Annotated in this window: 37 protein-coding genes; 22 read left to right on the top strand and 15 right to left on the bottom strand. The window is 59.0% G+C overall.

All coding sequences use genetic code 11. From position 1 onward, the window contains the following. Positions 1-211 precede the first annotated feature (211 nt). From AC1DWM_RS24500 to AC1DWM_RS24485, 4 genes are all read right to left on the bottom strand, one after another. Positions 212-976 (bottom strand): amino acid ABC transporter ATP-binding protein, encoded by a 765-nt coding sequence (locus AC1DWM_RS24500; protein WP_223521449.1) that lies wholly within the window; start codon positions 974-976, stop codon positions 212-214. Positions 977-986: 10 nt separating this feature from the next. After that, positions 987-2,084, bottom strand: coding sequence for an amino acid ABC transporter permease (locus AC1DWM_RS24495; RefSeq protein ID WP_223521451.1), 1,098 nt, complete (start codon positions 2,082-2,084; stop codon positions 987-989). Positions 2,085-2,094: 10 nt separating this feature from the next. Next, positions 2,095-3,276 (bottom strand): amino acid ABC transporter permease, encoded by a 1,182-nt coding sequence (locus AC1DWM_RS24490; RefSeq protein ID WP_223521453.1) that lies wholly within the window; start codon positions 3,274-3,276, stop codon positions 2,095-2,097. 65 nt (positions 3,277-3,341) lie between these two features. Beyond that, on the bottom strand, positions 3,342-4,373 hold the full coding sequence (locus AC1DWM_RS24485) for an amino acid ABC transporter substrate-binding protein (RefSeq protein WP_223521455.1): 1,032 nt from the start codon (positions 4,371-4,373) through the stop codon (positions 3,342-3,344). 466 nt (positions 4,374-4,839) lie between these two features. Between AC1DWM_RS24485 and AC1DWM_RS24480 the strand changes: the two genes are divergently transcribed. The 5 genes from AC1DWM_RS24480 to AC1DWM_RS24460 all read left to right on the top strand — a co-directional run bounded on the left by AC1DWM_RS24480 (position 4,840) and on the right by AC1DWM_RS24460 (position 10,158). Beyond that, complete coding sequence (locus tag AC1DWM_RS24480) at positions 4,840-5,496, top strand: alpha/beta hydrolase (RefSeq protein WP_477796347.1); 657 nt, start codon at positions 4,840-4,842, stop codon at positions 5,494-5,496. 96 nt (positions 5,497-5,592) lie between these two features. Further along, positions 5,593-7,080 (top strand): ATP-dependent RNA helicase RhlB, encoded by a 1,488-nt coding sequence (gene rhlB / locus AC1DWM_RS24475; protein ID WP_477796346.1) that lies wholly within the window; start codon positions 5,593-5,595, stop codon positions 7,078-7,080. A gap of 139 nt (positions 7,081-7,219) precedes the next feature. Beyond that, positions 7,220-8,167, top strand: coding sequence for an ornithine cyclodeaminase family protein (locus tag AC1DWM_RS24470; protein WP_477796345.1), 948 nt, complete (start codon positions 7,220-7,222; stop codon positions 8,165-8,167). A gap of 147 nt (positions 8,168-8,314) precedes the next feature. Continuing rightward, positions 8,315-9,442: an NAD(P)/FAD-dependent oxidoreductase gene (locus AC1DWM_RS24465; RefSeq protein WP_223521463.1), complete on the top strand. Its 1,128-nt coding sequence runs from the start codon at positions 8,315-8,317 to the stop codon at positions 9,440-9,442. Between the two features lie 89 nt (positions 9,443-9,531). Then, the gene (locus AC1DWM_RS24460; protein WP_123433588.1) at positions 9,532-10,158 is read left to right on the top strand and encodes a helix-turn-helix transcriptional regulator; all 627 of its coding nucleotides are present in this window, start codon (positions 9,532-9,534) and stop codon (positions 10,156-10,158) included. Positions 10,159-10,271: 113 nt separating this feature from the next. On the opposite strand, the gene AC1DWM_RS24455 is transcribed toward AC1DWM_RS24460, so the two are convergent. The 6 genes from AC1DWM_RS24455 to AC1DWM_RS24430 form a co-directional block, all read right to left on the bottom strand. Continuing rightward, entirely contained in the window at positions 10,272-11,048 is a 777-nt protein-coding gene (locus AC1DWM_RS24455) for an ABC transporter substrate-binding protein (RefSeq protein WP_477796344.1), read from the bottom strand. A 317-nt stretch (positions 11,049-11,365) separates the two neighbouring features. Then, entirely contained in the window at positions 11,366-11,818 is a 453-nt protein-coding gene (gene moaE / locus AC1DWM_RS24450) for a molybdopterin synthase catalytic subunit MoaE (RefSeq protein WP_223521813.1), read from the bottom strand. 3 nt (positions 11,819-11,821) lie between these two features. Continuing rightward, the gene (gene moaD / locus AC1DWM_RS24445; protein WP_149628750.1) at positions 11,822-12,064 is read right to left on the bottom strand and encodes a molybdopterin converting factor subunit 1; all 243 of its coding nucleotides are present in this window, start codon (positions 12,062-12,064) and stop codon (positions 11,822-11,824) included. Next, the gene (gene moaC, locus AC1DWM_RS24440; protein WP_162437327.1) at positions 12,061-12,534 is read right to left on the bottom strand and encodes a cyclic pyranopterin monophosphate synthase MoaC; all 474 of its coding nucleotides are present in this window, start codon (positions 12,532-12,534) and stop codon (positions 12,061-12,063) included. Before moaC ends, moaD begins: the two co-directional genes overlap by 4 nt. A 240-nt stretch (positions 12,535-12,774) precedes the next feature. After that, positions 12,775-14,169 (bottom strand): PhoH family protein, encoded by a 1,395-nt coding sequence (locus tag AC1DWM_RS24435; RefSeq protein ID WP_223516691.1) that lies wholly within the window; start codon positions 14,167-14,169, stop codon positions 12,775-12,777. Positions 14,170-14,504: 335 nt separating this feature from the next. Further along, positions 14,505-15,629, bottom strand: a complete 1,125-nt coding sequence (locus tag AC1DWM_RS24430) for a polysaccharide deacetylase family protein (RefSeq protein WP_477796343.1) — start codon at positions 15,627-15,629, stop codon at positions 14,505-14,507. Positions 15,630-15,869: 240 nt separating this feature from the next. Between AC1DWM_RS24430 and yaaA the strand changes: the two genes are divergently transcribed. The 13 genes from yaaA (at position 15,870) to AC1DWM_RS24365 (ending at position 34,139) form a co-directional block, all read left to right on the top strand. Beyond that, positions 15,870-16,649, top strand: coding sequence for a peroxide stress protein YaaA (gene yaaA / locus AC1DWM_RS24425; RefSeq protein WP_477796342.1), 780 nt, complete (start codon positions 15,870-15,872; stop codon positions 16,647-16,649). A gap of 827 nt (positions 16,650-17,476) precedes the next feature. After that, complete coding sequence (locus tag AC1DWM_RS24420; protein WP_477796341.1) at positions 17,477-18,793, top strand: nucleotide sugar dehydrogenase; 1,317 nt, start codon at positions 17,477-17,479, stop codon at positions 18,791-18,793. A gap of 151 nt (positions 18,794-18,944) precedes the next feature. Beyond that, a complete protein-coding gene (alg8, locus tag AC1DWM_RS24415) occupies positions 18,945-20,426 on the top strand; it encodes a mannuronan synthase (RefSeq protein WP_263288261.1) in 1,482 nt (493 codons plus the stop codon). 36 nt (positions 20,427-20,462) lie between these two features. Further along, positions 20,463-21,632, top strand: a complete 1,170-nt coding sequence (locus tag AC1DWM_RS24410) for an alginate biosynthesis protein Alg44 (RefSeq protein WP_223516685.1) — start codon at positions 20,463-20,465, stop codon at positions 21,630-21,632. Positions 21,633-21,641: 9 nt separating this feature from the next. Continuing rightward, positions 21,642-23,186, top strand: coding sequence for an alginate biosynthesis TPR repeat lipoprotein AlgK (gene algK, locus AC1DWM_RS24405; protein ID WP_263288260.1), 1,545 nt, complete (start codon positions 21,642-21,644; stop codon positions 23,184-23,186). After that, complete coding sequence (locus AC1DWM_RS24400; RefSeq protein WP_477796340.1) at positions 23,183-24,664, top strand: alginate export family protein; 1,482 nt, start codon at positions 23,183-23,185, stop codon at positions 24,662-24,664. Before algK ends, AC1DWM_RS24400 begins: the two co-directional genes overlap by 4 nt. 26 nt (positions 24,665-24,690) lie before the next feature. Further along, positions 24,691-26,280 (top strand): mannuronan 5-epimerase AlgG, encoded by a 1,590-nt coding sequence (gene algG, locus AC1DWM_RS24395; protein WP_223516679.1) that lies wholly within the window; start codon positions 24,691-24,693, stop codon positions 26,278-26,280. Between the two features lie 10 nt (positions 26,281-26,290). Then, on the top strand, positions 26,291-27,739 hold the full coding sequence (locus AC1DWM_RS24390; RefSeq protein ID WP_477796339.1) for an alginate O-acetyltransferase: 1,449 nt from the start codon (positions 26,291-26,293) through the stop codon (positions 27,737-27,739). An 8-nt stretch (positions 27,740-27,747) separates the two neighbouring features. After that, complete coding sequence (locus AC1DWM_RS24385; protein ID WP_223516675.1) at positions 27,748-28,869, top strand: mannuronate-specific alginate lyase; 1,122 nt, start codon at positions 27,748-27,750, stop codon at positions 28,867-28,869. A gap of 201 nt (positions 28,870-29,070) precedes the next feature. Beyond that, a complete protein-coding gene (locus AC1DWM_RS24380; RefSeq protein WP_223516673.1) occupies positions 29,071-30,636 on the top strand; it encodes an MBOAT family O-acyltransferase in 1,566 nt (521 codons plus the stop codon). Between the two features lie 11 nt (positions 30,637-30,647). Then, positions 30,648-31,823, top strand: coding sequence for an alginate O-acetyltransferase (locus tag AC1DWM_RS24375; RefSeq protein ID WP_223516671.1), 1,176 nt, complete (start codon positions 30,648-30,650; stop codon positions 31,821-31,823). Between the two features lie 17 nt (positions 31,824-31,840). Beyond that, positions 31,841-32,497, top strand: a complete 657-nt coding sequence (locus tag AC1DWM_RS24370) for an alginate O-acetyltransferase AlgF (RefSeq protein WP_223516669.1) — start codon at positions 31,841-31,843, stop codon at positions 32,495-32,497. Positions 32,498-32,687: 190 nt separating this feature from the next. Beyond that, positions 32,688-34,139, top strand: a complete 1,452-nt coding sequence (locus AC1DWM_RS24365; protein ID WP_223516667.1) for a mannose-1-phosphate guanylyltransferase/mannose-6-phosphate isomerase — start codon at positions 32,688-32,690, stop codon at positions 34,137-34,139. Between the two features lie 97 nt (positions 34,140-34,236). On the opposite strand, the gene AC1DWM_RS24360 is transcribed toward AC1DWM_RS24365, so the two are convergent. Further along, positions 34,237-36,717, bottom strand: a complete 2,481-nt coding sequence (locus AC1DWM_RS24360) for an RHS repeat domain-containing protein (RefSeq protein ID WP_477796348.1) — start codon at positions 36,715-36,717, stop codon at positions 34,237-34,239. Positions 36,718-36,786: 69 nt separating this feature from the next. On the opposite strand from AC1DWM_RS24360, the gene AC1DWM_RS24355 reads away from it, so the two are divergent. The 4 genes from AC1DWM_RS24355 to AC1DWM_RS24340 all read left to right on the top strand — a co-directional run bounded on the left by AC1DWM_RS24355 (position 36,787) and on the right by AC1DWM_RS24340 (position 39,114). After that, positions 36,787-37,023: a hypothetical protein gene (locus tag AC1DWM_RS24355; RefSeq protein WP_477796338.1), complete on the top strand. Its 237-nt coding sequence runs from the start codon at positions 36,787-36,789 to the stop codon at positions 37,021-37,023. Between the two features lie 222 nt (positions 37,024-37,245). Continuing rightward, positions 37,246-37,710: a multidrug transporter gene (locus AC1DWM_RS24350; protein WP_223516664.1), complete on the top strand. Its 465-nt coding sequence runs from the start codon at positions 37,246-37,248 to the stop codon at positions 37,708-37,710. A gap of 32 nt (positions 37,711-37,742) precedes the next feature. Beyond that, positions 37,743-38,567 (top strand): SDR family oxidoreductase, encoded by an 825-nt coding sequence (locus AC1DWM_RS24345; protein ID WP_477796337.1) that lies wholly within the window; start codon positions 37,743-37,745, stop codon positions 38,565-38,567. A gap of 148 nt (positions 38,568-38,715) precedes the next feature. Continuing rightward, positions 38,716-39,114 (top strand): DUF4440 domain-containing protein, encoded by a 399-nt coding sequence (locus AC1DWM_RS24340; RefSeq protein WP_223516660.1) that lies wholly within the window; start codon positions 38,716-38,718, stop codon positions 39,112-39,114. 129 nt (positions 39,115-39,243) lie between these two features. Here the strand turns inward: AC1DWM_RS24340 and AC1DWM_RS24335 are convergent, their stop codons facing one another. From AC1DWM_RS24335 to AC1DWM_RS24320, 4 genes are all read right to left on the bottom strand, one after another. Next, positions 39,244-40,092, bottom strand: coding sequence for an efflux RND transporter periplasmic adaptor subunit (locus tag AC1DWM_RS24335; RefSeq protein WP_223516659.1), 849 nt, complete (start codon positions 40,090-40,092; stop codon positions 39,244-39,246). A 24-nt stretch (positions 40,093-40,116) separates the two neighbouring features. Then, positions 40,117-40,317 carry a DUF1656 domain-containing protein gene (locus tag AC1DWM_RS24330; protein WP_008153498.1) on the bottom strand — a complete coding sequence of 67 codons (201 nt, stop codon included), beginning with the start codon at positions 40,315-40,317 and terminating at the stop codon, positions 40,117-40,119. Beyond that, the gene (locus AC1DWM_RS24325) at positions 40,307-42,499 is read right to left on the bottom strand and encodes an FUSC family protein (protein ID WP_477796336.1); all 2,193 of its coding nucleotides are present in this window, start codon (positions 42,497-42,499) and stop codon (positions 40,307-40,309) included. Before AC1DWM_RS24325 ends, AC1DWM_RS24330 begins: the two co-directional genes overlap by 11 nt. Positions 42,500-42,645: 146 nt before the next feature. After that, the gene (locus AC1DWM_RS24320; protein ID WP_477796335.1) at positions 42,646-44,157 is read right to left on the bottom strand and encodes an efflux transporter outer membrane subunit; all 1,512 of its coding nucleotides are present in this window, start codon (positions 44,155-44,157) and stop codon (positions 42,646-42,648) included. Positions 44,158-44,254: the final 97 nt, after the last annotated feature.

Below are 44,254 nucleotides of genomic sequence, written 5' to 3'. Positions count from 1 at the left end.
CGATAACGCGAACGAGGTGATCCTCAGGGATCAACTCCTCCAGCGAAACCGGGAACAAACTGGTCTGGGTACGGGACTGTCCCTGGATGTAGGCCATAACGAAAAATGCTCCGTATCTTTCGATGCGGAGCATTTTCTTTGATCGCCAGGCAGATTGCTAGGTTTTCACACAGTCTGACAAGGCCGGGTTTGTTTTACCTGTCAGCCGACATCAATGCAGAATCTGGCTCAGGAACATCTTGGTCCGTTCATTCTGCGGGTTATCGAAGAAGTCGTTCGGCGCGGCCTGTTCGACGATTTCACCCTTGTCCATGAAGATCACGCGGTTGGCCACGGTACGGGCGAAGCCCATTTCGTGGGTTACGCAGAGCATGGTCATGCCGTCTTCAGCCAGGCCGATCATGGTGTCCAGCACCTCTTTCACCATCTCGGGGTCGAGTGCCGAAGTCGGTTCGTCGAATAGCATGATTTTCGGCTTCATGCACAACGCGCGGGCAATCGCCACACGCTGTTGCTGGCCACCGGACAGTTGCCCCGGGAATTTATGCGCCTGCTCCGGAATGCGTACGCGCTCCAGGTAATGCATGGCGATTTCCTCGGCCTGGCGCTTGGGCATTTTGCGTACCCACATTGGCGCCAGGGTGCAGTTCTGCAGGATGGACAGGTGCGGGAACAAGTTGAAGTGCTGGAACACCATGCCGACTTCACGGCGGACCGATTCGATCTGCTTGAGGTCGTTGGTCAGCTCCACGCCATCGACCACGATGCGGCCCTGCTGGTGCTCTTCCAGACGGTTGAGGCAACGAATGGTGGTGGATTTACCCGAACCCGACGGGCCGCACAGCACGATACGCTCGCCCTGTTTGACGTTCAGGTTGATGTCTTTCAATACGTGGAACTGGCCGTACCACTTGTTGACGCCCTGCATCTGAATAATGCCTTCAGGGCTCGCAGGCTTTTTGATTGCTTCGCTCATTACAGAACTCCTAACGCTTGTGGCCAGTGTCGAGCTTGCGTTCCAGATGCATGGAATAGCGCGACATACCAAAACAGAAAATCCAGAACACCAAGGCCGCGAACACATAGCCTTCAGTGGCCATGCCCAGCCATTTCGGGTCGGCGGCAGCTTGTTTGACGCTGTTGAGCAGGTCGAACAGGCCGATGATGATCACCAGGCTTGTGTCCTTGAACAGCGCAATAAAGGTGTTGACGATGCCAGGGATTACCAGCTTCAGGGCTTGCGGCAGAATCACCAGGCCCATGCTGCGCCAGTACCCCAGGCCCATCGCTGCAGCCGCTTCGTACTGACCTTTTGGAATCGCTTGCAGACCACCGCGCACCACTTCGGCCACGTAGGCCGACTGGAACAGGATCACGCCGATCAGAGCCCGCAGCAATTTGTCGAAGTTCATGCCTTCGGGCAGGAACAACGGCAACATCACCGAAGACATGAACAGCACCGTGATCAACGGCACACCGCGCCAGAATTCGATAAAGGTCACGCAGACCACTCGAATCGCCGGCATGTTCGAACGACGGCCCAACGCCAGGACAATACCCAGCGGCAGAGCGCCAGCGATACCGACAGTCGCAATCACCAGGGTCAGCATCAGGCCACCCCACTGGCTGGTCGCCACGGCGCTCAAGCCAAACACGCCGCCGTGCAGCAGGCACCAGGAAATGATCGGGTACAGCACCAGGAAGCTCAGGCCATACACCGCTTTATGGTGAAAGCGCGAGATGAACAGGGGTGCCACGCCGATGACTGCCAGCCACACGGTCAGGTCCACGCGCCAACGCAGATCCGGCGGGTAGTAGCCGTACATGAACTGGCCGAAACGCTGTTGGATGAACACCCAGCAGGCGCCCTCCTTGGTGCAGTCGGTCTGGCTGGTGCCAACCCAGTTGGCGTCGAGGATCGCCCAGTGCAGGATCGGCGGGACAACCAGGTAAATCAGGTAGAACGCAAACAGGGTCAGCAGGGTGTTGAGCCAGCTGGAGAACATGTTGGCGCGCATCCACGCCACGACACCGATGCTGCGGTTCGGTGGCGGCATGTCAGGTTTGAAAGTATGAGTGCTCATGCGCTTTTCCTTACCGCTCGATCAGCGCAATGCGCTTGTTGTACCAGTTCATCAGCAGGGAAATGCTGATACTGATCGCCAGGTACACGCTCATGGTGATCGCAATCACCTCGATTGCCTGCCCGGTCTGGTTCAGCACCGTACCGGCAAACAACGAAACCATTTCCGGATAACCGATACCGGCCGCCAGCGAGGAGTTCTTCGCCAGGTTCAGGTATTGGCTGGTCAGCGGTGGAATGATCACGCGCAGCGCTTGCGGGATGATTACCTTGCGCAGGGTCGGACCGTTGCGCAGGCCGAGCGAATGGGCCGCTTCGGTCTGGCCGTGGCTGACCGACTTGATGCCCGAGCGCACGATCTCGGCGATGAACGCCGCGGTGTACACCGTCAAGGCCAGGGTCAATGCCAGCAGTTCGGGAATCAGCACCCAGCCACCGACGAAGTTGAAGCCTTGCAGCTTCGGCATTTCCCAGTGCAGCGGCGCGCCGAAGATCAAGGCGCACAGCGCAGGGATCACCAGAAACAGCGCCAGACCAACCCAGAACTTGTGGAACGGCACGCCCGTCGCTTCGAAGCGTTTGGTCGCCCAGCGGCTCATCAGCACGATGGCGACAATGGCCACAACGATGCTGACCACAAACGGCCAGAAACCGTCCGCTACCAACGCTGCGGGCATGTTCAGGCCGCGGCTGCTGACAAAGAAGGTGTCGCCGAAGTTATGGCTGTTGCGCGGCCCCGGCATGGTCAGGAACACCGCGAAGTACCAGAACAGGATTTGCAGCAGCGGCGGAATATTGCGGAAGACTTCCACATAAACAGTTGCCAGCTTGGCGATGATCCAGTTCTTCGACAGCCGTGACACACCGACGATGAACCCGAGGATCGTCGCCAGGATCACGCCGATGAAGGTCACCAGCAGGGTGTTTAGCAGGCCGATGACAAACACCCGGGCATAGCTGTCCGATTCGGTGTAGTCGATCAGGGTTTGAGCGATGCCGAAACCGGCACTGCGCTCCAGAAAGTCGAAACCGGAGGTAATGCCCCGGTGTTGGAGGTTGGTCTGCGTGTTGTCGAACAGATACCAGCCCATCGAGACCACCGCAACAATGGTGATGATCTGAAATACCCACGCACGCACTTTGGGATCGCTGAGGCTGAGCCTCTGCTTTGGTGCGCCGATTGAATTTTGCATGAAGTGCCCCGGATGTAATGGAACAGAACATCACCCGGCGGTTGGCCCGCCGGGTGATAGAACCATCAGCGCACTGGTGGTGCGTATTGAATGCCGCCAGCGTTCCACAAGGCGTTCAGCCCGCGGTCGATTTCCAGCGGAGTGTTCTTGCCGAGGTTTTTCTCAAACACTTCGCCATAGTTGCCGACTTGCTTGACGATCTGGACGACCCAGTCCTTTTTCACTTTCAGGTCTTTGCCGTATTCGCCATCGGTACCCAGCAGACGGGCAACGTCAGGGTTCTTGGTGGACTTGGCTTCAGCTTCGACGTTCTTCGAAGTGATGCCTGCCTCTTCAGCGTTGAGCATGGCGTAGCCAACCCAGCGCGCGATAGCCAGCCACTCGTCGTCGCCATTACGCACGACCGGGCCCAGAGGCTCCTTGGAAATGGTTTCCGGCAGTACCACGTAATCCTTCGGCGAGGCCAGCTTGCTGCGCTGGGCGAACAGCTGGGACTTGTCGGAAGTCAGAACGTCGCATCGACCGGATTCCAGCGACTTGGCGCTTTCGTCGGAGGTGTCGAAGGTGATCGGGGTGTATTTCAGACCATTGCCGCGGAAGTAGTCGGAAACGTTCAGCTCGGTGGTGGTACCGGCCTGGATGCAGATGGTTGCACCGTCCAGTTCCTTGGCACTCTTCACGCCCAGCTTGTTGTTAACCAGGAAGCCGATGCCGTCGTAGTAAGTGATAAAGCCAGGAAACTTCAGGCCCATGCCTGAGTCACGAGAGCTGGTCATGGTGGTGTTGCGCGACAGAATGTCGATTTCGCCCGACTGCAGCGCGGTGAAACGCTCTTTGGCGTTCAACTGACTGAATTTGACTTTGGTCGCGTCGCCGAAAACGGCAGCCGCTACAGCACGGCAATAGTCAGCATCGATGCCAACGATCTTGCCAGTGGAGTCCGGAACCGAGAAGCCCGGCAGACCGTCACTCACACCACACTGTACGAAACCTTTTTTCTGCACTGCATCCAGGGTTGCACCCGCCTGAGCGAACCCGCTGATACCGAGTACTGCGGCTGCAGTCACGATAGCCAGGGTGGATTTCAACATCTTCATTCAAACCTCCAGTTTTGCTCTTGTTGTGTCGGAGCTGAATCCTGCCGCACCCTTTTGAGGCGTAATCGACCCTTATTGGTTTTTTTTAGGGTCAACCGGCGTAGGACCTGCGCTATGAGTCTAGTAGGAGAAAATCCACATCATGGATAACTCACTTCTCACCAATCGGCCGAACGGGCTGTAGCCCTTTCACGTTCGCGAAGCCCGTAACGGCCACTGGCGAACATCCATCACCGGATTCTTTGCTATCCCGCGGCCAGCAGTACACTGATAGTGTTACCGCAAGGCGCGAGATGGGTTGCACCGTTTCCCCTTAGCAAAGCCCGTACCAGACCGCTTGCTGAAGCAATTGCGCGACAGGTCAATAGCAAAACTTGTAGCCTTGCGACATCTTATTAACTGATCAACCAGACGCGTACTCGGGTCTCGCACCCAATGAGAGCGCGCGCACAACATTGGAGCAGCCATGACCGAGCCCCTTATTCTTCACCCCGTAAAGCCCGCAGATGCTTGCGTTATATGGCTTCACGGCTTGGGTGCCGATCGTTACGACTTCCTGCCAGTCGCCGAAGCCTTGCAGGAAAAACTGCTGAGCACCCGCTTCGTTCTCCCGCAGGCACCGACTTGCGCGGTCACCATTAATGGTGGCTACGAGATGCCGAGCTGGTACGACATATTGGCCATGAGCCCGGCGCGAGCGATCAACCGCGATCAGCTGGAAGCGTCCGCGCAGCGGGTCTTTGATTTGATCGAAGAGCAAAAGGCCAGCGGAATAGACGCCTCGCGGATATTTCTGGCAGGTTTTTCCCAGGGCGGTGCCGTGGTGTTGCACACCGCATTCCTGAAATGGCAGGGGCCACTGGGTGGCGTACTTGCCCTCTCCACTTATGCCCCGACGTTCAGCGATCAGCTTGAGCTTTCAGCCAGCCAGCAGCGTATTCCGGTGCTGTCCTTGCACGGTCAATACGATGACGTGGTGCAAAACTCCATGGGCCGCTCTGCCTATGAGCATTTGAAGCAGCGTGGTGTCACCGCGACATGGCAGGAATACCCAATGGGCCACGAAGTGTTACCCGAAGAGATTCGCGACATCGGCGCCTGGCTTGCCGAGCGTTTGCGTTAACTGTCAGGCGAATTGCAGCCCTTTGATCATCCCACTACGCCGCGCCCGATTCTTGCATTACACTGGCCGGCGTACATTCCTTAACCAATTGATGAGATGACCGTGCTCAAAGCACTCAAGAAAATGTTCGGTAAAAGCGAGACTGAGCAGCTCGCGCCAGTTCCCAGCGCTCCGTCTCATACCCCCAGCCACCGCACCGACGGTAATCAGCCTGGCCGGACCGCAACCGCAGCGGTACCGAAACACGAGCCGATGACCACACCGGTCAACCAACCTGCCCCGGTCGTTGACTCTGAACAACCGCGCAGCGAAGCGCCGAAACCGGCAAAACCGCGTCGCGAACCCAAACCCAAGGCACCTGTCATCCCCTGGAAACTCGAAGACTTCGTCGTCGAACCCCAGGAAGGCAAAACCCGCTTCCACGATTTCAAACTCGCCCCGGAACTGATGCACGCCATCCAGGACCTGGGCTTTCCGTATTGCACGCCGATCCAGGCGCAGGTGCTTGGCTTCACCCTGGCGGGCAAAGACGCCATCGGTCGCGCCCAGACCGGCACCGGCAAAACGGCCGCGTTCCTGATTTCGATCATCACCCAGCTGCTGCAAACCCCGCCGCCGAAAGAGCGTTACATGGGTGAACCGCGGGCGCTGATCATTGCACCCACCCGCGAACTGGTGGTGCAAATCGCCAAGGATGCGGCCGACCTGACCAAATACACCGGCCTCAACGTGATGACGTTTGTCGGTGGCATGGATTTCGACAAGCAACTCAAGCACCTCGAAGCCCGTCACTGCGACATCCTCGTGGCCACCCCGGGCCGTTTGCTCGACTTCAACCAGCGCGGCGACGTGCACTTGGACATGGTCGAAGTCATGGTGCTGGACGAAGCCGACCGGATGCTCGACATGGGTTTCATCCCACAAGTACGTCAGATCATTCGCCAGACGCCGCCGAAGAACGAGCGTCAGACGCTGCTGTTCTCCGCAACCTTCACCGAAGACGTGATGAACCTCGCCAAGCAATGGACCACCGAGCCATCGATCGTCGAGATCGAAGCGCAAAACGTGGCCAGCGAAAACGTCGAGCAACACATCTACGCCGTCGCCGGTGCGGACAAATACAAACTGCTCTACAACCTGGTCAACGACAACGGTTGGGAGCGGGTGATGGTGTTCGCCAACCGCAAGGATGAAGTACGCCGCATTGAAGAACGCCTGGTGCGTGACGGCGTGAACGCCGCGCAACTGTCCGGCGATGTGCCGCAGCACAAGCGCATCAAGACCCTGGAAGGCTTTCGCGAAGGCAAGATTCGCGTACTGGTCGCCACCGATGTCGCCGGTCGCGGCATTCACATCGACGGCATCAGCCACGTGATCAACTTCACCCTTCCGGAAGTCCCGGACGACTATGTACACCGCATCGGCCGTACCGGTCGGGCAGGCGCCGATGGCGTGTCCATCAGCTTCGCCGGTGAAGATGACTCTTACCAGCTACCGTCCATCGAGGCGTTGCTGGGTCGCAAGATCAGCTGTGAAACACCACCGACGCATCTACTGCGGGCGGTTGAGCGCAAACGCCCGTAACCGGGGATTTGCAGAAAGAGGCGCAGCCGGAAACGGACTGCGCTTTTTTTTCGACTGGTTTTTTTCAACAGGAGCTTGCCCAAGACAACTAAAAGTCCATAATGGACAAATTAGTTTAATTCAGCACCCGGAGCCGGCCATGTCCAGTACGCCTTACGTGATCACCCAATCTCAGGCCCGCGAGCTGTTGGCGAAAGTTGACGTGCCGCAGATCCTGCGCAAGCTGTTCCGCGACCTGGCCGCGGGCCAAGCCGTACAACCGGCGCAGCAACTGGTGGAATTCCCCCAGGGCGCTGGCGACTTCATCAATTACCTCGGCGTACTGGCGCAAGACGGTGTCTACGGGGTTAAAACTTCGCCGTACATCGTGCGTGAACAAGGTCCGCTGGTGACCGCGTGGACACTGCTGATGTCGATGCAGACCGGCCAGCCGTTGCTGCTTTGCGATGCCGGTGAATTGACCACCGCACGCACAGCCGCAACCACCGCCGTAGCAGTCGATGCACTGGCGCCGTTAGAGGCGCAGCGTCTGGCGATCATCGGCAGCGGCAAAGTCGCCCAGGCGCACCTCCACTACGTCAAGGACCTGCGTGATTGGCAAAGCATCACCCTGTATTCGCCGAGCCTGAGCGACAAGCATCCAGACGCATTGGATCAGCTCAAAAGCCTCGACCCACGACTGACCATCGTCGACAGTCATGAAGCGGCGATTGAGGACGCCGATGTGATCATGCTGTGCACCTCGTCCGCAGGCCCGGTGATCGACCCGTCAAGCTTGAACAAACCAGCGCTGATCACCTCCATCAGCACCAACGCCCCGCGCGCCCACGAAGTGCCGCCGCAGAGCCTCAATGACATGCAGGTGTTCTGCGACTATCGCCTGACAACGCCGGGCTCGGCGGGTGAGATGTTGATTGCTGGTGAGCAACATGGCTGGGACAGCAGTGCAATAGTCGGCGACCTGCCCGATCTGCTGAGCGGCAAGGTGCAGCGCCCCGATTACAACCGGCCGGTGTTCTTCCGTTCCATCGGCCTGGGCCTGGAAGACATCGCGCTGGCCAATGCCATCTACCACCTACAGCACTGACACCACAACTCACTGTGGGAGCGGGCTTGTCCGCGATGCAGGCGCCTCGCTCCGTCAGGCACGCTGCGGTGATGCAATCGCGGGCAAGCCCGGCTCCCACAGGGTTCCTCTATATCAATGGCATTTGCGCCCCATCAGGAGACGTTCATGAGCCAGGCAGATTTCATCATCATTGGCGGCGGGATTGCCGGGGCTTCCACCGGTTTCTGGCTGTCGCAGCAGGCCAAGGTGATTGTGCTCGAACGCGAATCGCATCCGGCCTATCACTCCACCGGACGCTCCGCCGCGCTCTACACCGCCGCCTACGGCACACCTCAGGTTCGCGCACTGACCCAGGCCAGCCGCGATTTTTTCGACGCACCGCCCGCCGGTTTCTGCGAACACCCGTTGCTGACGCCGCGCGGTGAGATGACCGTGGACTTCACTGGCGACCCCGCCGAACTGAACAATCAGTACCTCAGCGCCAAAGCGACGGTGCCCGAGATGCAACTGCTCAGTGCCGACGAAGCCTGTGCGCGCATGCCGATCCTGCGCCGGGAAAAAGTCCATGGCGCGATCTACGACCCGACCGCCAGCGACATCGACACCGATGCCCTGCACCAGGGCTACCTGCGCGGTATCCGTCGCAACAAAGGCGAAGTCATTACCGACACCGAAGTGCTCGGTCTGACCCGCGATGCCGAGGGTGTGTGGCAGGTAACCACCAACGGCCAGACCTTCAGCGCCCCCGTCATCATCAATGCGGCAGGCGCGTGGGCTGACAAAATCGGCGCACTGGCCGGCGCCAGGCCGCTGGGCCTGCAACCGAAACGGCGTGCGGCCTTTATCTTCGCCGGCCCTGAGGGCGTAGATATCCATAATTGGCCAATGCTGGTCAGCCTCGACGAATCTTTCTACATGAAACCCGACGCCGGCATGTTCCTCGGCTCACCCGCTAACGCCGACCCGGTTGAACCGCACGACGTACAGCCAGAAGAACTGGACATCGCCATGGGTATTTACCAGATCGAAGAGGCCACCACCCTGACCATTCGCCGACCGACCCGAACCTGGGCCGGGTTGCGCAGCTTTGTCAGCGACGGTGATTTACTGTCCGGATTCGATCCAAATGTGCCCGGCTTCTTCTGGGTCGCGGCACAAGGCGGCTACGGCATCCAGACTTCGCCGGCCATGGGCCAAGCCAGTGCTGCGCTGGTAAGCGGTGAAAGCCTGCCCGAGCAGCTCACGCGTTTCGGGCTGGACGCCAGCATGCTCTCCCCCGCTCGCCTCGGCTGATCGCCTGTTCAGGTGACGTGTTGACACGATTACGGCAAACTTCCAGCGCCCCTTTTGCAGGGCGCTGACGCTGCCTGGAGCTCCACTGTATGAACGCACCTGAAAAAGACCCGGCGCTGGACAATTACCGAGCGATTGCCGATGCCATCGCCACGCTGTTTTTCCCCCATGCCGAGGTGGTGCTGCACGACCTGCGCACGCAAAAGATCGACTACATCGCCAACAATCTGTCCAAACGCGAAATCGGCGATGACGCGGCGCTGGAGGACATGCTCAGCGACGATGTCAGCGAAACCAACATTGGGCCGTACGAAAAGCTCAATTGGGATGGTCAGAAGATTCGCAGCTTGAGCACGGTATTGCGCGACGGCGAAGGTCATCCGCTCGCGGTCCTGTGTGTCAACCTGAACATCTCGCTGTTCGAAAATGCAAAAGCGGCGCTCGACCTGTTCCTGTCGCCCAGCAAACTGATTCCGCAACCGGACTCACTGTTTCGTGATGACTGGCAGGAGCGGATCAATACCTTCCTGCACGCCTGGCTGCGCGAACGTCAACTGAGCCTGAACCTGCTGACACGCGACCACAAACGCGAACTGGTTTTGGCGCTGCACGCCGAAGGGGCTTTCAAGGGCAAGAGCGCATCGAACTATGTGGCCAATGTGCTGAACATGGGGCGGGCGACGGTCTACAAGCATTTGAAGGAATTGAAGGGCTGAGCCCAACGAGGTGTGTTGGCTGAAAGGGCCCCTTCGCGGGCAAGCCCGCTCCTACATTGGTCCTGCATACACAGGTCCATTGTAGGAGCGAGCCTGCTCGCGATAGCTATCGATCAGTCACCATAGATATCGGACTTGAAGTACTTGTCCGAAATCTTCTGGTATTCGCCATTGGCGCGAATGCCATCAATGGCCGCGTTCAGTTCGCTCACCAATTCAGCATTGCCCTTACGCACCGCAATCCCGGCGCCCTCACCCACGTATTTCGGGTCTTTCAACTCCGGCCCGACAAACGCATAGCCCTTGCCACGCGGCATCGACAGGAAGTCATTCAACGGAATAGTGTCGGCAAAAATGGCATCAAGGCGACCGGCTGCCAGGTCCATGTAGATTTCTTCGTTGTTGCTGTAGCGCTTGACGTTGATGCCCTTGGGTTCGAAAACCTCGGTGGCGTAACGGTCGGTGGTGGTTGCGCGCTGCACGCCAACGGTTTTGCCTTTGAGGCTGGCGTACTGGTCATCGACCACCGCGCCGTCCTTCATCACCAGCCGCGACGAGGTGAAGTAGTACTTGTGGGAGAAATCGACCGACTTCTTGCGGTCTTCGTTGATGGTCATGGAGGACAGGGCCATGTCGATTTTCTTCACTTTCAGGGAAGGAATCAGACCGTCGAATTCGCCTTCGACCCACACGCACTCGACCTTCATCTGCGCGCAAAGGGCATTGCCGATGTCGTAGTCGAAACCGACAATCTTGCCCTCGTCGGTTTTGGAAGCAAACGGCGGGTAAGCGGCTTCAATACCGATGCGCAGGGCTTTCTCGGCGGCAAACACGCTGCTGCACGCCAACAGACTCAGGGCCAGACCGGTGATGAGGGGGAATTTCTTCATGTTCGTTCTCTCGCGGGTTGTTGTTGGTTTGGCAAGACAGAAGAAAGAGCTGGAACGGGGAACGTCTTTTTGTACTTTGAATTCCATACTGGACTTTTATGTATTAGCCGTCAATCGGACAAGCGGGATCATGTCTGGCCGATGGTCGGGTGGTGAATCAGGAGGTTATTGGGTGAAGCGAATGGCCCTATCGCGAGCAGGCTCGCTCCCACAGGGGATCTTTGTCGTACACAAATTTGGGGTTCATGAAGATCTACTGTGGGAGCGAGCCTGCTCGCGAAGGCGGCAGAGCAGACAACAAAGAAACAACAAGTTGTTTACTGCTTCCAGCGATCCGCCGCCGCATGATCACTGTCACGCCCTTCCACCCAGCGCGGGCCGTCAGGGGTGTTTTCCTTCTTCCAGAACGGCGCACGGGTTTTCAGGTAATCCATGACAAACGCACAGGCATCGAAGGCTGCCTGGCGGTGGGCGCTGGCGGCACCGACGAAGACGATCGGTTCTCCCGGTTCCAGAGCGCCGATGCGGTGCAGCACTTCCAGCTTCAACAGCGGCCAGCGCTGCTCAGCCTCCAGGGCAATCTTGCCCAGGGCCTTCTCGGTCATGCCCGGGTAGTGCTCAAGAAACATCCCGGCCACATCAAGTCCGTCATTGAAGTCGCGCACATAGCCGACAAAACTCACCACCGCGCCCACGCCCACATTGGCGGCGTGCATGGCGTTGACTTCGGCACCAGGATCGAACGCCGTGGACTGCACGCGAATCGCCATGGATCAGCCCCCGGTCACGGTCGGAAAGAACGCCACTTCATCGCCATCGCTGACCGGTTCGTCGAGCTGGCAAAGGTCTTCATTGCGGGCGCACATCAGGTTCTGCTCGCTCAGCACATCGGCACCGTCGCGCTGAGCCAGCAGCGCGCGCACGTCATCGACCGTGGCGAAATCACCTTCAACCTTGACCGAGTCCACGCCAAGCGCTTCGCGATATCGAGCAAAAAACTTCACGGTGACGTTCATGGTTGATCCGCCTGGAAATGCCCGCTCTTGCCACCGACCTTCTCCAGCAGCCGCACGCTTTCGATAGTCATGCCACGATCCACGGCCTTGCACATGTCGTAGATAGTCAATGCCGCCACGCTGGCGGCGGTCAACGCTTCCATTTCGACGCCGGTCTGCCCGGACAACTTGCAACGCGCGACGATGCGCACAGTGTCGTCACCTTCGGCACTGAGTTCGACTTTGACGCCGGTCAGCATCAGCGGATGGCACAGAGGAATCAGATCGCTGGTTTTTTTAGCCGCCTGAATGCCGGCAATACGCGCCACGGCAAACACATCACCCTTGGGGTGACCGCCACTGACGATCATCTGCAGGGTGTCGGGCAGCATGCGGACAAGCGCTTGGGCCGTCGCCTCACGGAACGTCACGGCTTTTTCGGTGACGTCGACCATGTTGGCGCGACCTTGGGAATCGAGATGAGTCAGCACAGGGTTACTCCTGATCAGGAGCGTCGATTGTAAACCTGCGGGTCAGATTTCCGCACCCTTGATTATCCATTCACCGCAAAGCCCCCTGTAGGAGTGAGCCTGCTCGCGATTACGGTCTGGTATTCAACATTGATATCGACTGACACACCGCGATCGCGAGCAGGCTCACTCCTACATTTGGATTTGTGTGGGCCATAAAAAACCGGGCGGCTGTTGGGCCGCCCGGTTCTGGTGAAGCAGTTACAAATGCGACTCTGCGTATTCGGCCAGAATCGAACGAGGCACCCCTTGCAGGGTGATGTGCACACCGTTGGGGAAGTCTTTGAAGCGTTCGGTCAGGTACGTCAGCCCGGAGCTGGTCGCGGACAGGTAGGGGGTGTCGATCTGCGCCAGGTTGCCCAGGCACACCACTTTGGAACCGGCGCCGGCACGGGTGATGATGGTTTTCATCTGGTGCGGCGTCAGGTTCTGGCATTCATCGATCAAAATCAGACTCTGCTGGAAGCTGCGACCTCGGATGTAGTTGAGGGATTTGAACTGCAACGGCACTTTGCTGAGGATGTAGTCGACGCTGCCATGGGTGTTTTCGTCATCCATGTGCAAGGCTTCGAGGTTGTCGGTGATGGCGCCCAGCCAAGGCTCCATTTTTTCTGCTTCGGTACCGGGCAGGAAGCCGATCTCCTGGTCCAGGCCCTGCACGCTGCGGGTGGCGATGATCCGGCGATAGCGTTTGCTGACCATGGTCTGCTCGATCGCCGCGGCCAGTGCCAGGATGGTTTTACCCGAGCCGGCGGCACCGGTCAGGTTGACCAGGTGAATGTCCGGGTCCAGCAAGGCAAACAGTGCCAGGCTCTGATAAATGTCACGCGGCTTCAGGCCCCAGGCTTCCTGATGCAGCAGCGGTTCCTGATGCAGGTCGAGGATCAGCAAACGGTCTTCGGCAATCTCCTTGATCCAGCCGACAAACCCCTGTTCGTCAATGATGAACTCATTGACGTGCACCGCCGGCAGGTTGTCGATCAACTGCACCTGGTGCCAGGTGCGGCCATGGTCCTGACGGGTTTCTACCTTGCTCACACGGTCCCAGAAGGAGCCGGTCATGTTGTGGTAACCGTTAGGCAGCAACGAAACGTCGTCAACCAGTTGGTCGGTGCTGTAGTCCTCGGCCGCGATCCCACACGCACGGGCCTTGAGGCGCATGTTGATGTCTTTGGTGACCAGCACGACGGGCAACTTGGGTTCGCGCGCGTGCAAATCGATCAACTGGTTGATGATGATGTTGTCGTTCAGGTGTTCGGGAAGAATGATGTTCGGTTCGGTGCGTTTGCTCATCAGAATCGACAGCAAACCCTTTGGCCCACTCTTGCCACGCTGGATCGGTACACCCAGCTCTACATCTTCAGGACTGGCATCGCCCAGCGTCTTGTCAATCAGGCGAATGGCCTGACGGCATTCCGCAGCCACGCTGTGATGCCCGCTCTTGAGCTTGTCCAGCTCCTCAAGCACGGTCATCGGGATAGCAACGTGGTGTTCTTCGAAGTTAAGCAGGGCGTTTGGATCGTGAATCAATACGTTGGTATCGAGTACATAAAGGATTGGCTGGTTGGAAGAAGAACTACGTCCGTGATCATCCATACTCGGTCACCTTTGTGGGAGCCAGTCGACGCAATACCATGACAGTGCTGCGCCTCGAAGTGGCCACCGAATTCACCTGCGAGGATTCAAGTGAACTGCATACAAGCTGGGTCTTGGGAGACGCCACCTGTGTTGCAGGTTTCGGCGGTCTGTCTTCGTAATACTCCAAAACGTGTGACAGAAAAAAGTACTTTGACGCTTTTTTGAAGTTTATTTTTCAGAGTGACCAATAACACTTGGCGGACTGTCATCACCCCGTTAAAGTCGGAAGTCCACCTGCATCGAAATCTCTCCCAAAAACGCCCCAAACCCAATGATTACGGGGTTTGTGCGTTTCAGCGAAAACCGTCCTGACAGTCTTCCCAACCGATCCCGCTTTGCGCCGTTTGCGTGATGAGCCAGGGCATCGCCGTTTTCACCGCGTCCTGCTTTACATTGAAATTGATCACGCCGTGGCGCCACAGCAGCATCAGCGTCAACACGCGTTGCGCGCTCGGGTTGCCCTTGAGCTTGCCCGCCCCGTCCTGCGCATCGATATCCCATAACGCTACCCGCAAGCCCTGAGCGTTGAAGAAGCCTTCGGCATCGGAGCGGCGCTGGCCATCGGGCGGACGAAACAGCGGCACGTAATTTTCCGGTAACTTGCTTTTGACCAGTTCAACGCTGCGTCGTACCGAGTCCTGCCAGTCCTGCCAGTGGCTGTGGGAGCGGAACTCCCAGCCCTGGACGCCGATGCATTGCTGCGAGTACATCGCTTGCAGGCTGGCCACCGAGCCTTCAGCCAGACGCGTCTGAATGTCCTTGCCGAGGACGAAAAACGTGCCGCTGATGTTCGACTTGCGCAGGTACTCGGCGACCCAACCGGTGTTGTCTGGTGCGACGTTGGCGGCGCTGTCGAAGGTCAGCAAAAACAACCGGTCATGCATACCGTCGCCGTTGCGCTCATAGTCGCCAAAACGATCGACTTCGCTGCTGGTCTGCGGAAACAGGGCAGCCTTGCGCAGTTGCTCGTCCAGGTACTGGGCGTGGAACAACCGGCTCGGCTCGGCCCACTTGATGTAGTAGCTCTCTTCGCTGACCTGGAACTTGGCCGCTTGCCCGCGCAAGGTGTCCATGTCCTCGACCAGGAAACAGAAGGACGCATCCTGATCGCAGCTTTGCTGGGCGAAGTTGTAGTTGGTCAGCAAGCGCTGCCACAAGCGCTGGCGCAGTTGGCTGACCGCTTCCAGATTGATTTTGCGTAACCCAAGATGCTGGGCCAGGGCGGGTTCATCCAGCGATTCGCTGGCCAGCAGCACGCGGGCAAACATGAGAATTTCGGCCCGCGACGCCACGTCGAACAGGGTCGGGCTACTGAGCTTCTCTGGCCAGGTGCTGCGATCCAGCGTCGCCACATCGCCGGGCGCCGCCATGGCGCCAAAGCTCAACAGCCAGGCCGAGAATAGAAAAACGATACGCAATGGGATGTCTCCATAACAAAACCCGCGCGGCACTATATATCGAGACGTTCAAAAGATCGCAGCCTCGCGTTGCTCGGCAGCTGCTACACAATCCAATCCCAACTCGGTCCTGTAGGAGCTGTCGAGCAACGCGAGGCTGCGATCTGCCCCATGACACCACCCATCACCTATGACACCCATAGCTGGAGTCAACACAGACAACCCCCTAGAATCGCGCCCACGATTAAAGGAGACGACTTCATGCTGATGGTGATTTCCCCCGCCAAGACCCTCGATTACGAAACACCGCCGGCGACCCAGCGCTTTACCCAGCCGCAGTACCTCGATCACTCCCAAGAGTTGATCATGCAGCTGCGCGACCTGACACCGGCGCAAATCAGCGAGTTGATGCACGTTTCCGACAAGATCGGCGGGCTCAACGCCGCACGTTTCGGCAGCTGGACTCCTGCATTCACACCGGAAAACGCCAAGCAAGCGCTGCTGGCCTTTAAAGGCGACGTGTACACCGGCCTTAATGCACAAACCTTCAGCGAAGCCGATTTCGATTACGCCCAACAGCATCTGCGCATGTTGTCCGGCCTGTATGGCCTGCTGCGCCCTCTGGACCTGATGCAACCGTATCGGCTGGAGATGGGCACCAAACTGGCGAATGCCCGTGGCAAGGATCTGTATGCCTTCTGGGGCACGCGAATCAGCGAATGGCTGAACGAAGCGCTGGCCGATCAAGGCGATGACGTGCTGCTGAACCTGGCGTCCAACGAGTATTTCTCGGCGGTCAAACGCAACGCCTTGAACGCGCGCATCATCAATACCGACTTCAAGGACCTGAAGAACGGCCAGTACAAAATCATCAGTTTCTACGCGAAAAAAGCCCGCGGCATGATGAGCCGCTTCGTCATCGAACAGCGCATCAACAACCCTGCTGACCTCAAGCAATTTGACGTTCAGGGTTACCGCTACAGCGCCGAGCAGTCCAAACCGGACAATCTGGTTTTCCTGCGCGATCACGCGCCCGAATAAATGCACGTATAGGGTGCACGACATCGACAACCTCGTCGTGCACCCACCGCAGATCGTCCAACAATCTTCCCCCTGTACAGCCGATTTATTGGCGCCAAAAAAACATCACTCGCTTTTTCTAACTTTAGTTTCACTCGACTTCGATCTTTTTTTTCAGTAGTGGCACTGAAAATATTTATCGGTAGTGGCATAAAACTATCGAGCTCGGTAATCACCCTATGTATCAAGGGTGAAACCGCTAGTGCCATCAATATGAAAGCAGTGCCATCTTTCTCAATATTTCAAGAAATTTCAGGTTTCGCGATGGGCGGACTGGAACTATGTCCAAATGCGTAGCTCATACCACCGGTAACGATTATCAACGTGCTTGTACGAGATAACTTACGCAGACAAGAGATTCACGTAGCGAAGTTGTCACATTAACTTCCGATCATGAGTCGCTTATTTGGGCAACACACAAAGGACAGGATATATGCACCATTAATATCCCCTTTCGAGGCCAAGGCAGCGCCCCTGTAAACGTGCTCACCTGAGCACCCAACCGCTTGATTTACAGGCATATTGCCTGGCATTGAGCGTGCAAGATCCTTGCACCAGCGTCCTCAGGCCAGAGGATTTGATGCATAACAGGGCACGTCACAACAATAAGGCCTAGTTGCGCACATCTTGAGTGCACTTATTTAGACACTCGAAACTTAATATGCCTGCACACGGCATTGTGGCGCCTGTAAGCCACACTTTCGAGTGCCCTATGACCGCTGAACACCCTTAACTCCGGCCATCTAATGGCTTGTGAATACAGTCTTGATAACAGTGAGGTAATTGCGATGCGCATCAGCATATTTGGTTTGGGTTATGTCGGCGCTGTTTGTGCCGGTTGCCTGTCTGCACGGGGCCATGACGTCGTTGGCGTCGATGTTGCCAAAGACAAAATCGATATGATCAACGCCGGTAAATCACCGATTGTTGAACCGGGTCTGGGCGAGCTTCTGCGCAAGGGTATCGATACCGGCAAACTGCGCGGCACGACCAACTTCGCCGAGGCGATTCGTGACACCGACCTGTCGATGATCTGCGTTGGTACGCCGAGCAAGAAGAACGGCGACCTGGAACTGAACTACATCGAAGCCGTGTGCCGCGAAATCGGTTTTGTCCTGCGTGACAAGACCACCCGCCACACCATCGTGGTTCGCAGCACCGTGCTGCCGGGCACCGTGGCCAACGTGGTGATCCCGATCCTCGAAGACTGCTCCGGCAAGAAAGCCGGCGTTGATTTCGGTGTGGCGGTGAACCCTGAGTTCCTGCGTGAAAGCACCGCGATCGCCGACTACGATCTGCCGCCAATGACCGTCATCGGCGAGTTCGACAAAGCGTCGGGCGACGTTCTGCAATCGCTGTACGAAGAGCTCGACGCACCGATCATCCGCAAGGACATCGCCGTCGCCGAGATGATCAAGTACACCTGCAACGTGTGGCACGCCACCAAGGTCACCTTCGCCAACGAGATCGGCAACATCGCCAAGGCTGTCGGCGTCGATGGTCGTGAAGTGATGGAAGTGGTCTGCCAGGACAAAACCCTGAACCTGTCCCAGTACTACATGCGTCCAGGCTTCGCGTTCGGCGGCTCTTGCCTGCCAAAAGACGTGCGTGCCCTGACCTACCGCGCCGGTTCCCTGGACGTGGAAGCACCGCTGCTGAACTCGCTGATGCGCAGTAACGAATCCCAGGTGCAGAACGCCTTCGACATCGTTTCCAGCCACGACAAACGCAAAGTGGCCCTGTTGGGTCTGAGCTTCAAGGCCGGTACTGACGACCTGCGCGAAAGCCCGCTGGTTGATCTGGCGGAAATGCTGATCGGCAAGGGTTACGACCTGAGCATCTACGACAGCAACGTCGAATACGCCCGTGTCCACGGCGCGAACAAGGATTACATCGAGTCGAAAATCCCCCACGTCTCGTCCTTGCTCAATTCCGACTTCGACGACGTGATCAACAGCTCCGACGTGATCATCCTCGGCAACCGTGACGAAAAATTCCGCGCCCTGGCGCAGAACGCTCCGCACGGCAAGCAAGTGGTCGATCTGGTGGGCTTCATGACCAAAGCCACCAGCGTCAGCGGCCGCACCGAAGGCATCTGCTGGTAATACGGAATCCCGTCTCCGACACCGCGCTTTTGCGGATGAAACACCTGTAGGAGCACGGCTTGCCGGCGATGACGCATTTGAGATCGCCATCGCCGGAAAGCCGTGCTCCTACAGGGGCGCGGGGCTTGTAACTGACTTTAGGATTCCGATTATGCACAGGCTAAAGCACGGCCTCCTTCAGGCCGCCGGTTGGCTGTTTTACCTAAGTTTATTGATGGGCATCGCCATGGCGTTGCCTGCGTCCACGTTCGACTCCGAGTCGAAGGACTTCATCTTCCTGATTGGTTTCATCGGGATCTGGCGTTACTCGATGGGTGCCACGCACTTTCTGCGCGGCATGCTGTTTCTGTACGTGGTCTACCCGCACCTGCGGCGCAAAGTGCGCAAGCTGGGGAAAGCGGCAGACCCGTCCCATGTGTTTTTGATGGTTACCAGTTTCCGTATCGACGCGTTGACCACCGCGCAGGTTTACGCCTCGGTGATCCGCGAAGCCATCGACTGCGGCCTGCCGACCACCATGGTCTGCTCCATCGTGGAAATGTCCGATGAGAAGCTGGTGAAGAGCCTCTGGTCGCGAATGAATCCGCCAGACCGGGTCAAACTCGACTTCGTGCGCATTCCCGGCACCGGCAAGCGCGACGGCCTGGCCTACGGTTTCCGCGCCATCTCCCGCCACTTGCCGGACGACCGTGCCGTGGTGGCCGTGATCGATGGCGACACCGTGCTCGGCGAAGGCGTGGTGCGCAAGACCGTGCCGTGGTTCCAGTTGTTCGGCAATGTCGGCGGCCTGACCACCAACGAGTTCTGCGAAGTACGCGGTGGCTACATCATGAGCGAATGGCACAAGCTGCGTTTCGCCCAGCGTCACATCAACATGTGCTCGATGGCCCTGTCCAAGCGCGTGCTGACCATGACCGGGCGCATGTCGGTGTTCCGTGCCACTGTGGTCACCAACCCGGAATTCATTGCCGACGTGGAAAGCGACTCGCTGCAACACTGGCGCCTGGGTCGTTTCAAGTTCCTTACCGGCGACGACAAGTCGAGCTGGTTCAGCCTGATGCGTCTGGGCTACGACACCTTCTACGTGCCCGACGCCGCGATCAACACCGTCGAGCATCCGCCGGAAAAGAGCTTCATCAAGGCCAGTCGCAAGCTGATGTTCCGCTGGTACGGCAACAACCTGCGGCAGAACTCCCGCGCCCTGGGTCTGGGGATAAAGCGCCTCGGCCTGTTCACTTCGGTGGTGCTGTTCGATCAGCGCGTCTCGATGTGGACATCGTTGCTGGGCCTGACGGTCGCGCTGATTGCCAGCTTCAAATACGGCACCGCGTTCATCCTGGTTTACCTGCTGTGGATCGGCATTACCCGCCTGATCCTGGCCGTGCTGCTGTCCCTCTCCGGTCACCGGATCGGCCCGGCTTACCCGGCGATTCTCTATTACAACCAGATCGTCGGCGCGCTGGTGAAGATCTACGTGTTCTTCCGCCTCGATCAACAGTCCTGGACTCGCCAGCCCACTTCTCTGACCCGTGATCTCGCCAGCTTTCAACGTTGGTTCAACACCTGGTCGTCTCGGACCATGACCTTCTCCGCCGGCAGCATTTTTGTCGCCGTGCTGCTGATGATGGTCTGACCGCCCCCTTATTGAATTAACCAGGAAATCGCCCCTATGAATACCGCCGTCAACGCCAACGTAGTGCATGAATCCGAAGCCCAGCGCCAACACGCCCGAGTGAAAATCCCGGCCAAGCTGCGTTTCTTCGGCCCCGACCGGACACCGGTCGAAGCGCGAGTGATCGACCTGTCCGCCGGTGGCCTGGCCTTCAATGCCGAGCATCTGCCACTGAAGATCGGCGACAAGTACAAGGCCCGTCTGCAATTCGTCATCGACAACCTCGGCCTGGCCATGGACGTGGAGTTGCAGGTGCGCTCCTACGACCGCGAGACCGGTCGTACCGGTTGCCAGTTCCAGAACCTGGAACCGCGAGACATCTCGACCCTGCGTCACCTGATCACCTCTCACCTGGCCGGCGACATCGTCAGCATGGGTGAAGTGCTGGCGACCCTGCAGCGCGACAACTTCACCAAGGCGCGCAAGGTCAAGGATGGCGGCCACGGCATGACCGCATTCGGTCGTCTGCGTGCAGTGACCTTCAGCCTGGGGATTTTCATCGTCGGTGTGGCGGCATTCGGCTTCATTTTCAAATCGGTGTACGGCATGTACTTCGTCAGCCACGCCCAGGCCGGTCTGGTCAGCGTGCCGGGTATGAACATCACCATGCCACGCGACGGCACCGTGCAGAGCCTGATCAAGGCCGATGGCGTTGCAGCCAAAGGCGCCCCGCTCGCCACTTTCAGCACCAGCATGCTTGATGTTCTCAAAGGGCATCTGGACGAAAACCAACTGCAACCGGCCAAAGTTGAAGAACTGTTCGGCAAGCAAATGACCGGCACCCTGACCTCGCCGTGTGATTGCACCGTGGCGCAACAACTGGTTGCCAACGGTCAATACGCCAACAAGGGCGACGTGATCTTCCAGCTGGTGCCGCGTAACAGCGAAGCCAATGTTGAAGCGCGCTTCTCCTATCGCCAGTTCCGCGATGTGCGTCCAGGTACTCCGGTCAGCTTCCAGATCGCCGGCGAAGACAAGAGCCGCACCGGCAAGATCGTCAGCAGCACCAGCCTGAAAAGCGCTGACCTGTCGTCCGACATCCGCGTGCTGATTCAGCCTGATGAAGCCCTGGACAGCAGCCTCGCCGGTCGCCCGGTAGAAGTGAACAGCGATCGTGGCCCAAACCTGAACTGGCTGATCGAAAAAGCCATGGCTGCTGGTCTTTAAGTCGAGGACATGCCTGTGACTATCACAAAAATCTCGAACACACCTCAGTCCCTGTGGGAGCGAGCCTGTGTGGGAGCGAGCCTGCTCGCGAAAGCATCGGCTCGATCTACCTGTGATACCGAGTCGTCTGCATCGCGAGCAAGCTCGGCTCCCACAAAAGCTCACTCCCACAGGGGATATGCAGTGTGTGCACTGGCTTTGGCAGTCAGCCTCAGCGGTTGCGCCGGCCTGCCCGATCAGCGTCTGGCCAATGAAGCCCTCAAGCGCGGTGACACGGCGCTGGCTCAGCAGAACTACAAGCAACTGGCCGACCTCGGCTACAGCGAAGCGCAAGTGGGCCTGGCGGATATCCAGGTCGACAGCCGTGACCCGGCGCAGATCAAACAAGCCGAGGCGACTTACCGCGCCGCGGCTGACGTCTCGCCGCGTGCTCAGGCTCGCCTGGGTCGTCTGTTGGTGGCCAAGCCCGGTTCCACCGAAGCCGAGCAGCACGAAGCCGAAGGCCTGCTGAAAAAAGCCTCGGCCAATGGCGAAGGCAACACCCTGATTCCGCTGGCCATGCTGTACCTGCAATACCCGCACAGTTTCCCCAACGTCGATGCACAGAAGCAAATCAGCCAATGGCGCGCCGAAGGCAAACCGGAAGCCGGTCTGGCCCAAGTGCTGCTCTATCGCACCCAGGGCACTTACGACCAGCATCTGGACGAAGTCGCCAGCATCTGCAAAGCCGCGCTGAACACCACCGACATCTGCTACGTCGAACTGGCCACGGTTTATCAGAAACAGGCCAAGCCCGAGCAACAGGCCGAGCTGATCAAGCAGATGCAAGCCGCCCATGCTCGCGGCACCGTCTCTGCACAGCGGGTGGACAGCGTCGCCCGTGTGCTTACGGATCCGAGCCTGGGTAAGACCGACGAGAAAACCGCGCAGTCCCTGCTCGAACCCATCGCTCCGAGTTACCCGGCGTCGTGGGTCACCCTCGCACAATTGATCTACGACTTCCCTGAACTGGGTGATGTCGACCAGATGATGAAGTACCTGGACAACGGCCGCGCCGCTGACCAGCCACGCGCCGAACTGCTGCTGGGCAAGCTCTACTACGAAGGCAAAATGGTCCCGGCCGACGCCAAGGTCGCCGAAGAACATTTCAAGAAAGCCGTCGGCCGCGAAGTCGCCGCCGATTACTACCTCGGCCAGATCTACCGCCGTGGTTACCTGGGCAAAGTCTATTCGCAGAAAGCTCTGGATCACCTGCTGACCGCTGCGCGCAACGGCCAGAACAGCGCTGACTTCGCCATCGCCCAACTGTTTTCCCAAGGCAAGGGCACCAAGCCCGACCCGCTTAACGCTTATGTCTTCAGCCAATTGGCCAAGGCACAGAACACCCCGCAAGCCACCGAGCTTGCGCAAACACTCGAAGCACAACTGCCGCCTGCCCAGCTCGCCGAGGCCCAACGCCTGTTGAAACAAGAACAGGCCGTTCGTGGTGCCTTGAGCCAGAACACGCTGGAACTGCATGCCCTGCAAGAAGAAGACGGCGAGGAATCCCTATGAAGTTGAATCCATTCGTTCAGGCCGGTATTGGCCTGACATTCGCCTTGTTGTGGTCGTGTCCGACCCTGGCGGCATTGACCGAAACCAAGAACTACGGCCTTGACGTGAAAATCACCGGTCAGTCCGAAGGTGACACTGACCTGGGCACGCAAAGTGGCGGCACCGTCAATGGCGTCGGCCTCGACCTGCGTCCATGGATCTACGGCGAGAGCGGCGCATGGAGCGCCTATGCCATGGGGCAAGCGGTAACCTCCACCGACATCATCGAAACCGACACCCTGCAACAGGGCAACGGTACCGAGTCCACCGATGTCGGCGGTCGCAAAGCGGAGAAAAACTACCTGTCGATGCGCGAGTTCTGGGTCGGCTATAGCGGCTTCACGCCCTACCCCGGCGAGAACCTCAAGCTCGGTCGCCAGCGCCTGCACAATGATGACGGCCAGTGGCGCGACACCAACATCGAAGCGCTGAACTGGACCTTCGACACCACCCTGCTGCGCGCCAACGCCGGTGTTGCCGAACGCTTCAGCGAGTACCGTACCGACCTGACAGAGCTGGCGCCGGACGACAAGGATCGCCAGCACGCTTTCGCCGATGCGGCGTATCAGTGGACACCGGGTCACTGGGTCGGCATCCGCGGTCATCACGTCCACGATAACGGCAAGCTCGATTTCCCGACACCGGGTGAGCCCAGCGACTCTCTGGACAAGAAACAGAACGGTAACATCAGCTGGCTCGGCCTCAACGCCGATAGCGACGCCTATAACTGGCGCAATACCAACACAGTCAATTACTGGGCCAGCGTCACCGGCATGAGCGGCGAGCGCGACACGGTCAACCCGTTGAACGCCGATGGCACCGCACCGGCACAACCCAAGAGCAGCGGTGACGTCGATGGCTGGGCCACCGACCTGGGTGTGCGCCTGCGCCTGGATCCGCAATGGCAAGTCGGTGCGGCTTATGCCCGCGCCAGCGGCGATTACGAACAGAACGGCCTCGAAAGCAACCGCTCCAACTACACCGGCACGCGCTCGCGGGTTCACCGTTTCGGCGAGGCCTTCCGTGGCGAGTTGAGCAACCTGCAGAGCGGCACATTGTTCGGTTCGTGGATGCTCAACGACGAGTACGACGCCACCCTGATTTACCACAAATTCTGGCGTGTCGACGGCAACAAGCCGATCGGCAGCAACGGCATCAACGCCGTCGAGAACAACATCGACGACGCCACCGGCGCAATTCTCTCCACCAGTTCCCTGCCGCTGAACGATGGCGAAAAAGACCTCGGTCAGGAAATGGACCTGGTCGTCACCAAGTACTTCAAGCAAGGCCTGTTGCCGGCATCGTTGAGTCAGTCGATCGATGAGCCTTCGGCGCTGGTGCGTTTCCGTGGTGGCGTGTTCAAGCCGGGTGATGCCTACGGCAACAATGTCGATTCGTACATGCACCGCGCGTTCATCGACGTGATCTGGCGCTTCTGATGCGAACCGCGAAGGGAGTGCCCGATATGAACAATTCGAAGCGAGGTTCGATCTCCTTGCTGGCCGGCGCGATGCTGCTGGCCAGCGCGGCTGCCTTCGCCAATGTGGAGCCGGTCGTGCCCGTCCAGAAAGGGCAACCGGCGACTCTTGCCAAAGGTTTGCAACAGGCCAAGACCTACACCGTCAGCAGCGCGCCAACCGCGCCGCTGGAGCTGGCCAAGCCAAAGCTTCCAGACTTGTCCGGCTACACCGCCGAGGCCATCGCCGCGAAAATCGTGCGCACCAAGGCCGGCAAAATCAGCGTGCGCCGGATGATGCAGGAAGACGCCCTGAAGGACTTCATCGGCGGCGACAACAAGATGGCCGAGTGGGTGGTGCGTCAGCACGGCATCCCGCAGGCGATCTTCGTTGACGACGGCTACATGAACCTCAAGGACCTGGCGAAGAAGCTGCCCAAACAGTACTTCAGCGAAACCTCGCCGGGGGTGTTCCTGGCGAAGTTGCCGATTGTGGTCGGCCGCCACGGCATCCTTGAAATCGACAAGCAGACCCAGGAATTGCGCCTTTCGCAAGAAGCCGGCTCGTTCCTGGTCAACGACGGCCAGCTGTTTGTGCGTGACACCAAAATCACCGGCTGGCGCGAAAAGGACAATGGCCCGGCGACGTTCACTTCGCCGAAGGAATTCCGTCCGTTCCTGCTGGCCTGGGGTGGCACCGAAACCTACATCGCCAACAGCAAGATCGCCAGTTTCGGCTACGCCAACAGTAAGTCCTACGGCGTGAGTATTTCCCAGTACACGCCGAACATGGCCAAGGTCTTGAAGCGCCCTGAACCGACTGGCTGGATCGTCGGCTCCGAGTTCTCGGACATGTGGTACGGCTTCTACTGCTACGAAACCCGCGACTTCGTGGTCAAGGGCAACACTTACAAAGACAACATCGTCTACGGCATCGACCCGCATGACCGTTCGCATCGCCTGATCATTGCCGACAACACCGTCTACGGGACGAAGAAGAAGCACGGGATCATTATTTCCCGTGAGGTCAACGACAGCTTCATCTTCAACAACCGCAGTTACGACAACAAGCTCTCGGGGCTGGTGATCGACCGTAACAGCGTGAACAACCTGATCGCTTACAACGAGATCTACAAGAACCACACCGACGGCATCACCCTCTACGAGAGTGCCGACAACCTGATCTACGGCAACAAGGTGATCAGCAACAAACGCCACGGCATCCGTATTCGTAACAGCGTGAATATTCGCCTCTACGAAAACCTGTCCCTGGCCAACGGCCTGACCGGTGTCTACGGCCACATCAAAGACCTGAGCGACACCGACCGCGACATCAAGCTCGACCCGTTCGACGCCCAGGTGTCGCTGATCGTGGTCGGCGGCGAACTGGCCGGCAACGGCAGTGGCCCGCTGTCCATCGACTCGCCGCTGAGCGTCGAGTTGTATCGCGTGTCCATGCTCGCCCCGACCAAATCCAGCGGCATCAGCTTCAGCGGGATTCTCGGCGAGCGTCAGGATGAAATTCTCGACCTGCTGGTGCGCCAGCAGAAAGCCGTGCTGATCGACCCTGTCGAACGCCAGACCGAAATGCGGGACTGAGGATAATTTTATGCACCCACACTTGATCAAATTACTCAGCCTGTCGGCCCTGACCGCCGGCATTCTCGCGGCCAGCAGCGGTGCTCGCGCTGAAGACGCCCAGGCGCCAAAATTCTCTGCCGAACCGTGCTGCAACCTGTGCCCCGAAGCCCATGACGCGAAGAATTACACCACGCGTTATCAGCAGAACTTCACCACGCTGGTGCAGGCTCAGGGCGATTGGTTGTTCCGTACCCAGGAAGACTTGCGTACCGAATTCGACACCACCCCCGCCGGCTACAAACGCATGAAAGAACTGCACGATGCGTTCAAGAGCAAAGGCGTGGAACTGGTCGTCGTCTACCAGCCAACCCGTGGCCTGGTGAACCGTAACAAGCTCAACCCGGAAGAAAAAGCCAAGTACGATTTCGACAAGGCGCTGAAGAACTACAAGTCCATGCTCGGGCGTTTCGCCGCCATGGGTTACGTGGTTCCGGACCTGTCGCCGCTGACCAACGAATCGCTGCCGGACACCCTGCCCGCCCACGACTTCTACTTCCGTGGCGACCAGCACTGGACGCCGTATGGCGCCCAGCGCACGGCGAAAATCGTCGCGGAAAAGGTCAAGCAGATCCCGGCGTTTGCTGGCATTGCGAAACGCGAATTCGAGACCCACAAGTCGGGTCGCATGGGCAAGACCGGAACGTTACACAACATGGCCGGTCAACTCTGTGGCACCAGCTACGCGATCCAGTACATGGATCAATTCACCACCGAGCCCAAGGGCGAAGCCGCCGACGGCGATCTGTTCAGCGACGCCGGCAATCCGGAAATCACCCTGGTCGGCACCAGCCACAGTGGCAAGAACTACAACTTCTCCGGTTTCCTCGAAGAGGCCATCGGCGCCGACATCCTCAACGTGGCGTTCCCCGGCGGTGGCCTGGAAGGTTCGATGCTGCAGTACCTGGGCAGCGAAGAGTTCCAGACCAAGCCGCCAAAGATTCTGATCTGGGAATTCTCGCCGCTCTATCGCCTCGACCAGGAAACCATCTACCGCCAGATGATGGCGCTGCTGGACAACGGTTGCGAAGGCAAGGATGCACAGATGTCCGGCAGCACCACGCTGAAACCGGGCAAGAACGAATTGATGGTCAACAGCAAGAACCTGAACCTGCAAAACAGCAGCCATCAGGTTGACATCCGCTTCGCCGATCCGTCGGTGAAAACCCTGCAAGCCACCCTCTGGTACATGAACGGTCGCCACGAGGACATCAAGATCGATAAACCGGAAACCTCCGACACCGACGGGCGTTTCGCCTTTGAGTTGCGCACGGACGAAGACTGGGCCTCGCAGAATCTGCTGGCCGTCGAAGTCCAGGGCCCTGAAGCAGGTGCCGCGCCGCAGAAAGTCGAAGCGAAAATCTGCAAACGCAACGTGTTCCCGAGTGCCGAGCAGCGTACTGCTTCGGTCGGGCAATGAGGTCTGCCATGCAAAACCGAACGTTGAAAAATCTACTCGCGCCCTCGCTGCTGACACTGGCGATGTTCGCCGGTGCCAGCCAGGCCGCCGCCCCCCTGCGTCCGCCACAGGGTTATTTCGCACCGATCGAAAAAGTCAAAACCGGCGACAACAGCAAAGGCTGTGATGCTATGCCGACACCGTACACCGGCTCGCTGCAATTTCGCAGCAAATACGAAGGCTCCGACAAGGCCCGTTCGACCCTGAACGAGCAATCGGAAAAAGCCTTTCGCGAAAGCACTGCCGATATCACCAAAATCGAGCGCGGCACCAGTAAGCGCGTGATGCAGTTCATGCGTGACGGTCGTCCGGAACAACTCGAATGCACGTTGAATTGGCTGACCGCCTGGGCCAAGGCCGATGCGTTGATGTCCAAGGACTTCAACCACACCGGCAAGTCCATGCGCAAATGGGCGCTGGGCAGCATGGCTTCGTCGTATATCCGCCTGAAGTTCTCCGACTCGCACCCATTGGCCAACCATCAGCAAGAGTCGCAGTTGATCGAAGCCTGGTTCAGCAAAATGGCTGATCAAGTGGTCAGCGACTGGGACAACCTGCCGCTCGAACAAACCAACAACCACTCGTACTGGGCCGCCTGGTCGGTGATGGCAACGTCAGTCGCGACCAACCGCCGCGACCTGTTTGACTGGGCCGTGAAGGAATACAAGGTCGGCGCCAATCAGGTCGACGCGCAAGGTTTCCTGCCGAACGAACTCAAGCGCCAGCAACGCGCCCTCGCCTACCACAACTACGCCCTGCCGCCACTGGCGATGATCGCCAGTTTCGCTCAGGTCAACGGTGTGGACGTGCGCCAGGAAAACAACGGCGCGTTGAAACGCCTGGGCGATCAAGTGTTGGCTGGGGTTAAAGACCCGGACATCTTCGAGAAGAAGAACGGCAAGGAACAGGACATGACCGACCTCAAGATCGACTCGAAATTCGCCTGGCTTGAACCGTTCTGCACGCTCTACACCTGTTCGCCGGATGCGCTGCAGAAGAAGCACGGGATGCAACCGTTCAAGTCCTTCCGCCTCGGCGGGGACCTGACCAAGGTCTACGACCCGGCCAATGAAAAAGGCAAAGGTTCCTAAGACCTGAAATGGCACGACACGGTGTACCTGACACACCGCTAACCCTGTAGGAGCCAGCTTGCTGGCGAATGGCATGACACGGTGTATCTGACGCACCGCTAACCCTGTAGGAGCCAGCTTGCTGGCGAATGACTCGGTGTGACTGACACACCGCTTTCGCTGGCAAGCCAGCTCCTACACATTAAACATGGAGAGATCGGGATGGTATTTTCATCCAACGTGTTCCTGTTTCTGTTCTTGCCGATCTTTCTCGGCTTGTACTACTTGAGCGGAATACGCTATCGCAACCTGCTGCTGCTGATCGCCAGTTACGTGTTCTACGCCTGGTGGCGTGTGGACTTCCTGGCGCTGTTCGCCGCCGTCACGCTGTGGAACTACTGGATCGGCCTCAAAGTCGGTGCAGCAGGCGTGCGCACCAAACCGGCCCAGCGCTGGCTGCTGCTCGGCGTCGCCGTCGACCTGTGCATCCTGGGCTACTTCAAGTACGCCAACTTCGGCGTCGACAGCATCAACGCCATGATGACGTCGGTCGGTCTGTCGCCGTTCATTCTGACCCACGTGCTGTTGCCGATCGGGATCTCGTTCTACATCTTCGAGTCCATCAGCTACATCATCGACGTCTACCGTGGTGATACTCCGGCGACCCGCAACCTGATCGACTTTGCGGCGTTCGTGGCGATCTTCCCGCACCTGATTGCCGGCCCGGTTCTGCGTTTCCGCGACCTCGCCGACCAGTTCAACAATCGCACCCACACCCTGGATAAATTCTCCGAGGGCTGCACGCGGTTCATGCAGGGTTTCATCAAGAAAGTCTTCATCGCCGACACCCTCGCGGTGGTGGCCGACCATTGCTTCGCCCTGCAAAACCCGACCACGGGCGATGCCTGGCTTGGCGCACTGGCCTACACCGCGCAACTGTATTTCGACTTCTCCGGCTACAGCGACATGGCCATCGGCCTGGGCTTGATGATGGGTTTCCGCTTCATGGAAAACTTCAAACAGCCGTACATCAGCCAGTCGATTACCGAGTTCTGGCGGCGCTGGCACATCAGTCTCTCCACCTGGCTGCGTGACTACCTGTACATCACGCTGGGCGGTAACCGCAAAGGCACGCTGATGACCTATCGCAACCTGTTCCTGACCATGCTGCTCGGTGGTCTGTGGCACGGCGCGAACATCACCTACATCGTCTGGGGTGCGTGGCACGGCATGTGGCTGGCGATTGAAAAAGCGCTGGGTCTGAACACCTCGCCGCGCAGCATCAACCCGATCCGCTGGGCGCTGACGTTCCTGCTGGTGGTGATGGGCTGGGTGATCTTCCGTGCAGAAAACCTGCACGTCGCCGGCCGTATGTATGGCGCGATGTTCAGCTTCAGCGAATGGTCGCTGTCGGAACTGAATCAGGCCAGCCTCACCGGCCTGCAAGTGGCAACCCTGGTGGTGGCTTACGTGACGCTGGCGTTCTTCGGCATCCGTGATTTCTACACCAACCGTCCGCCTGAGAAGACCAAGCCTGCCGTCAACGTCGAGGCCGATGGCCCCGCCACTGCGACCCCTGGAATGATCAAAGCGGTACCGGGCGACAACCCGGCCAGCATCCACCAACCGGGTTACACCGTCGGCGTTGAAGCGACCGTGCAACCGGCTTACTGGACCTCTGATTGGTCGCGTTACGTGATGCGCACGCTGGTGCTGGTGCTGTTCATCGCTTCGATTTTCAAACTCTCGGCGCAAAGCTTTTCGCCGTTCCTTTACTTCCAGTTCTGAGGGATCTGACCATGACCCGCTCATTACGCATCTTCTACATCGCCCTGTTCCTGCTGACCTTGTTGGCACTGGGCCTGTGGTCCACGCGCAGCTTCTTCGGCTTCAGCACCAACGCCGATGCGACGGTGCTTAACGGCCGCTGGACCAAAGCCGTGGAGACGCACTACGACGACGAGTTTCCGATCAAACGCCTGGGCACCAACCTTTGGGCTGCGCTGGATTTCAAACTGTTCAACGAAGGTCGACCGGGCGTTGTGCTCGGTCGTGATCAGTGGCTCTACAGCGATGAAGAGTTCAACCCGATCGTCAACGAAGAGCTGAACCTGCAAGGCAACTACGCGCTGGTCGAAGGCGTGCGCCAGACCCTGAAGGAGCAAGGCGTACAACTGGTGATGGCCATCGTGCCAGCCAAGACGCGCCTGTACCCGGAACACTTGGGTGAGGTGAAGCCTTCGAGCATTCACGCCAACCTCTATCAGGACTTCCACGCCCGTGTGGCGGCCAACAAGATCCTCGCCCCCGACCTGCTCGGCCCGTTGCAAAAGGCCAAACAGAACGGTCAGCAAGTATTCCTGCGCACCGACACTCACTGGACCCCGGAAGGTGCGCAAATCGCCGCCGAGGCCCTGGCCAGCACCATCGCCGACAAACTCCCGCTGAGCGGCGAGCCGCAAAACTTCGTCACCGAACCTGCGGAAAAAATCACGCACAAGGGCGACCTGCGCTTGTTCCTGCCGCTGGACCCGCTGTTCGAAAACCTGATGCCGGCGCCAGAACCCCTGCAAAAGCGCAACACCGTGGCAGCTGAAGATCAGCCGGCCGGTGACGACGCGCTGTTCGCCAACACCGAAGTGCCGGTGGCCCTGATCGGCACCAGCTACAGCGCCAACCCGAACTGGAACTTCGTCGGCGCGCTGAAACAAGCGTTGCACAGCGACGTGGTCAATTACGCCGAAGACGGCCACGGCCCGATTCTGCCGATGCTCAGCTACCTGAAAAGCGATGCCTTCAAGAACAGCCCGCCACAGGTGCTGATCTGGGAGTTTCCTGAACGTTATCTGCCTGTGAACAACGAAATCGGCGACGCCGACCCGCAGTGGGTCGCAGAGCTCAAAGAAGCCGGCGCCCGCCAACAAAACGTAGCCGCAAACACTAAATCCGAGACGCCCGACCGGGCGCAAAACTGAAAGAGAGAGGTACTTCCATGACTTTCACTACAACTCCTCGCCGTCTCGCCAAAACCTTCGCTTTGGCCGCGACCTTCAGCGTGCTGTCGATGAACGCCTTCGCCGCTGGCGATGCCGCACTCTACGGCCCGACTGCACCGAAAGGTTCGAGCTTCGTACGGGTCTACAACGCTGGTAACGCTGAAGTCAGCGCCACCGTCGGCAGCACCAACCTGAGCGACGTTGCGCCACTGTCCAGCACCGACTTCAGCTTCATGCCGGGCGGCGATTACAGCGCCAAGGTCGGCAGCCAGACCCTGCCGGTGAAACTGGCCGGTGATCACTATTACACCCTGGTCAACAACGCCAGCGGCGCGCCGCAACTGATCGAAGAACCGCCGTTCAAGAACAAGCAGAAGTCCTTGGTGCGTCTGCAGAACCTGAGCGACAAGTCCTTGACCCTGAAAACCGCTGACGGCAAGACCGACGTGGTACCGAGCGTGGCCGCCAAGGGCCGTGGCGAGCGCGAAATCAACCCGGTGAAAGTCAGCCTGGCGCTGTTTGAAGGCGACAAGAAAGTCGGCGACGTCAAACCGGTTGCCCTGGAACGCGGTGAAGCGGCCGTGCTGTACGTCACCGGCAACGGCAGCAGCCTGTCGCCAGTGTGGGTAAAACGCCCGGTGTCGACGCGCTAACACATTTGCCTGACTGACACGTGCCCTGTAGGAGCACGGCTTGCCGGCGATGAGGCCCTTGAGACCGCCATCGCTGGCAAGCCAGGCTCCTACAAGGGATCCAGGTGTCAGTCGGGATACGGAATAAGAACAAGAGTGAAACGACAGAACGTTCGTAGCTCTAACCAATCGATTTTAAAGGAGTAACAACATGATTCCGGTGATCTTGTCAGGTGGTAGCGGCTCACGTCTTTGGCCGCTTTCGCGTAAGCAGTTCCCTAAGCAATTCCTTGCCCTGACCGGCGAACACACGCTGTTCCAGCAAACCCTGGAACGCCTGGTGTTCGAAGGCATGGACACGCCGATTGTGGTGTGCAACAAGGACCACCGCTTTATCGTCAACGAGCAGCTGAGCAACCGCAAACTGGAAGCCCAGCGCATCCTGATGGAACCCTTCGGGCGCAACACCGCGCCGGCCGTGGCGTTGACCGCGATGATGCTGGTCAATGAAGGTCGCGACGAGCTGATGCTGGTGCTGCCGGCCGACCACGTGCTGGAAGACCAGAAAGCCCTGCAACGCGCCCTGGCCCTGGCCACCGTCGCTGCCGAAAACGGCGAAATGGTGCTGTTCGGCGTCCCGGCCACCAAACCGGAAACCGGCTACGGCTACATTAAGTCGACCAACGATTCGCTGCTGCCGGAAGGCGTCAGCCGCGTCTCGCACTTCGTCGAAAAACCGGATGTCAAACGCGCCACCGAGTTCGTCGCGTCCGGCGGTTATTTCTGGAACAGCGGCATGTTCCTGTTCCGCGCCAGCCGCTTCCTCGAAGAACTGAAAAAGCACGACCCGGACATCTACGACACCTGCCTGCTGACCCTTGAGCGCAGCGTTCACGACAACGACACCATCACCCTCGACGAAGCCACCTTCGCCTGCTGCCCGGACAATTCCATTGACTACTCGGTGATGGAAAAAACCCAGCGCGCCTGCGTCGTACCGCTGACCGCCGGCTGGAGCGATGTTGGTTGCTGGTCGTCGCTGTGGGAAGTGAATGAAAAAGACGCCAACGGTAACGTCACCAAAGGCGACGTGGTCATTCAGGACAGCAAAAACTGCATGATCCACGGCAACGGCAAACTGGTGTCGGTGATCGGCCTGGAAAACATCGTGGTCGTCGAAACCAAGGACGCCATGATGATTGCGCACAAGGACAAGGTCCAAGGCGTGAAACAGATGGTCAACACCCTCAACGAACTGGGCCGCAGCGAAACCCAGAACCACTGCGAAGTCTATCGTCCGTGGGGTTCCTACGACTCGGTGGACATGGGCGGCCGCTTCCAGGTCAAGCACATCTCGGTAAAACCGGGCGCGTGCCTGTCGCTGCAAATGCACCACCACCGCGCCGAACACTGGATCGTGGTCAGCGGCACTGCCGAAGTGACCTGCGACGACAACGTGTTCCTGCTCTGCGAAAACCAGTCGACCTACATCCCGATTGCGTCGGTCCACCGTTTGCGCAACCCGGGCAAGATTCCACTCGAGATCATCGAAGTGCAATCGGGCAGCTACCTGGGTGAAGACGATATCGAGCGGTTTGAAGATATCTACGGTCGCTCAACCCCGATCGAGCGCGGCGTGTCGGTGAAAACCATCGCGCAGTGATTGATCGGTAACACAAGAAGCCCCCGTCCAGCCCGCTGCGTTCCCTATCCGCAGTGGGTTGGGCGGGGGCTTTTTTCTTGCTTCAACCGTGCAAAATCTACCGAACCTGCGCCTGGCCGGACCTTCCACTCAGCGACTGCCGTCTACCGGCATAAGGCTTGGGTGCAACAAGCCCGATCAAATCCAGGTTTCTCTTTAATGTCTGAACCACCTCCTCCGTCCGCGTCGAGAGCTCAGCAATTGTTTCGAAGGTTTTTGGGGGGGAGTCACTGGAGACGGCAAATTCATCTTTGAGGGCTTGCATCCTGAATTCCAGCATATCGATCACTGCCTGTGTGTCGTCGTAGACCTCACTGAGCGATGCGGCATCCAGGCCCTGTGAGGCCTTGTAAAACTCCCGGCCTGTATTGATCAGGCCTGGGGCTTGCGATCCCAGCTGACTGGCGACCTTGTCGATAACTTTCTCGGCCGCGGCGCTGGTGATCTTTCTCCCCAGTTTTGTTCGCCCTTCACGGGTCCGGGGATCAATGGCCAACAACTCGAATTTGATCGTGTTCAGGCTGGTTTTCTTTTTGGGTTCAACGGCCTCAATGAATGATTTAGTGTTCATTTCGTTGCCCTTGAAACTGATCGGGCGGTTCAGTTGAAAAGTGTCCACCACGTTGGAAATCAGAGCACCAGCCGCCCTGGCGCCGATTGCCGCGCCCGCTTTACTTCCCAACCCAGAGGTCACAGGGCCTGCCAGCCCTCCCAGTGCGCCACCCACCGCTGCCCCCGCCGCCGTACCGGCGGCACTGGTGGCACTACTGGCAAGTTGAGTCACCACCCGTCGACCCAACGCTTTGAACCGATGCTGCGCATACAGGTGATTGAGCAGCGAATTCTTGAAATCCGAAGCGCTGCTTCCTACCGATGACAGCAACGCTCGTTGCTTTTTCAGACTCTCATTCAGTTCCGACGGTTCGGTCAGTTTGCCGCCGTCGCTATCGACATATCTCATGGGCGAATTACCGACCATTTGATACAGGTTCGGCCCGTCAACCATCCCCTTGGGGTCAGGATTGAGCCAGCGCTGCAACCACGGCACGTAATAACGCAGGCCATAGTAATAAAGCCCTGTGGCATCCCGTTCCTTGCCTGAGTAACGGATGAATTTATAACTGACCTCAATCCCATCATCCCCGGCAAACCAGGCCGTTGCGCCAAACGGGTAATAGGTTTCGCGGCTGATGATTCGTGCATCGTCGGCCAGCTCTATGGTGCAGGAATTCAGATGATCGACCAGAGTGTAACGGTACTGATCGTTGATGCCGGACGGCGGATTACTGTCCCAATGCAACACCCGAACCGTATTAAGACCGGTCTGAGCCGTAATGACCTGTAGCACCTCCCCGGTGCCACTGTCGGTACGAAGTTCCAGCTGCGGCAAGTAGCGCACGTCGGCCATCACGGTTCGGGCATGGGTCTGCAACGAGCGGATTTTGCGCACCCTTTGGCCACCTCCATCGTAGACATAGGACTCGTAGTCATTGCGCCCGGTATCGCGCTCCACCGGGCTGATCGACTGCACTTGGTTACGCAGATCCCACGTCAAAAACCGCCCCTGATCCAGCTCCAGCAAATTGCCCCTGGCGTCGAATGCCGAGGCGATCTCTTCTTCGGTCGGAGGCACGCCGTTGCGCCAGGGCAAACAGCGATTGCTGTGCCGGGCGGGTTTTAGCTCACGTCCCGGGCTTTGTGCGCCGACGTGCGTCAGCTTCAGCAGGTTACCGCCCTCGTCGTAGGAGTAGACCTGGTGGTAGTTGCTGAGTGCCGCCGAATCGTTGCGCCCGACGGATGCCGGCCCTTGATTGGAAGCCCCCGCCTCCCAGCCAGATGCCGCGATCAATTGATAAAGACTGTCGTAGATAAATCGACTGACGGGTTCGATGCGTTGATTGTTGAAGTACCGCACCGGCAACGCCTTGTCTTCGATGCTCAGCACATTGCCCATTCGGTCATAAACGTAGAACAGGTGTTGCAGCAAGCCGCTGTGATCGCCGTGCGACCGCAGCTCAATCAATCGCCCCTCTTCAGGGGAATACTTGAGGGTCGTTTCTACGTTGTTACCCGCCACTTCGCGAATGATCTGTCCTTGGGCGCTGTACTCGATTTCACTCACCAGTGTTTGCCAAGCGGGCTTGCCTGCGAGCTTCAAGGCACTGTGGTGTGGTAGGCCATCAAGGGTGAAGCCAAAGGTCAGGCAGTTCTGCCTGGCATCGACCGACTCCAGCACATCCCCCTGCGGACCGAACCGCCACGTCGAGACGGCACCATCGCCGGGCTCCAACAGGCTATTGCGATCAGCAATCGGCTCTGGCCAATCAGGTGCGACGGCATCCTTGGTAAAGTGTTGCACCTGCCTTGTGCATTGGCCGGTGATCGCAAACACCTCAAACAATACGGTTCCACCGGGGCCATCTCGCCGAATGAGCTGACCGAGAAGGTTTTGGTCCCGAAGCCCCTGACCGTGACGACCATATTCCATCCGTTCGGCACACCGTGGTAGCTGCGTGACGAGGTGCTCAAACACCGCCACGGGGCGCAACAAGTCGTCGTATTCAACCTCGCTGTGAGTGCCCCGACTGTCCCAACCATGCAGAATTTCATGAGTCAGGCCGAAAAGAGTGATCTGCGAGCCGGCATCAACGCTGAGCATCGACACCGCGCTACCGGACAGCGAATGCACCGTCACGAGATTGGCGGGCACCAGCGGATGTTGGTCCTGTTGCAACCAAAGCCGTGGGTCCCACTGTTTGACGGCGTGCCCGGCGGCATTGTGGAGAGTGCGGTTGATGCGGGCCTGAGTCAGTTCGCCTTCAATCTCGCGCCAATAATCAATTGAACGGATTGGCAGCTCCCGCGGATCGACGACGGACAGTGTGGGGGTTTTGTAATGCATCCTGGCGTGTCCCTGTAATCCAACGGTTATCTAACCGTTCGTGGCAATGACGGGCTACTGTCAGAAATTACAGTACCGACCAACGGCAACAGACCTGATGCAAGAATGTCCATTCCCCCAGCCGTTCGGTAGGATGGAGGTCATGAGTTCAAGGAGCGTTCAAGCATGTTCATCGGCGTCCTGCTGGTCATTACCTGGCTGATTTTGCTGCTGCGCTACCCGGCAAAGGCGTTTCCCGTTTCTGTGGCGGCCGCAGTCGGTTTGGGGCTTGTGGCCACGTGGGTGATCTGGCTGGACAACCGCGAGATCAAGCAACTCGCACGCCTGGAGCTGCGCATTACCTATGCGCCGGAGCAGTGCCCGGCGGACCGCCCTTTGCAACTGAAAATGAACAATGGCAATAACGTGCCGCTAACCGATTTGCGCTGGCGCATCGCGGCGTATGCACCGGGTGATACGGTCAATCTGGCCGACAATCAATACGACGCCCCGCGTTATCGTGGCCCCGGCGAATTGCAGGCCGGCGGCAACTGGGAAGACTGTTTGCCACTGCCGCCGCTGCGCCCTGGCTACCGCCCACAAACCCTGGAGTTTCGCGCCGAGCGATTGCAGGGTAGTTTTTCCGACTGATCCCCTTCTTCTTGTTGCACAAGGACCGCGCCATGCCCGTTGCGTTGATTACCGGTTGCTCCAGCGGCATTGGCCGCGCCCTCGCAGATGTGTTCAAAAATGCCGGATACGAGGTCTGGGCCAGCGCCCGCAAAGCTGAAGACGTGGCCGCATTAGCCGCCGCCGGTTTTACCGCCGTGCAACTGGACGTCAATGACAGCGCGGCCCTCGAACAGTTGAGTGAACAGATCAACTTGCAACATGGCGGCCTCGACGTGCTGATCAACAACGCCGGTTATGGCGCCATGGGCCCGCTGCTCGACGGCGGTGTTCCGGCCATGCAGCGGCAGTTCGAAACCAATGTGTTTGCGATCGTCGGCGTCACCCGCGCGCTGTTTCCGGTGCTGCGTCGCGCCAAAGGGTTGGTGGTGAACATCGGCAGCGTTTCAGGGATTTTGGTCACACCGTTCGCCGGCGCCTACTGCGCTTCAAAAGCCGCCGTTCATGCCTTGAGCGATGCGTTACGCATGGAGCTGGCGCCGTTCGGGATCCGCGTGATGGAAGTCCAGCCGGGCGCCATCGAATCCAGCTTCGCTAAAAATGCCGGGCATGAGGCAGAACAATTGATCACCGAACAATCGCCGTGGTTTCCACTGCGTGAAGGCATTCGTGCACGGGCCAAGGCTTCGCAGGACAAACCGACACCGGCCAGGGAGTTTGCAGAGGGTTTGCTCAAGGCTGTGCAGCAGGGCAAAACACCGCGCCTGATTCGTCTAGGCAATGGCAGCCGCGCGTTGCCGTTGTTGGCGGGGTTGTTGCCCAAGGGGTTGTTGGAGGCGGGGTTGATGAGGCGGTTCGGGTTGCGCGGGCAGCTCTGAGACCGAGTCGACGCCATCGCGAGCAGGCTCGCTCCCACAAGGTTCTGCGGGGTGGCCTAGATCGCATTCACACCGATGATCACTGTGGGAGCGAGCCTGCTCGCGATGGCGTCAGAACAGACACCGAAATATTTCAGGACATACTTCCATGACCGACTACACCGTCTACTTCGACGAAGTCATCCAGGCCCACATCGCCATCGAACAATGGCTGGCCGAAGAGCAAGACGCGTCCGCGCTTGAACAACTGCTGACCCGATTTTCACCACAGTTTTCCATGGTCTCTCCGTTGGGCCGGGTGCTGGATTTCGAGGCGTTGAGCGAGTTGTTTCAGATGGCGGGCGGGAAGAAGCTCGGGTTCAGGATCGAGCTTAGTGAGCTGCGCGGTGTCGCGTTGTATGAAGAAGGCGCGGTAGTGAGTTATCGCGAACAGCAGACTGATGCCACCGGGCTGCATTCGGATCGGCGTTCGACGGTGGTGTTTGAGACGCAGGCCGATGGCAGGCTGATCTGGCGGCATTTGCATGAGACGTTTTGCAAGGCATGAAACCGAGTCGCTCCATTCGCGAGCAAGCTTGCTCCTACACTTGATCTGCGTCGATCACATCTTCGGTGTTCACAGCAGATCTAATGTAGGAGCAAGCTTGCTCGCGAAGGCCGCGACTCGGTCTATCGGCTAGTTAACCACCACCGTGCAAGTAATCCCCGCCGCCAATAGCACCCCTTCCGGCACTTCATCAATGTGAATCCGCACCGGCACCCGCTGCGCCAGCCTCACCCAGTTAAACGTCGGGTTCACATCGGCAATCAGCTCGCGACTCTCCGGGTTATCCCGGTCGTAGATGCCGCGAGAAATGCTCTCCACATGCCCCTTGAGCACTTCGCCGCTCATCAATTGCATGTCGGCCTTGTCGCCCACCCGCACGTGCGGCAGTTTGGTTTCTTCGAAGAAGCCGTATACCCAGAACGAGTTCATATCGACCACGGCCATTTTCGCTTCGCCGATGCGTGCGTAGTCGCCGCGATGGACGTTGAGGTTGGTCACGTAACCGTCCACCGCCGCGCGGACTTCGGTGCGTTTGAGGTTGAGTTCGGCGGCTTCGAGTTGAGCTTGCGCGTGTTGATAGTCAGCCAATGCCGAGTCGGCGATGTTGCTGGCGTCGTCGCGGTTTTCCCTGGAGATCACCAGGTTGTCCATGTCGGCGCGGCGACGGGCGTTGACCTTGCGCATCTCCCACGTGGCCTTGCGTGAGGCCACCAATGACTGCGCCTGTTTGACCGCAATGCGGTAATGCTCGGGGTCGATCTGCATCAGCAAGTCGCCCTTCTTCACCTGTTGGTTGTCGCGCACCGGCACGTCCACCACTTCCCCGGTGACGTCGGCGGCGACGTTGATGATGTCAGCGCGCACCCGGCCGTCGCGGGTCCAGGGGGTGTCCATGTAATGCACCCACAGTGTCCGGCCGATCCACATGGCGAGGGCCAGCACCAACAGGGTGGCGAGCAGGCTGAAAAGCTTTTTCATCAGGGCCTTCTTCAGTAATGAGCGTCAGTGATAGACAGTCAGCGCCAGGGCGCCGAACAGACAGGTAAACAGACTCAGGCGCAGCAGCGCCGGGTGCCAGAAGAAGCGGTACAGATCGAACCCGGACAAGAACCGGTCCAGCGCCCAGGCCAGTGCGGCGGCGATGAAAAACATCAGGGTCATGGTCGGCATGTACACGCCGTGGAAGGCGATTTCACGAGGCATGTTCAAGTCCTTGAGGCTCGGTTTTGGTGTAGGCGGCGAGCGGCGATTGCGGGTCCAGCAACGAGGTGCGAATGAAGTGCAGGTAGCTCTTCACCCGGCGCAATGCCGAGGTGTCGAAGTGCGGCGCGAAAGGTTCGTCGGTGGCTTGCACGCGGCTGATCGCATGGTCGACCGCGATCAGACTGCGCTCCAGATTGCTCTGGCTCGGTTGCAGAAACAGCCGCACCAGCGAACGGCCCATCACACGGATTGCCTGGCGCCACCGCTGCGATTCGGCATAGGCCGGATGCACCGGCAGAATCGCCTGCTCCTTGCGCAACTCGATGATCGCGTGGCCGACTTCCAGCACCACAAACATCCAGCGCAGCAAGTCTCGTTGCACCTGCGGCTGACCGGCGGCCAAGCCATATGCCTGATGCAGCAAGTCCCGCGTGCGGCTTTCAAAACTCGACGCCAACCCCTTGAGTTTGCCGCTGATCGCATACACCACTTGCCCGCGCAGATCCTGCTCCAGCCGTCGCCACAACCAGCGGCTGTTCGGCGGCAAAATAATTGCCCCGGCCGCCGCGCACACCAGCATGCCAAGCACCATGGCGATGTAGTCGTTAATGAAAGCGTAAGGGTTGTAGACCGTGAGGTTGTCCGGCACCGAACCGGTGCTGAAGAAGATCAGCAAGCCGAGACCGACACCGGCGTATTGCGGTCGCGACGTGAGGAACGAACCGAGCAGGATCACCGGTGCGAGCATCACGCACAGCAACGGGAAACCGTCGATCCACGGGAAGATGAAAAACATCTCGACGAAACCGATCAGTGCGCCAAGGAACGTCCCGCAGGCCATCTGAAACGCCATGCGTTTCGGATTCGGCGTTGCGGCTGAAAGGCCGACGGTGGCGGCGGCAATCAGGGTCATCGTCGCCCCGCTCGGCCACGCCGTCGCCACCCAATAGCTGCCGAGCACCACCAGAATGAACGCCGCGCGAATCCCCGACGCCGCCGAGGCCATCCAGTTGGTTTGCGGGGTAAACGGCTCGTCCCATTGCTCGCGCGCGTGGCTGTGATCGGCCAAGGACGCGTGAGTCTGTGCATAACTGTGCAAGTCGTCGACGAAGCGATAGAGCAGCTCGTAGGCGGTGTGGAAATCGAGTTGCTCGGCGTCGCTGGGATGGCTCTCTTGAAAGATCGTGCGCAGGCTTCGAACCCGCGCTGGCAAACCTTCTTTGTAAGCGCTCAACTCGATAACCAATCGTGCCGCATCCGCGTGGGTCAGGGCCCGACCGCTGAAACCGTCGAGCACTTCTGCCAGGTCTTGCAAACCCGGTTTGATTGCCGCGACCACGTGATCCGCCCCGCTGCTGTCCAAGCGTTCGAGCAACTGATGCAAGGCGTTGAATCGCGTGGTGATGCCCATGAACTCGCTGTTCAAACGATTGAGCCGACCGTTGCGCCGACGCATGTGCGGGTCTTCAAAAACGGTGACGCTGCGTAGCCCTTCCAGCCCCACCGCTTCGGCGATGAAGCGCACGTTGCTGGCTTCAAACGCGTCCCGCTTGCTGCGACCGCGCAAACCATCGGTCACGAACAACGCGAACACGCCGAAACGCTGATACAAGGCGTTGCGCATCGCGGCGCTGGCGGTTTGCGGCAGGATCGCTGCGCTGACCAGCGTCGAGCAGAGAATCCCGAGGGAGATTTCCAGAACACGCCAAACGGCCGCCATGAACGCCCCGTCCGGGTGCGCCAACGCAGGCAATCCGACCATCGCGGCGGTGTACCCGGCCAGTACAAAACCGTAGGCGCGAAAGTTGCGATACCGCGCCGCGCCGGCCGAACAGATACCCACCCAGATCGCCAGCGAGCCGAGGAACAGTTCGGTATTTTGTGCGAACAAGGCAATCAGAGCGACCATCACCGTCGAGCCGGTCAAGGTGCCGAGAAAGCGGTAAAAACTCTTGGCAAACACCTGACCGCTTTGCGGCTGCATGACGATGAACACGGTGATCATCGCCGTGCGCGGTTGCGGCAATTCCAGACGCATCGCCAGCCACAACGTCAGAAACGCCGCGAACAACACCTTGAAGATGTAAACCCAGGTCACGCCGTCGCTGCGTGCCCAATCGAAGAAACCCCGGCGCCATTCAAGGGAATACAGCCAGCGCAAAGGTGCGGGCAAGGGAGTCATGAAATCCTGCTTGAAAAATGTCCGTGGAGACTTGAACCCGTGGGAGACCTAGACCCTGTAGGAGCCGAGCTTGCTCGCGATAGCGGCGTGTCAGGNNNCTGACACTCCGCTATCGCGAGCAAGCTCGGCTCCTACAGGGTTCGTGTTCAATTTGCGATGGTCTGAAGAAGCGCCGGGGTTTCCGGTGCAGCGGTCTGGCTGTCTTTCGGCACATCGTTGCCCGATTCGAGCCCACCACCGAGCGCCGTCACCAGTTCAGCATGAGCACTGAGCCTCGCCGCCTGCACCTGCTGCTGAACCTGCTGCTGCTTAAACAACAACGTCTGCGCGTTAAGCACGTTGAGGTAGTCGGTGAGCCCACGCTGATACGCGATCATCGCAATGTCATAAGTCTTCTGCGCGGTGGCCACCGACTCGGCGGCGAAAGCTTGCTGCTTGTCCATGGACTCGCGGCGGATCAACTGGTCGGAGATGCTTTTCAGCGCATTGACCAGCGTCTGGTTGTACTTGGCCACGGCGATGTCATACCCCGCCGACGCTTCACCCAACTCCGAGCGCAAACGCCCGCCGTCGAAAATCGGCAACGAGATCGCCGGGCCGACGCTGTAGTTGAGTTTCTTGCCGGTCAAAAACTCCAGCGCCCCGCCGCCCGTGGCCATGTAGCCGAGGCTGCCGACCAGATCGACGTTGGGATAAAAACCGGCGTGGGCGACATCAATGCCCCGCGCCTGAGCCGCCACTTGCCAGCGACTGGCAACCACGTCCGGGCGTTGACCGAGCAATTGTGCAGGCAGCGACGATGGCAATTTCAGCGCCGCCCCCAGCGACAGCGTTGGCCGCTGCAACTGCGCGCCCTCGCCCGGACCTTTGCCTGCCAGCGCCGCGAGCTGGTTGCGGCTCAGAGCGATTTCTTCGTCCAGCGCATCGATCTGGCGATGGGTTTCCGGCAACGGTGTTTGTGCCTGACTGACTTCCAAGTGCGTACCAATGCCACCGTCCAGACGCTTCTGTGCGAGGTCGAGAATCTGCTGTTGCTGCTTCAGCGTCGCTTCGACGATGTCGCGTTGCGCGTAATGCAGCGACAGTTCGATGTAGGCGCGCACGATGTTGTTCTGCAATTCGAGTTGCGCCAGGCGCGCTTCGGCGACGCTCATGTGTGCCATGTCCACGGCGCGCTCGGTCGCATTGCTTTCACGGTCCCAGAGGTCGAGCGCATAGCTGAAGCCCAGTGCGGCGTTGTTGTCCCACGTGGTCGTGTTGGCCAGCTCACCCGGCCCGTAGAACTGATCGGTGGGCCAGTTGTGGCGTTTGAGGGTTGCTTCGCCATTCACCTGCAGCGACTCGGCGGACTCGGCAATACCGGCCATGGATTTGGCCTGACGCACCCGCGCCGCCGCCATGGCCATGGTCGGGCTGCCTTGCACGGCGAGGTCGATCCAGCGGCTCAGTTGCGGGTCGCCATAGGCCTGCCACCAGTGCGCGGTGGGCCAGTGCGCGTCCTGCGCGGCGCGTTGAATGGCTTCGTCGGTGGCCAGTGAATTGACCTCCAGTGCCTTGCCCTGCGGGGCAATACCTCCGGTACCGATGCAGCCGCTGATTGCCAGGGTTAAAGCCAAAACACTGAGCGTCTGAAGCGCTCTGCTGATGCGACGCGGCACTGCTGCGATTTCCTGATATAGGGGAGGTACGAAATCCTGTAGGAGCCGGGCTTGCCCGCGATGGCATCTCCACGGTCATCCAGACCCACCGCGGTGA

Source organism: Pseudomonas sp. P4_C8 (assembly GCF_056401975.1).
This window is presented reverse-complemented; position numbering and strand designations above follow the sequence as displayed.

What these genes read in the sequence shown, in the direction of transcription:
- AC1DWM_RS24490 (WP_223521453.1), bottom strand. Translation starts at nt 3,276, where the DNA reads ATGCAAAATTCAATCGGCGCACCAAAGCAGAGGCTCAGCCTCAGCGAT.
- AC1DWM_RS24470 (WP_477796345.1), top strand. Translation starts at nt 7,220, where the DNA reads ATGTCCAGTACGCCTTACGTGATCACCCAATCTCAGGCCCGCGAGCTG.
- AC1DWM_RS24340 (WP_223516660.1), top strand. Translation starts at nt 38,716, where the DNA reads ATGACCGACTACACCGTCTACTTCGACGAAGTCATCCAGGCCCACATC.
- algK (WP_263288260.1), top strand. Translation starts at nt 21,642, where the DNA reads ATGCCTGTGACTATCACAAAAATCTCGAACACACCTCAGTCCCTGTGG.
- AC1DWM_RS24420 (WP_477796341.1), top strand. Translation starts at nt 17,477, where the DNA reads ATGCGCATCAGCATATTTGGTTTGGGTTATGTCGGCGCTGTTTGTGCC.
- AC1DWM_RS24410 (WP_223516685.1), top strand. Translation starts at nt 20,463, where the DNA reads ATGAATACCGCCGTCAACGCCAACGTAGTGCATGAATCCGAAGCCCAG.
- AC1DWM_RS24480 (WP_477796347.1), top strand. Translation starts at nt 4,840, where the DNA reads ATGACCGAGCCCCTTATTCTTCACCCCGTAAAGCCCGCAGATGCTTGC.
- AC1DWM_RS24380 (WP_223516673.1), top strand. Translation starts at nt 29,071, where the DNA reads ATGGTATTTTCATCCAACGTGTTCCTGTTTCTGTTCTTGCCGATCTTT.
- alg8 (WP_263288261.1), top strand. Translation starts at nt 18,945, where the DNA reads ATGCACAGGCTAAAGCACGGCCTCCTTCAGGCCGCCGGTTGGCTGTTT.
- AC1DWM_RS24390 (WP_477796339.1), top strand. Translation starts at nt 26,291, where the DNA reads ATGCACCCACACTTGATCAAATTACTCAGCCTGTCGGCCCTGACCGCC.
- AC1DWM_RS24370 (WP_223516669.1), top strand. Translation starts at nt 31,841, where the DNA reads ATGACTTTCACTACAACTCCTCGCCGTCTCGCCAAAACCTTCGCTTTG.
- AC1DWM_RS24330 (WP_008153498.1), bottom strand. Translation starts at nt 40,317, where the DNA reads ATGCCTCGTGAAATCGCCTTCCACGGCGTGTACATGCCGACCATGACC.
- AC1DWM_RS24355 (WP_477796338.1), top strand. Translation starts at nt 36,787, where the DNA reads ATGAGTCAGGCCGAAAAGAGTGATCTGCGAGCCGGCATCAACGCTGAG.
- moaE (WP_223521813.1), bottom strand. Translation starts at nt 11,818, where the DNA reads ATGGCGATTCGCGTGCAGTCCACGGCGTTCGATCCTGGTGCCGAAGTC.
- rhlB (WP_477796346.1), top strand. Translation starts at nt 5,593, where the DNA reads ATGACCGTGCTCAAAGCACTCAAGAAAATGTTCGGTAAAAGCGAGACT.
- algG (WP_223516679.1), top strand. Translation starts at nt 24,691, where the DNA reads ATGAACAATTCGAAGCGAGGTTCGATCTCCTTGCTGGCCGGCGCGATG.
- AC1DWM_RS24400 (WP_477796340.1), top strand. Translation starts at nt 23,183, where the DNA reads ATGAAGTTGAATCCATTCGTTCAGGCCGGTATTGGCCTGACATTCGCC.
- AC1DWM_RS24385 (WP_223516675.1), top strand. Translation starts at nt 27,748, where the DNA reads ATGCAAAACCGAACGTTGAAAAATCTACTCGCGCCCTCGCTGCTGACA.
- AC1DWM_RS24495 (WP_223521451.1), bottom strand. Translation starts at nt 2,084, where the DNA reads ATGAGCACTCATACTTTCAAACCTGACATGCCGCCACCGAACCGCAGC.
- AC1DWM_RS24345 (WP_477796337.1), top strand. Translation starts at nt 37,743, where the DNA reads ATGCCCGTTGCGTTGATTACCGGTTGCTCCAGCGGCATTGGCCGCGCC.
- AC1DWM_RS24375 (WP_223516671.1), top strand. Translation starts at nt 30,648, where the DNA reads ATGACCCGCTCATTACGCATCTTCTACATCGCCCTGTTCCTGCTGACC.
- AC1DWM_RS24325 (WP_477796336.1), bottom strand. Translation starts at nt 42,499, where the DNA reads ATGACTCCCTTGCCCGCACCTTTGCGCTGGCTGTATTCCCTTGAATGG.
- AC1DWM_RS24485 (WP_223521455.1), bottom strand. Translation starts at nt 4,373, where the DNA reads ATGAAGATGTTGAAATCCACCCTGGCTATCGTGACTGCAGCCGCAGTA.
- moaD (WP_149628750.1), bottom strand. Translation starts at nt 12,064, where the DNA reads ATGAACGTCACCGTGAAGTTTTTTGCTCGATATCGCGAAGCGCTTGGC.
- AC1DWM_RS24460 (WP_123433588.1), top strand. Translation starts at nt 9,532, where the DNA reads ATGAACGCACCTGAAAAAGACCCGGCGCTGGACAATTACCGAGCGATT.
- AC1DWM_RS24335 (WP_223516659.1), bottom strand. Translation starts at nt 40,092, where the DNA reads ATGAAAAAGCTTTTCAGCCTGCTCGCCACCCTGTTGGTGCTGGCCCTC.
- AC1DWM_RS24365 (WP_223516667.1), top strand. Translation starts at nt 32,688, where the DNA reads ATGATTCCGGTGATCTTGTCAGGTGGTAGCGGCTCACGTCTTTGGCCG.
- yaaA (WP_477796342.1), top strand. Translation starts at nt 15,870, where the DNA reads ATGCTGATGGTGATTTCCCCCGCCAAGACCCTCGATTACGAAACACCG.
- AC1DWM_RS24500 (WP_223521449.1), bottom strand. Translation starts at nt 976, where the DNA reads ATGAGCGAAGCAATCAAAAAGCCTGCGAGCCCTGAAGGCATTATTCAG.
- AC1DWM_RS24455 (WP_477796344.1), bottom strand. Translation starts at nt 11,048, where the DNA reads ATGAAGAAATTCCCCCTCATCACCGGTCTGGCCCTGAGTCTGTTGGCG.
- AC1DWM_RS24435 (WP_223516691.1), bottom strand. Translation starts at nt 14,169, where the DNA reads ATGGATGATCACGGACGTAGTTCTTCTTCCAACCAGCCAATCCTTTAT.
- AC1DWM_RS24465 (WP_223521463.1), top strand. Translation starts at nt 8,315, where the DNA reads ATGAGCCAGGCAGATTTCATCATCATTGGCGGCGGGATTGCCGGGGCT.
- AC1DWM_RS24350 (WP_223516664.1), top strand. Translation starts at nt 37,246, where the DNA reads ATGTTCATCGGCGTCCTGCTGGTCATTACCTGGCTGATTTTGCTGCTG.